The sequence below is a fragment of the Mesorhizobium sp. M1050 genome (assembly GCF_040318715.1).
Lineage (GTDB): Bacteria > Pseudomonadota > Alphaproteobacteria > Rhizobiales > Rhizobiaceae > Mesorhizobium.
The window spans coordinates 55,610-111,198 of record NZ_JAMYMV010000010.1 but is presented as its reverse complement, the minus strand read 5'-3'; the positions used below and the strand labels follow the sequence as shown (position 1 = coordinate 111,198).

Here is a 55,589-nt window from a genome sequence, read left to right as displayed (position 1 = left end):
TGAGCGGGTTGGCGTATTTGACATCGAACAGATTATCGGCGCGGAAATCGACCTTCAGATTGTTCGTCGCCTGATAGCTGGCGAAGGCATTGACTAGCGTATAGTTCTTGGCCACCGCATTGCCCTTCGGCTTGCCATTGTACTGCACTTCGCCACCGACAGTCAGCTTGTCCTCGAGGAAGCGCAACCCGAGTTGCGCGGTGACCTGGGAGGAGGGGATGGTGGCGAGATCTGCCCGGTCGCCTTCATACGAGATCGTGTGACCGTTGATGATGGAGGCGGAAAGTCCGGCATAGCCCCATGCAGCGTCGTAAACGCCTTCCATCTCGAAGCCATTGATCTTGGCTTTGGCGAAGTTCTGATACTGGAAGCAGATCGGGATGCCGGGGCCGAACGGGCAGCCGCTGGTCGGATCGAACGGCGACAGTGTCACGCCATCGATATAATCGTCGACATCGTTGTTGAAATAGGCGGCCTTGATGCGGAGTGCATCGCCAGCCTCTATCATGTCGTTCTGCTTGTAGTTGATGCCGAACTCGGTCGTCTTGCCAGTTTCAGGCCGCAAATTTGGATTGGGCAGGAACGGGAAGCTCACGCCCGCCGGATGATTACCGCTGATCAGCGTCTCGGTAATCGACGGCGAGCGATAGCCTTCCGCATAGGTGCCATAGAACTGAAGGCCTGCAAGACCGGCGGATTCGAACGGCGTGACACCGACGGTGATGCGCGGGGACACCCTGTCGCCAGATGTGTCGCGGGTATCATCCTTGAGGCTGTAGCTATCGTAGCGCAGCCCGGCGATGACTTCGAGCCACTCCCAGGTGAGCTTGTCCTGGACATAGGCGCCGGAGACGTTGCGCTTGCCCGACGGCGTGTAGAAGCTGTCGCCGCCAGCTGCACCGCCCGTCTTGACGTTGTCGCCAGCCCAGTCGCCGCCATAGGTCAGTTCATGCGCGATGCCGCCCGTTTCGAACCGGGACGTGTTCCAGATGTCGATGCCTGTCGTGCCGACATCGAATGTCGACTGCGATCCTGCCGGCAAGACTACGGGAAGGCCGGTCACCGGATCAAAGCGGTTTTGCGGGACAAGGCTGGTCAGATCGAGGTTGGTCTTGTTGTAGGAGGTGTTGATGTGGAGATCGAGCCAGCTTTTGTCCTCATCCGTAATGTTGTAGCGGGCCGTGAAGGTATTCGACTTCAGGTCGACGTCATTGACCGGGACGCCGCCGCTGATCTCGGTCCAGGCGTCGCTTGAACCGACCCAGCTGAGCTTCAGTTCGCTGTTGTCGGTCGGCCGGATGGTGGTCTTGAGCAGGCCGCTCAGCACGTCGAAGCCGGTGCCCTTGACGGTGTCGCCGCCGCCGTCCTTGTAGTCGTCGTAGTTGCGGTAGACGATGTTGCCGAGCGCGTCCCAGTTCTCGTTGAAGCGGTAGGCGCCGGATGCGCTGGTGGTCCAGCCCTTGCCGTTGCTGTCATAGCGTCCCGTGACGGAGCCGGCCCATGTCTCGTCCGGCTTGAGAAAGTCCGCGGCGTCCTTGGTGTCGAAGAAGACGACGCCGCCGATGGCGCCCGAACCGTAGGTGTTGGCGACAGGTCCACGGATCACGTCGACGGATTTGACGAGTTCGGGATCGATGTAGAAGGTCGACTGCGTGCCGTGGTCGGAGCGCTGAAAATTCTGCCGCGCGCCATCGACGATGACCGCGACGCGGCCGAAATCCTGCAAGCCGCGGATGTTGATGCTGGTGCTGACGCGTCTGGCGTCGGCCTGTGCCGCAACACCGGGCACGCCCAGCAGCATCTCATTGGGCGTCGTCGCCATGCGGCGGTTGAGCTGTTCCTGGCCGACATGGCTGGCCGACGCCAGCGATTCGATCGCCGTCTCGCCGGTGCGGCTGATGACGAGGATCTGGTCGAGCAGCGTTGCACCCGCAGGTGCGGCCTTTTCTTCGTCAGTCTTCTTCGTTTGATCTGTCTGCTGGTCCGCCGCCTGCTGAGCGTTGGCCGGTTGCGCCGACAAGGCGATCGCCGCCACGCTTGCCAGCAAAGCCGCAGCGCCGTTCGCCGCTGACCGTCCGTGCCATTCCCAATTCACCAACCCCATGCCCCAACTCCAGCTTCCATGCTGGCTGGCCTGGGCCTGGCTGGCACTTTTTGATCGTATCCGGCGTCTTAAATCTTGACTCATTTAATCCGGTATTGCACTGACTAGTAAACATGATTATTCGAGTCAAGATATGAATCGGATTACGCAACGCCTAGCCAGACGCCCGGCACAGGAAAGGGATCGATCCAGATGAACACCCACAATCCCAACGATTTTCGCTATCGCGTCCGCCGTTCCGACGATGCCTCCGCACGTTTCGACCGGGTTCCGCTGGCGGTGCGAACCCTGTCCAGCAACACCCTGTTCCAGGGCGAGCACGAGATCGGCATCGAGCATCACGGCGCGCTCTACCGGCTGAAGATCACCCGGCAGGGCAAGCTCATTCTCAACAAGTAAGGCAAGGCTATAGGGACGAGACATGGACCAGCGCGTAAAACCCGCCCCGCATGAAATCCGGCGGGCACGGACAGACAATCCGAAGGCGCGCAAGCGTGATCTGGCTGCCCAACTCGGCATTTCGGAGGCCGAGCTGGTCGCCGCGCATTGCGGCGATGGCGTCGTTCGCATCGAGCCGCGCGTCAACGATCTTTTGACCGGCCTCGAGGCAGTCGGCGAGGTCATGGCGCTGACCCGCAATGAAAGCGCGGTGCACGAAAAGATCGGGGTCTATGACAAGGTCGTCACCGGCAACCACAATGCCATGGTGCTTGGCGAAAACATCGACTTGCGCATCTTCCCGAAAGCGTGGGTGCATGGCTTTGCCGTGGAAAAGCGCGATGGCGACGAGATCCGCCGCAGCCTGCAGTTCTTCGACGCGGCAGGCGAGGCCGTGCACAAGGTGCATCTGCGGCCGGCCTCCAGCCTCTATGCGTATCAAAAATTGGTCGCCGCGCTCGAATCGTCCAATCAGGAGTCGACGGTCGACATTTCGGGGCCTCTCCCCGACGACGAGAGCCATGGTGACGAAGCGACCGCCAATCTCGACGACCTGCGTGACCGCTGGAGCCGGCTGACCGACGTGCACCAGTTCTTCGGCATGCTGAAGACGTTGAAGCTCAGCCGCCGGCAGGCGGTGCGCATGGTCGGCCAGGACTATGCCTGGCTGCTCGACAATGACGCCGTCCGTGCCATGTTCCATCACGCCGCGGAGGGCGAGATACCGATCATGTGCTTTGTCGGAAACCGCGGCTGCATCCAGATCCATTCCGGTCCAGTCAAATCCATCAAGCCGATGGGACCATGGATCAACGTGCTGGACGAAACCTTCCATCTGCGCCTGCGAACCGACCACATCCACGAGGTCTGGGCCGTGCGCAAGCCGACCAAGGACGGTCATGTCACATCGCTCGAGGTCTATGACGCCGAGGGCAAGATGATCATCCAGTTCTTCGGCAAGCGTCATGAAGGCGAGAGCGAGCGTGACGATTGGCGGTTCCTGGCAGAAAACCTGCCGCGCATCCCAAGCCCGACAGCAGCCTGAGGAGAACGACAATGGGTTGCATTTCCAAGATCATCGCCGGACCGGCGATCGGTCTGTCCCTTGCTTTCGTCGCGCTGCAACCTGTCAACGCCACGGAAGGCACGGCCGTATTTGCCGATCCCTCGAGGATTGCGGCCATTGGCGGCTCGATCACCGAGATTGTCTTTGCGCTCGGCGAGGAGAAGCATCTGGTGGCGCGCGATTCCACCAGTCGGTATCCGAAAGCGGCGCTTGAGCTGCCTGATGTCGGCTACATGCGCGCGCTGTCGCCGGAAGGCGTCCTGTCGGTCAACCCGACCGGCATCCTGGCGCTGCACGGCAGCGGTCCCAAGGAAGCCGTCGATGTCTTGAGGAAGACGAGCGTCCCGTTCATCGAAGTGCCCGAGCATTATAGCCACGAGGGTATCCTCGAGAAGGTCCGCATCGTCGGCAGGGCACTCGGCGTCGACGCCAAGGCCGAGGCGCTGGCCAAGGAGCTTGATGCCAGGCTCACGGCCGCCGAAAAGCAGACGGCCTCGATCATGCAGCGCAAGCGCATCCTGTTCGTTCTGTCGATACAGGGCGGCAAGATCCTGGCGGCCGGCAGCGAGACCGCCGCCGACGGAATGGTCAGGCTGGCTGGCGGCGTCAACGCGGTCGAAGGCTTTTCCGGCTACAAGCAAATGTCCGACGAGGCTGTTATCACCGCCAGGCCGGACGTGATCCTGATGATGAGCAATGCCGGGCCTCCGGTGTCGGACGACGAACTGTTCGGCAATCCGTCTGTCGCCTCGACGCCTGCCGGCACCGCGCGCAAGCTGATCCGCATCGATGGCGCCTATCTGCTCGGCTTCGGGCCGCGCACCGCTGACGCCATCCATGAGCTCGCCGTCTCACTTTATGGCGGGCAGGTCGCGGATTGAGCAGGCAAATTATGGTCGATCAATCGATCGCCGGTCCGGTGAAGGCGATGGCGAGCGCATCCGAAGGCGACCGGTCAGGCCGCGCCCGCATCGTCATCCTGCTGCTGTACCTGGGGCTCTTCATTGCCGTCCTGCTATCACTGACATCAGGAGCGTCGGACGCGTCAGCGGTCAACGTCATCAGCGGTTGGCTGTTCGGCACCGTGCCTGATAACGCCGCGTTGAGCGCCCGCGACAGCTTGATCGTCTATGACATCCGTTTGCCGCGTATCACCCTCGGCCTGCTGGTAGGCGCGGCGCTCGCAGTCTCCGGCGCGGTCATGCAGGGGCTGTTCCGCAATCCGCTGGCCGACCCCGGCCTCATTGGCGTTTCGGCTGGCTCCAGCCTCGGCGCGGTTGCCGTCATCGTACTCGGCGCCACAGTGTTGGCTCCGGCGACAGCCATAGTCGGCACGCTTGCGCTGCCACTGGCGGCCTTCTTCGGCGGGCTTGCGACGACTTTGGTGCTCTATCAGGTTGCGACACGACGGGGGCAGACCTCGGTTGCCACAATGCTGCTCGCCGGCATCGCGCTGGCAGCACTCGCCATGGCGCTGACCGGCATCCTCATCTTCATGGCCGACGACCGCCAGTTGCGCGACCTGACCTTTTGGTCACTCGGATCGCTAGGCGGTGCGACCTGGGCGAAGATTGCTTCGGTCGGACCGATCATTGTCTTGGCGCTGGCGGCGATGCCATTCCTGGCACGCGGCCTCAACGCCCTGGCGCTGGGTGAGGCGACCGCCGGCCATCTCGGCATTCCGGTGCAGCGGCTGAAATACACGGCCATCATCGGGGTCTCGGCGGCGGTCGGCGCGTCCGTCGCCGTCAGCGGCGGCATCGGCTTCGTCGGCATCGTGGTGCCGCATCTGCTGCGCTTGGCTATCGGCCCGGACAATCGCTATCTGCTGCCGGCGTCGGCGCTGCTCGGCGCCTCGCTGCTGGTGTTGGCCGATGCGGTCGCTCGCACCGTCGTGGCACCGGCCGAACTACCGATCGGCATCGTCACCGCGATCGCGGGCGCGCCGTTCTTCCTTTGGATACTGCTGCGCAAGCGCGGCTTAGTCGACCTGTGAGAGTCGTTTATTTGCGGGAGTTGGGATGATCGAGGCAAGGGACGTTTCGGTTGACATCGCAGGCAAGCGTATCGTCAGCGGTGTCGATTTCCACGCGCGGCCCGGCGAGATCGCCGCCATCGTGGGCCCCAATGGTTCGGGCAAGACGACCTTCCTCAAGGCGCTCTCCGGCGACCTCGCCTATACCGGGCGCGTCGCCCTCAACGGCCGCGATCTCTGCGCGATGAAGCCGGTCGAGGCCGCCGTCCAGCGCGCAGTGCTGCCGCAGGCGACGACATTGTCGTTCCCGTTCACGGTGCGAGAAGTGGTCAAGCTTGGTCTTGTCGGCGGCCGCTCGGGCGTCCTGCCGGGCGAGGATGCGCGGCTGCCGGAACGGGCGCTGGCGCGCGTCGATCTCGACGGTTTTGCCGGACGTTTCTACCAGGAGCTTTCGGGCGGCGAGCAGCAGCGTGTCCAGCTTGCGCGCGTGCTGTGCCAGGTCTGGGCGCCAGTGCTCGACGGCAAGCCGCGCTATCTGTTCCTCGACGAGCCCGTTTCCAGCCTCGACATCAAGCACCAACTGATCATCATGAACATTGCCCGCGACTTCGCCAGAAGCGGCGGCGGCGTGGTTGCCATCCTGCACGACCTCAATCTGACGGCCATGTATGCCGACCGGATCTTCGTCATGCATCGCGGCCGGCTGGCCGCCGCAGGGTCGCCGCAGGACGTGCTGAGCGATGACCTGATCGAAAAAGTGTTCGACTGCCGGCTGAGGGTCGGCGTGCTGCCGGCCGGAAACATGCCGTTCGTGCTGCCCCAGTCGGCGGCCTAATTTATTGCAGTAGGTCTAGCCAGAGACACGTTCAGGCAGCCGGGGCGCGGCGCTCCAACAGCATGTCGATGCCGAGCAGGTTGCGCACATTCGGGCGCGCCGCCACCAGATCGGCGATCGTGTAGCGCTCCAGCACCGCGAAGAACGCGTTCAGCGCCTCGCGTAGCGCCGAATTCAGCGCACAGCTGTCGACCAGCGGGCATTCGGCGGCATCGTTCTCGAAGCATTCGGCCATGGCGAAGCTTTCTTCCGTCACGCGCACCACATCGAACAGGCTGATCGCTTCGGCGCCACGGCCAAGCTTGACGCCGCCATTCCTGCCCCGCACGGTCTGGACAAGGCCGTGTTCGACCAGCGGCTGCAGGATCTTGAACAGGAACAGTTCCGACACCGAATAAGCGGCGGCGATCTCGGGGATGCGGCTCAGCCGGTCATCGTTTGCCGCGCAATACATCAGGATGCGCATGGCATAATTGGTCTGGCGCGTTAACCGCATTTTGTCCTCGCAAAGCAATAGGTTGAATCGAATATGGCCCATACCTTGGAATAATTCCAGACTAGCGCGGCATAATAGGTGAATATTCGCGTCAACTTATGTGCAAGGCCGGGGAAAACCGTGACCGCGCAGGATAGGGCGGGCATTCGGACAAGCGAGATACTAGATTAGCTCGCAACCGACGAGGAGTAGCTCGACCATGGCACAATCGGCCCAGGCCATGACCCCTTTGCGAATCGGTAGCGACGCGGACGCCAAGCTTTCGGCGCTGCGGCGCACGAAATTCGCGGCAACAGCCGCACTGGCGCTGTGCGTTCTCGTCTTCGCCATGGCCAAGTCTTTCGAGCATAGCTATCCGTGGCTCGGGTTTGTCGCCGCCTTTGCCGAGGCCGCGACCATCGGCGGCCTGGCCGACTGGTATGCGGTGGTGGCGCTGTTCAGGCGGCCGTTGGGGCTGCCGATCCCGCACACCGCCATCATCCCCGAGAACCAGATCCGCATCGCCGACAATCTCGGCCGCTTCATCGAGGTCAATTTCCTGGCGCCCGAACCGGTGCGCGAAAAGCTTGCCGAGGTCGATTTTTCGGAGCTCGTCGCCGATTGGCTGGCCGATGCCGATCGCGCTGCCGGCCTGTCGCGCTTCGTCGTGCGACTGGTGCCGCAAATGCTTGTGGCGATGGAGCAGTCCGGCCTGCGCGGCTTCGTCACCAGCCGCATGCTCGAGCAGATCGAGAAGGTGCCACTGGCGCCGCTGGCGGCCGAGCTGTTGTCGGCGCTCACCGACGATCGCCGCCACCAGAAACTGTTCGATGAATTCACCAAGGTGATCGGCCGTTTTCTCAACGACGAACAGGCGCTGGCGACGATGCGCGAGAAAATCCGCGAGGAATTGCCGTCGCTGTTCAACCTGTTTCGCGCCGACGCCTATCTCCTGAAGAAGATCGTCGCCTCGGCCGGCTCGCTGCTCGACGAGGTGAGGGCCGATCCGGATCACCCGATGCGCGCCGAATTCGACCATTTCGCTCTAGGCTTCGTCGAAAGGCTGAGGACATCGAAGCAATATGCCAAACGCGCAGAGAAGCTGAAGCGCGATTTCCTGGCCCGGCCGGAGGTCAAGGCATTGGCCGGCGACATGTGGGCAAGCCTCGGCCAGTTCATCGAGGAGGACGCCAAGGCGCCGAATTCGGTTATCCGCGCGCATCTTGCCAACATGTTCGTCGAGGTCGGGCGGCACCTTGCAAGCGATGCGCAGATCAGGGCCGACATGAACAGGGGGTTCGTGGTGGCGCTCGCGTCGTTCGTGGAGAGCCAGAAAAGCGGCGTGTCGACATTTATCGCCGACCAGGTCAAGCGGTGGGATCTTGCGCAGCTGACGCGATTGATCGAGATGAACATCGGCAGGGACCTGCAATATATCCGCTTTAACGGCATGATCATCGGCGGGCTTGCGGGTGTCGTGCTATATCTGGCAGAGCGGCTGTTCCTCGTGCATTGATGCACGCCCAGCTGGCGTTGATTTCAATCGCGTTCGAAATGGACACACGGCATGCGAGTGCTATTCTCCCGCTGAGGGCGCCCGCATCCGCGGCAAAGGGGAGAAAACCAGCATGGCAAAACAACCGGAATCCGATTCCTTCATGGACATGTTCGGCAGATTCGGCCGCGACCTGAAGCTGCCCAATGTCGATGTCGAGGCGATCCTCGCCCATCATCGCAAGAACCTCGAAGCGCTGGAGAAATCGGCACGAGCCGGTGCCGCCGGCGCGTCCTCGCTGTTGTCCAGGCAGCGCGAGATGTTGCAGGACACGCTGCGCGAAGTCACCGATATGGCGCAGAGCTACAGGGCGCCTGGCAATCCGCAGGAATTGATGGCCAAACAAACGGAATTTGCCAGAAAGTCCTTCGAGGCGGCGTTGAAGAATGCCGGCGAAGTCGCTGAACTGGTAAAGAAATCCGGTACCGAATCGGTCGATATTCTGCGCACGCGCATCAAGGAGGCGATGGAGGAAATTCGCTCCGGCTACGAGAAGAAGTAGCAGCTGTGGCCCAGGCCGGCTCATTGCTGCCGGCCGCTCTAAAGGCCGGGAAATACCGATTGACCTGCCCCTTGCGCTGGGAGCCATGGCGCGATTGTGGCCTGGTTCGGCGGAACGGATTCGCGCAGGGCGAATTGACAGAGGCCGTCAGTTCGTGGTCCGGAGGCTTGGCAAGCGATCGGGAAACCAGGAATGACCGAAATACGGCCTAAAACGCCGCCGACCTACGAGCAGTTGAGGACGATGGCCGGGCAGGAGCTTGGCGTGTCGGAATGGACGACGGTCGACCAGAACCGGATCGACCAGTTCGCCGAATGCACCGGCGACCATCAATGGATCCATGTCGATCCCGAGCGGGCGCGGCGGCAAAGCCCGTTCCGCACGACGATCGCGCATGGCTACCTGACATTGTCGATCATCGGCGCGCTGGCGCTCGGCATGGGCATCGTTCCGGAGAATACCCAGGCCGCCTTCAACTATGGCTTCGACAGGGTGCGTTTCCTGGCGCCGGTCAAGGTCGGCGCACGCATCAGGCTGCGCATCACGCTGCTGTCCATGGAGGACAAAGGCCCCGGCCAGTATCTGATGAAGGCGGCCAATACGGTCGAGATCGAAGGCGAGGAAAAGCCCGCTCTGACGGCTGAAACGCTGGTCATGCTCTACGAGCGCCGCAAGCGGGCAGGGGCCTGAGCGCCGGTTCGCGCAGATCAGAGGTTTTGCGACACTTCCACCAGTCTCTGCCGCCTGAACTCGGCGCGGACCGAGAGCAATGCGAGGACCAGCGCGACCAGCGCCAGCACCGTTGCCGTCTGAAAGGTGACCTGCATTCCCCGTGCGGCGGCATCGGAACTCAAAGGACCAATACCTTCGTGTCCTCTAGCCGACGCGACGGCGAATATGGCGCCCATCAACGATGCGCCGGTGATGAGCCCAAGATTGCGTGAAAGATTGAGCAGGCCGGAAACGACGCCGCGCTCGCCGGCACCGACACCGGTCATGACGGCTGCATTGTTGGATGTCTGGAACAGCGCGTAGCCGACGCAGGTGACGGTGATCGGAACGACATAGCCGCCAATGCCGAGTTTGGTCATGGCGAGTGACAGCAGGAAGGTGCCCGTGGCAAGGCTCAGCAGGCCGGCGACCATCATCCTGTGAGCGCCGAAGCGGTCGGTCAGGCGTCCGGCCACCAGCGCCGACAGGGTCGAGACGAGCGGGCCGGTCGACAGCACGAGGCCGACCATTGCGGCATCCAGCCCAAGCCCGCGGGACAGGTAGAACGGAGCCACCACCAGGGTCGCCATCATCACCGTGGCGACAACGAGGCTCATGGCGAGACTGGCGCTCAGCTGGAGATCACGGAAGCCGGCAAGCTGGATCAAGGGGTTTTTCACTCTCGCTTGCACGGCGGCGAAAAGAAAACCGCCGATGCCGGCAGCTATCAGCAGGCTGATGTTGAGCGCGCCGAAATTGCCTCTGCCAAGCGTCATGGCCATCGCATAGGCGGCCAATGTCAGCGCCAGCAGGACCGTGCCTGTGACGTCGAACTTGCCGCGATCGGCCTGCACGGTTTTACTGCGCGCCGGCAAGGCACGCCAGGCGAGGGCGAAGGTCAGCACACCCAACGGGACATTGACGAGGAAGATCGCTCGCCAGCCGAGGCCGGCGATCAAAAGGCCGCCTAGCGAGGGGCCAAGTGTCGTCCCGATCGCGGACATGGCGCCGAGCAGACCCATGGCGCTGCCGGTCCGTTCCTTGCTCACTGTTTCCGCGACAAAAGCCAGCGTCAGTGCCATCATCAGCGCCGCGCCAAGTCCCTGCACGGCCCGCGCCGCTATCAGCAACCAGAGGGACGGCGCCAGACCGCAGAGCGCCGATGCCGATGTGAACAGCGCGATGCCGCCAAGCAGCAGCGGCCGGCGCCCGAACATGTCGGCCAGCCGTCCGGCGCTGACGATCAGTGTGGTGATGGCGAGCAGATAGGCCAGAACAACCCATTGCACGGACTGGAACGATGAGCCGAAATTCTGCATCAGCGATGGCAGCCCGACGCTGGCAATGCTGGTTCCCAGCGACGACAGCAGCGTGGCGAGCGACAGGCTTGCCAGCGCCCAGCGGGCGGATTGCATCTGTGGCAGCGCCGATGCGCGCCCGTCCCGATTTTGCTCAGCGATTGCCACGGCGATCTCCTTTCCATCAGCTCCAGTGCCGGAGCCAGCGGAGATTTAGTCTCTTGATTGATATGGCGGAAGGCGCAGCATTTGCATCGTATTCGTGCGTCAAACGCCATATCATATGCTATGATTCGCCAATGGCATCGCCCGATCTCAATTTGCTGTTTGCTCTCGACGTCCTGCTGTCCGAAGGCAGCGTGGCGCGCGCCGCCAGCCGTCTGCGTCTCAGCCCTTCGGCGATGAGCCGCACGCTGGCGCGGCTGCGCGAGGCGACGGGCGATCCGCTGCTGGTTCGCGCTGGTCGCAGCCTTGTGGCGACGCCGCGCGCGGAAGAACTGCGACAGCAGGTTGGCCGTGTCGTCCAGGATGCGGAGGCACTGCTGCGTCCTGCAAGGTTGCTTGATCTCGGGAGGCTGGACAGGATCTTCACGCTGCGCACCAACGAAAGTTTCGTCGAAGAATTCGCGCCTCGTCTCGTCGCCCGTATCCAGGCCGATGCGCCCGGCGTGCGGCTGCGCTTTGCACCGAAATCCGACAACGTCATGTCGTTGCGCGACGCGGCGATCGATCTGGACATAGGCGTCGCTGGCGAGACCGGACCGGAGGTGCGCATTCAGGCATTGCTTCGCGACCGCTTCATCGGCGCCGTGCGAATGGGCCATCCCCTGAGTGAGGGCGCGGTGACGCCCGAGCGCTATGCTGCTGGCCGGCACATCAGCGTTTCACGGCGTGGCCGCGAGAAAGGGCCGATCGACGAGGCTTTGAACCTGCTCGGGCTGCAGCGGACAGTCGTGTGCATGGTTTCCGGTTTCTCGGCAGCTCTTGCCATGGCCCGAACATCCGACCTGATCGCCAGCGTTCCGGAGCGGCATACCGAGGGCGCACGCGCCGGCATGCACAGTTTCCCCCTGCCGGTTGCCACCGCTGGGGTCACCATCTCCATGCTGTGGCACCCACGCCTCGATGCCGATCCGGCGCAACGCTGGCTACGCGACTGTGTGCCAGAGGTTTGCGCGGCGCGGTAAGCAAATCAACGCGCTATCGCCGCCTCGAGCACCCTGAAAATCCGCTCGTCCGCGCATTGGGCGACGTTGAAGCGCAGGAAGCGGCTGGCAGTTCCGGACAGGCTGAATGCGTTGCCGGGCGCTAGCACGATGTTGTCGGCCAAGGCGCGGCGGGCCACTTCAGCCGCATCCACCCCATCCGGCAGGCTGCACCACAGGAACGGGCCGGCCGGCTGATCGATCCAGGGCGCGATGCCGATCGATTTCAGGCGGGCGCTCGTCTCGCCCATGGCGCGCGCAAGCCTCGCGCGCAGCAACTCCATATGCTTGCGGTAGCTGCCGTCCTTCAGCAGCGTCAGCACCAGTTCGGCCGCAAGCCGCCCGCCGCCGAAGGTCGTGGCGATCTTGAGGTCGGTCAGCGGTTCGATCCAGTCGCGCGGTGCGGCGATGAAGCCGCAGCGAACCGACGCGGACAGCGTCTTGGAGAAGCTGCCGATATGAACGACACGGCTCAAGCCATCGAATGCCGCCAGCCTGGGGGCGGGCGCATGTTCGAAATCGGCGAAGATGTCGTCCTCGACGATGGTCAGATCCGATTGGTCGGCGAGCTTGAGCAACCGGTGCGCGGTGACCGGCGACAGGACCGCGCCGGTCGGGTTGTGGATGGCGGAGTTGGTGATGTAGAGGCGCGGGTGGTGCTCGGCCAGCGCCTGCGCGAACAGGTCGATATCCGGTCCCGACGGCGTATAGGGGACACTGACGACCTTGGCCCGGTGAGCGCGCAGCAGAGCGTGGAAGTTGAAATAGCAGGGGTCGTCCACCAGCACGGTGTCGCCGGGTTCGATCAGGAACCGGCACAACAGGTCGATGGCCTGCGTGCCTGATTCGGTCAGTATGATCTGGTCGGGGGAGGCTTCGATGCCGTGTCCGGCCATGCGCCGCGTCAGCAATTGCCGCAGCGGCGGCAGACCAAGCGGCGTGCCGTAGTCGGCCAGCGAAATATCGGCCGCGCGCGCAACCGTGCGCAGTGCCCGGCGCAAACCGGCCTGCGGCATCCAGGAGGCCGGCAACCAGCCGCAGCCGGGCTTCAGCATGTCGTCGCCGGCTTCCAGCGACTGGCGCGAGATCCAGAGCGGATCGACGGCGCGGTCGAGGCGGGGGCCGATCTCGGCCAGCGACAGTGGCGCCAGTGAGCCGGCGGCATAGAAGCCCGAGCCCGGCCGGGACCGGATCGCGCCTTCGGCGGCGAGCCGCTCATAGGCTTCGACCACGGTGGATTTGGACACTTGCATGGATTTGGCGAAGGCGCGGATCGACGGCAATCGCGCTCCCGGCGTCAGGCTGCGCGCCGCGATCCGCTGACGGATCGTCGTCATGACGCCTTCGACCAGCGTTCCGCCGCTCTCGCTTCCCAGGGTCTGTTTGTCCATCCGTACTGCTCAATCGCCCATGACAGTTTTGCATAACTGTACCGCATTGTCTCTGGCGATGCCACGGGCTCCGCTCGATACAGAGCCGACAAACGGAGCATATGATGGACAAGATCGCGAGTGGCTGGGTGAACGGATTCATCGGCGTGTTGATCTTCAGCGGCTCGCTGCCGGCGACGCGCGTGGCGGTGAAGGATTTCGATCCGACATTCCTGACGTCGGCCCGGGCGGCGATTGCCGGACTGCTTGGCCTGGCGCTGCTGCTCCTGTTCCGGCAGAAACGTCCGGAGCGCGGCGATCTGCTGTCGCTGGTGATCGTCGCGCTTGGCGTCGTCGTTGGTTTTCCTTTGCTGACTGCACTGGCGCTGAAGCACGTCACCACCGCCCATTCCATCATCTTCGTCGGCCTGCTGCCGTTGGCGACCGCGATCTTCGGCGTGCTGCGCGGCGGCGATCGCCCGCGTCCGGCGTTCTGGCTGTTTTCGTGCGTTGGAAGTGCGCTGGTCGCAGGCTTTGCCCTGACGCAAGGCGTAACGGCTTGGCCGATCGGTGATGGCCTGATGCTCGCCGCCATCGTCGCCTGCGGCCTGGGTTATGCCGAGGGGGCAGCGCTGTCGCGCAAGCTCGGCGGTTGGCAAGTGATCTGCTGGGCGCTGGTGCTGTCGCTGCCGATCATGCTGGTGCTAACGTTCGCGACGCAGCCGCCGTCCTTTGCCGGCGTCGGCTCCAACGCCTGGATCGGACTGGGCTACGTCTCGTTGTTCAGCATGCTGATCGGCTTCGTTTTCTGGTATCGCGGCCTGGCGCAAGGCGGCATTGCCGCCGTCGGGCAGTTGCAGTTGCTGCAGCCCTTCTTCGGCCTCGCCCTGGCGGCGACGCTGCTGCACGAGCAGGTCAGCCCGCTGATGGTCGTCATCACGCTCGGCGTGGTGTTGTGCGTGTTCGGCGCGAAGAAGTTCGCAAGGTAGGGCCGACTCGGGCGACCGGGCCGGCTAAAACTTCGTCACCACGCCGATGCCGATGCCCTCGAAGCCGCCCATCGCCATCAGGGCCGCGGGTGCTTCGTCGAGGCTGATCTTCTTGCCGACGAGCAGTTCGGGCCTGAGCTTGCCGTTGCGGATCATGTCCATCATCGCCTGGTAGCGGTAGGCCTGCATGCCGTGGCTGCCGAGGATTTCGAGTTCGAAGGCGATCACCTTGTCCATCGGCACCTGCGGCCGAGCATACTCGCCCAGCATCAGGCCGACCTGCACATGGCGGCCGCGGCGGCGCAGATTGGCGATCGAATTGAACGAGGTGGTGGGGTGGCCGAGCGCGTCCATCGACATATGCGCGCCGCCATTGGTGATCTGCTTGACCGCCTTGACGACATTCGGCGTCTTTGCCGCATTGATGGTGGCGACGGCGCCGATCTTTTTGGCGAAATCCAGCTTCTCGTCGGTGAGGTCGATGGCAATCACATTTGCGCCCATGGCGCTGGCGATCATGATCGCCGACAGGCCGACGCCGCCGCAGCCATGCACCGCCACCCATTCGCCGGGCGTGACCCGCCCCTGATCGACAATGGCGCGAAACGAGGTGACGAAGCGGCAGCCGAGGCTGGCGGCGGTGGCGAATTCCATCTCGTCGGGCAGGCGCACCAGATTGGTATCGGCATGTTCGATGGCGACATATTCGGCAAACGAGCCCCAGCCGGTGAAGCCAGGCTGCGTCTGGTGTTCGCAGACCTGGTGATTGCCCGAATTGCACTCGAAGCAGCGGCCGCAGCCGACGGCGAACGGCACGGTGACGCGTTCGCCTGCCTTCCAGCGGGTGACCTGCTTGCCGGCGGCGACCACGATGCCGGCCAGTTCGTGCCCCGGCACATGCGGCAGCGTAATGCCGTCGTCATGCCCCATCCAACCATGCCAGTCGCTGCGGCAAAGCCCGGTCGCCTCGACCTTGATGACGACGCCATCGGCAGCCGGCTTCGGATCGGGAACAGTCTGGATCGTCGGCGCTTCGCCGAATTTCTCGAAGACGACGGCTCTCATAGGTCACACTCCCACCCTGCTGCGTTGCAAGGAAAACGATAGCCGATTCCCAGTTGGGTCAAGCGGAAATCGATTCCGCCAGAACCGGGCGCCGACGTTACGCGTCGGCCGATGAAGCCCTATTCAGCATCGATCTGGTTCTGGGGCGCCGCCTTCTGGAAAGCCGGCAGCGCCATGCACGCGGCGTTGATGCGAGCGATCGTCGGATAGGGGCTCAGGTCGACGCCGAAGCGGGCGTTGCTGGTGACTTGCGCGGCCAGGCAGATGTCAGCCAGCCCCGGCGTCTCGCCATGGCAGAATGCGCCGGTCTCGGGCGACGAAGCCAGGATCTTCTCAAGCGGTTGAAAGCCTTCGTTCACCCAATGGCGGAACCAGTTGGTGATGTCCTGATCGCCGGCGCCGAACAGGGTGCGCAGCGAGGTCAGCACGCGCAGATTGTTCACCGGGTGGATGTCGCAGGCGATCATCTGCGCCAGCATTCTCACGCGTGCCCGACCGGCCGGATCGCTTGGCAGCAGCGGTGGTTCGGGGCTGGTCTCGTCGAGGAATTCGATGATCGCCAGCGATTGCGTCAGCAGCGTGCCGTCGCCGAGGATCAGAGCCGGCACCAGCCCTTGCGGATTGACTGCGAGATAGGCCGGTTCCAGATGCTCGCTATGGCGCAGATGATGCGGCACGTAGTCGTAGCGCAGCCCTTTCATCTCCAGCGCGATCCGCACCCGGTAGGAGGTGGAGGAGCGATAGTAGTTGTGCAGGACGAGGTCGCTCATGCGCTCACTTCGGTTGGCCGATGGTCGCTTCGATCGTGCCGACGCCCTCGACGCCACCAGTCATCGTGTCGCCGGCACGAACCGCGCCGACGCCGGCCGGCGTGCCGGTGAAGATCAGGTCGCCGGGCTGCAACTCCATCGCCTCGCTGCAGATCGACACGATATCCGATATCGGCCAGATCAGTTCGGCGAGGTCGGCATCCTGCCTGACCTGGCCGTTGACGGCGAGCCAGATGCGGCCCTTTTGCGGGTGTCCGGATCTCGCCGCGGGGACCAGTGGACCGCAAGGCGCGGAGCGGTCGAACGCCTTCGCCCAGTCCCACGGACGGGCGGCCTTCTTGGCCTCGTCCTGGAGATCGCGCCGGGTAAGGTCGATACCGACGCCATAGCCCCAGATATGATCCAGCGCCTTGTCACGGGGAATGCGGAAGCCGGCTTTGCCGATCGCGGCAACCAGCTCGATCTCGTGGTGCAGATTGGCCGTCAGCGGCGGGTAGGGGATATCAGCGCCGGAATCGACCACCGCGTCGGCTGGCTTGGTGAAGAAGAAAGGCGGATCGCGCTCGTCATTGCCGAATTCGCGGGCATGCGCGGCGTAGTTGCGGCCGACGCAGAAGATGCGGCGCACCGCAAAGCGCTCGAGTGAGCCTGCAACGGCCACCGATGGGATTGCGGGCGAGGGAAGGACGAATTCTGTCATGCGGGTCTCTGCTTGGCGGGTAACATTCGACCGATTTGGGCGCCCGGGCAAGGCAATTTGGTCGAGACCATGCCGACGGCACTTTCCGCCGGAGATGGCGATATACTATTTGGCAATAATCTGGCCATGGTGGCGGGGTTATCCTAATCGCCCTTGAACTGAAACGAACCCCCATGACCGCAATCCACGATCGCGCCCGGTTCCTCATCATCGACGACCATCCGCTGTTTCGCGAGGCGCTGCACAGCGCAGTGCAGATGGCCTATCCCGAAGTCGACACGGTGGAAGCGCGCTCGATCACCGAGGCGCTCGACCTTCTGGCCGGCGCCAAGTCGTTCGACCTTGCGCTTCTCGATCTCAGCATGCCCGACGTGCACGGCTTCGATGGCCTGCTGCAGCTCCGAACCCGGTATCCGCGCCTGCCGGTGGTGGTCGTCTCGGGCCATGAGGAGCCGAAGATCATTTCCGAGGCGCTGTCCTATGGCGCCGCCGGTTTCATTCCGAAATCGGCGCGCAAGAGCGATCTGGCCGCCGCCATACGTTCGGTGATGGAAGGCGCGATCTATGTGCCGGAAACCTATGAAGGCCGCACGCCCGACGCCGAAAGCGTCGACCGCGCCGACATGGTGCAGCGCCTGTCGACGCTGACGCCGCAACAGCTGCGGGTGCTGCAGATGCTACGCCAGGGCCTGCTCAACAAGCAGATCGCCTATGAGCTGCAGGTCGGCGAAACCACGGTGAAGGCGCATGTGTCGGAAATCCTGCGCAAGCTCAATGTCTACAGCCGCACGCAGGCGGTGATCGAGGTGTCGAAGCTCGACAATGCGGAGCTGTTTCGGGACCAGGCTGGGTTTTGAGGGCCAACGGCGGGCGTGCGCGTCGTGGCTTATGACAATGAAAGTCTCATCAGCGGGTGGGCCGCATCGCGGTGTGCTATGGCTTGGAACCCTGCGCTCTCGAAGGTCGACACGTACCCGCTACCCGTTGCGCTCGGCGACTTGCTGCCATCGAGTGGCATCGCCTCGATCGCCTCGGCGCCATGTCGTCTTGCGTGAGCGATGCTCACCTTGATCAGTACTCGAGTTATCCCGCGTCGACGATGGCCCTTGCGGACGTAGAAGCAGGAGATGAACCATGTCTTTTCCCGACGGTCTTCGGCGCCGGTCCACCTTGTCTTGAGGTAAGGCACTGCTTCGACGGGCGTGATTTGGCACCATCCCACGGTCATTTCTCCGTCGAAGGCCAAAAGGCCCTGGGGCACATCGCCAGATAACGCCGATTGCTGAAATGCACGCCGATTTTCATCGGGTAGCCGCTGGCGGTAAGCCGGGCCAATCTTTCCGTACATGCACCAGCAACGACCGACCGGTCCGCTCACCGAAAACAGATCCACGAACGCCGGCCAATTCTGTCGAGCAAGCGGTTCGACTCTAAAGCTCATTGCCCACAAACGCCGACAGTCGCCATCGGGTTTCGGTTGCCAGGCAAATGCGCACTTGTCACCGTAGTTCCGCCCTAAGCCAGCAAATGCGCCAGCAGTGCCCTTAACTGCGCCGGCTTCAGTGGCTTGCGCATAAGTTCGATGCCACCCGCACGCGCCGCCTTGGCGACCGCTTCGGAACTGTCGGCGGTGACGATCAGCGCCGGAACGGCGCGACCGAGATAGTCGCGAACTTCGGCGATGGTCGCGGTGCCGAGATCGCCGCCGTCGAGATGCTGGTCGGCAATGACGATGTCGGGCACCCAGTCGGTGTCGCCGAGCATGTCGAGGGCATCGTCGGTCGAGGTCGCGGCCCGCACCAGGCATTGCCAGCGCTCGAGCAGGAAGATCATGGCCTGCAGCACTTCGACATCGTTCTCGACCAGCAGCACCTTGGTGCCGAACAGCCCATAGCCGCGGGGCCGTTCCATGTCGGCAAGGCTGGCGATCGCGGCGGCCGGGGCGCCGAAGCCGACGGGAACATCGATGTGGAAGATGGTGCCGCGCCCGACCTTCGATGAAAACGTCACGGGATGGCCGAGCGCGCTGGACATGCGGCGCACGATGGCAAGTCCGAGGCCGAGACCGCCACCGTCCAGTTCGGCATTGGCGGACGAGGTGCCGCGATGGAATTCCTCGAACACCGCCTCGCGCTGGTCGTCGGGGATGCCGCAGCCGGTGTCGGCGACGTCGATGCGGATGGTGTCGCCGCGATGCCTGGTGCCGACCAGCACGCCGCCCGAGCGGGTATAGCCCAGCGCGTTGGAAAGGATGTTCTGCAGGATGCGGCGCAGCAGCGTGCGGTCGGAGCGGACCACGGCATTGACCGGCCGGAACTTCAGCGACAGTCCTTTCAGTTCCGCCACCGGCTGGAAATCCGAACGCAGCGACGAGAACAGCGCCTCCAGGCTGACGTCGCTTATGTCGGGCTGCACCACGCCGGCATCGAGCTTGGAGATGTCGAGCAGCGTGCGCAGCAGGTCCTCCATCGTCTCCAGCGAGCGCTCGACCTGCCGCACCAGCTTCTTGCCCTCGTCACTGGTCTGCACTTCGGCGAGCGCCGAAACGGAGAGGTGGGCCGCGTTCAACGGCTGCAGCACGTCGTGGCTGGCGGCGGCGAGAAACCTTGTCTTGGACAGGTTTGCCAGTTCGGCGTTTTCCTTGGCGGCGCTGAGGTCGATGTTCGATTGCTCCAGCCGGCGCAAGGTCGAGTGCAGTTCCTCGGTTCGCGTGCGCACCCGGTTTTCCAGCGAAATCGCTGTCTGGAACAGCGAGAAGGCGTTGCCTTGCTGGTCCATCGACCGTTCGACGCGGCTGACCAGTGCCGCGTTGATCTTCTTCAGCTTTTCAAGATCGTTTATGTCCCTCAGCGGCATCGTATTCCGCCGCCTTATTCCGCCGCCTGGCGCTCGCCGAAGGCGATGCCGGTAAAAGTCTGGTTCAGATGCATCGACCGGTACTGTTCGCCATAGGTGCCGAAGCCGATGACATTGTTGACCCGGTAGAGTTCCGAGATGTCGCGAAACACTTGCCGGTTGCGCGCATCCAGCCGGCGCAGCACGCAGTCGAAGCCGAGGATCATGTCGATGCCGCCAAGCCTCTCCTCGACATCGCGCAGTGCCGCCCGCGTCGCTTCGATCATGTCCTTGGGCTGGGCGATCGACAGCACGACGCCATCGTCGATGGCGCAGAAGAACGACAGCGAACCGTCGGGATGCATCTTCTGGATCGAACGGCAGTAATATTCACCGCCGACCTTCACCACCACCGGATGCGAAGCAAAGCTCAGCGGCGTCAGCATCTGCGCGACGATGCCGACGGAAGCGGCATATTCCTCCGCGGCATTGGTGGCATTGAACTCGCGCACGATGCGGTGATCGGGATCTGACGACGTCACCACCAGCTTTTCGTCTGTTGGAACGAAATTGTCGGTCTTGAAGACATGGAAAGGAATTTCGGTTGCTACCAGTACGATGATGGCGCTGTCGGAGGTGACCTTGCCGTTCGAGATGAGGCGCGTCGTCTCGAATTTCAGATCGTCACCGGCCGAGCCGCCAAGCAGCGGTATGTCGTCTAGGCCCCAATGGATGGCCGAACTCACCGCTTCCTCGGCATAGGAAAGTCCGTCGATGAAGCAGAGCGCGAACGTTCCCTGGGTGCGATCGCAACCCAGGCGCGCGCGCAGCGACCGCCGCAAGGCCTCGACCTCACTGGTGATGATGTCCATGCCCGACGACGACAAATTGTCGACCATCACGCTGACGGCGGTGAACACGGCGGACGGAAGCAGCATGGCGAGCACGTGGCCATCCTCGAGGCCTTGCGGCGTGATCTCGCCGGCGGTCGAGCAGCCAGCGTGATGGAGGGCCGGTGCGTGGGTCATGAGCGCCTGGGAAAGCGCGCTGGCCTCGACCAGGTTCTGGGAAAAGAACAGCAGCGCAAAGCCGGCGTCGATCACGGCTGCCTCCAGCGCGATCGCCCTGGCGAACGCCTCCATGTCGGGCTCGTCCGTGGTGAGCGCCGACAGGCCGCATGCATAGCGCGTCCGTGAATTGGCCAGCGATGTTCTCCGCGTTTCCTCCGACGCGTTTTTGTGCGCGCCCTGTTTTTTGTGTGCTTTGGCGCCCGCGTCGACAAACATTGTTGCCTTCAATCTGTGTTTTGGCAATGGGCAGGCCGGGATTGCAGGGTGGGGCGTGGCCATGACCGAAAGTATAATGTGCCGCGTTTGCGACGTGCTGTTTTTTGTCCGTTGTGCGGTGTACGAATAATGCATGGGGTTGACGCGCCAACACCGCGTCGGCAGCGTGATGACCAAGGTTGATACCCAGGGAGGGACCATGTCGGATGTTTCGTTGATGGTGAACGGAAAACGGGTCAGCGGTGCTGCCGAAGACCGAACGCTTCTGGTTCACTTCCTGCGGGAAAATCTCGGCCTTACCGGAACGCATGTCGGTTGCGACACCTCGCAATGCGGTGCCTGCGTCGTTCATGTCGACGGCAAGGCAGTCAAATCCTGTACGATGCTTGCCGCGCAGGCCTCCGGCTCGACCGTCGTGACGATCGAAGGCCTGGCCAACGGCGCCGACCTGCATCCGGTGCAGGCCGCCTTCAAGGAACATCATGGGCTGCAATGCGGCTTCTGCACGCCAGGCATGATCATGACGGCGACCGATATGATCAACCGCCATCCCGAAGGCCTCGACGAGGCGACTGTGCGGGCCGAGCTCGAAGGCAACATCTGCCGCTGCACCGGCTACCACAACATCGTCAAGGCGATCCTCGCTGCATCGAAGACGATGTCCAAGGCGTCCAAGGGCAAGGCGAAACAGGCTGCCTAGGGTGAATAGTGAATGGTGAATGGTGAGTAGAGTGGCCGCGGGCTCCTCCTCCATTTCGACCATTCATCAATTCACCATTCACTATTCACCGGGAGGAATTTCTGATGGGCATTGAAGGTGTTGGCGCTCGGGTCGCGCGCAAGGAAGATAAACGGTTCATCACCGGCGCCGGCCGCTACGTCGACGACATGGTGGTTCCAGGCATGAAGCATGCCGCCTTCGTGCGCAGCCCGCACGCGCATGCGCAGATCAAGAAGATCGACGTCAAGAAGGCTCAAGGCATGCCCGGCGTCATCGGCGTGCTGACCGGCAAGGAACTCAAGGCCGACGGTATCGGCAACATCATCTGCGGCTGGATGATCCACTCCAAGGACGGCTCGCCGATGAAGATGGGGGCGTGGTCGCCGCTGGCTTTCGACCGCGTCCGTTATGTCGGCGATGCGGTCGTGATCGTCGTCGCCGAGACCAAGGGGCAGGCGCGTGATGCCGCCGAGGCGGTCGAGATCACCTACAAGGAGCTGAAGGCCGTCGTCGATGCCTCCAGGGCGATGGACAAGGGTGCGCCGCAGATCCACCCGGAAGCCGACAACAATCTGATCTTCGACTGGGATATCGGCAATGCCGACGATACGGCCGCGGCCTTCGAGAAGGCTGCCCACGTCGTGAAGATGGACATCATCAACAACCGGCTGGTTCCCAACGCCATGGAGCCGCGCGCGGCGCTTGGCCACTATGACAAGGCGGAGGATCATTACACCTGCTGGACGACCTCGCAGAACCCGCATGTGGCGCGGCTGGTGATGAGCGCCTTCTACAACGTCGCGCCGGAAAACAAGCTGCGCGTGATCGCGCCAGATGTCGGCGGCGGCTTTGGCTCGAAAATCTACATCTATCCCGAAGAGATCGTCTGCCTATGGGCATCTAAGAAGACCGGCGTGCCGGTCAAATGGGTGGCCGACCGCACCGAGAGTTTCCTCACCGATGCGCATGGCCGTGACCATCACACCCATGCCGAAATGGCGTTCGACAAGGATCACAAGATTCTCGGCCTCAAGGTCGAAACCAAGGCTAATCTCGGCGCTTATATGTCACTGTTTTCGTCGGCGACGCCGACTTACCTCTACGCGACGCTGCTGTCGGGCCAGTACAACATCCCGGCGATCCACGCCAATGTGAAGGCGATCTACACCAACACCGCACCCGTCGATGCCTATCGCGGGGCAGGGCGGCCGGAAGCGACCTTCGTCATGGAACGCATGATGGAGACGGCCGCGCGACAGTTCGGCGTTTCACCCGCCGAGTTGCGCCGCAAGAACTTCGTCACCTCGTTCCCGCACCAGACGCCGGTCATCATGTGCTATGACGCCGGCGACTATGCGGCTTCGCTCGATGCGGCAATGAAGGCGTCGGACTATGCTGGCTTTGCCAAGCGCAAGGCCGCCGCCGCCAAGAAGGGGCTGCTGCGCGGCATCGGCATGAGCTGCTACATCGAGGCCTGCGGCATCGCGCCGTCCGCTGCGGTTGGTTCGCTCGGCGCCGGTGTCGGCCTATGGGAATCGGCAGAGGTGCGCGTCAATGCCGTCGGCACGATCGAGGTGCTGACCGGCTCGCACAGCCACGGCCAGGGGCATGAGACGACCTTCGCGCAACTGGTCAACGAGCGCTTCGGCGTGCCGCTTGATTCCGTCTCGATCGTCCATGGCGATACCGACAAGGTGCAGATGGGCATGGGCACCTACGGCTCGCGCTCGGGCGCGGTCGGCATGTCGGCGATCGTCAAGGCGCTCGACAAGGTCGAAGCCAAGGCCAAAAAGATCGCGGCACATCTGCTCGAGGCCGATGAGAGCGATATCGTCATCGAGAACGGCGCGCTGAAAGTCGCCGGCACCGACAAGAACGTGCCGTGGTTCCAGATGGCGCTCGCCGCCTACACCGCCCATAATCTGCCGGGCGGGATGGAACCGGGGCTGAAGGAGACGGCGTTCTACGATCCGTCGAATTTCACCTTCCCTGCCGGCTGCTACATCTGCGAGGTCGAGGTCGACCCGGAAACCGGCATGACCGAGATCGTCCAGTTCGTCGCCGCCGACGATTTCGGCAACATCATCAACCCGATGATCGTCGAGGGTCAGGTGCATGGCGGGCTTGCGCAAGGCATCGGCCAGGCGCTGCTCGAAGGCGCCCACTATGACGATAGCGGCCAGCTTTTGACCGCGAGCTACATGGACTACACCATGCCGCGCGCCGGCGACCTGCCATCGTTCAAGGTCTCGACCTCGAACACGCCATGCCCGGGCAATCCGCTCGGCATCAAAGGCTGCGGCGAAGCCGGCGCCATCGGCTCGCCGCCGGCGGTGATCAATGCCATCACCGACGCCATCGGCAGCAACGATCTCGCCATGCCGGCAACGCCGTCCACCGTGTGGGCAGCGATCCGCGCGACGAAACATTGAATGCGAATAGCGAATAGGGAGTAGCGAATCGGGAAGAGAAGGCGGTGCGACGGGACAAATCCTATTCGCTAATCGTTCCTCCCTATTCGCTCTTTCACCCAGGGGAGAAAGACAAATGTACTCAGTCAATTATCACCGTGCCGCCTCGGTCGCCGATGCCGCCAAGCTGGTCAAGACGGGCGACGCCAAGCTGCTTTCGGGCGGCATGACATTGATCCCGGCAATGAAGACGCGGCTCGCCGCACCGTCCGACCTTGTCGACCTGTCACGGATCAAGGAGCTGCAGGGTGTCACGGTATCGGGCAAGACGGTCACCATCGGCGCCGCCACCACGCATCACGCTGTCGCCAACGACGAGAAGCTGAAGAAGGCCTGTCCGGCGCTTGCCCATATGGCATCGCTGATCGGCGATCCGGCGGTGCGCCACAAGGGGACGATCGGCGGCTCGATCGCCAACAACGATCCGGCGGCCGATTATCCGGCGGCGCTGCTGGCGTTGGGCGCCACCATTGTCACCAACAAGCGCCAGATCGCGGCCGACAAGTTCTTCAAGGGCCTGTTCGAGACGTCGTTGAAGGATGGCGAAATCATCACCGCCGTCACCTTCACCGCGCCGGCCAAGGCGGCCTATGAAAAATTCCGCAATCCGGCATCGCGCTACGCCATCGTTGGCGTGTTCGTGGCCAAGGGCAAGGATGGCGTCAGCGTTGCCGTTACCGGTGCAGGTGACGACGGCGTCTTCCGATCGAAGGAGATCGAGGCCGCACTCGCCAAGAATTTCGCGGTCGCGGCGCTCGATGGCGTGAAGGTATCGGCGAAGAATTTGATGACCGACATCCATGCCTCGGCCGACTATCGCGCCAATCTGATCGCGGTGATGGCCAAGCGCGCGGTGGCTGCCGCCAACGCCTGATACGATCAGCTGCGAACAACGAAAGGGGCCTCATTGGCCCCTTTTGTGTGTTGCAACTGTCGTTGTCCAGTTCGCGCACCAACCCTTTGCTTGAGACAATTGCGGTCGACCCTTCGGCCGGTCTGATCCGCAGCAATCTCGCACTTGCACAAGTTTATCTTGCACTGCAATATGGACTGGGGCGGGAATGCGAGCCGGGTCGGCGCGGTTCACCGCCGTGCCCTTTCGCATGCCTAAATGCGAAAGGATCGGCATGACCGACATCTCCTCGACGCATGTCGTTCCGTCTCGATCCGCCGCCGACAGACCGGCCCGAACAAGACTGGCCTATCTCGACGGCTGGCGTGGTCTTTCAATCGGGCTGGTCCTGATCGGCCATTTTTTCCCTGTCCCCGGAATCAATCTCGGCGTACTGGGCGTCGAATTCTTCTTCGTGCTCAGCGGCCGGCTGATGGGCGAGATCCTGTTCATCGAACGTTATCCGCTGAAGAAATTCTTCAAGCGCCGGTTCTCCCGCATCTACCCGGCTCTCCTGGTTTTTGTGATCGTCGCGATGATTGCGCTCGTCAGCACGTTCATCTCCTTCAAGTGGAAGGCGGCGCTGACGGCACTGACATTCACGTATAATTATGCCGGCATTCTGGTGACGCGGGCAGGGGCGCTCGACCATATCTGGTCGCTTTGCATCGAGGAGCATGCCTATGTCATCCTGGCGCTGATCAGCGTGATCGTCTCAACGCGCTCCCGCGTCGTCGTACTGCTCCTGGCGCTGGCCTCGCTTGCCATGGCCAACGGCGCGGTTTCGTACTGGGTCCTCGGGATGGATTACGAAACCACTTATTGGCGCACCGACGTGCACATCGCGTCGATCCTGCTGTCGGCTTCGATCTGCCTGCTCAAGGCCGATGGCAGGCTGCCGTCGATCATGACAGGCAAGCATGTGGCGCTCGCTGCATCGATCTGTGCCGTTCTGCTGTTCCTCGATCCGGTGCCGACGCCGATCCATTATCTCCTCGCCGTCCCGCTGCTGGCTCTGGCCGTCAATGTGCTCGATTTCAGCCCGCGCTATTTTTCCGGATTGCTGTCCTCCTGGCCGATGGCGACGCTGGGCCTGTGGTCGTACTCGCTGTATCTGTGGCAGCAGCCGTTCTACAAATTCGTCTACGAGCAAGGCAGTGCGCCGGTCCTGATGCTCGCCGGCGTCTTTGCCTGCGCGCTCTGCAGCTACTACGTCATCGAGCGCCCCGCTCGTGAATGGCTCAACCGCAATTGGTGAGGCAATCGAGCCGTTCAGGCGTTTTGCGGTGCGCTCGGCCTGTCTATGCCTGCAGCGACCTGACGTAATAGCGCACCGCTTTCTTGCCGCCATAGATCACGGCGTCGCCGGCTTCGGCAAAGCCGAGGGCGGCGTGAAAGGCATCCGAGGCGGGGTTCGGCGGGTCGATGTTGACTTCGCAGGTGACCAGCGTGTGGCCGGCGCGCTCAACATGGCCGAACAGGTCCTGATAGAGCCGGCGGGCATGACCGCGGCCACGCGCTTGCGCCGCGACGACGACGCGGTCGACATAGATGAAGCGCTCGTAGCGTTCGCGGAACCATAAGAAATTCGGACTGTCGTAACGGGCGTCCTGATCAAAAGTCATGATGAACGCTTCGAGATCGCCGATGCGGCGCGCGTAAAATGCTTCCCCAAGCAGGAAGGAGAGCCGTTCGGGCTCGAGCCAAGACAGTTCTGCGGCATGCTCGTTGTTGAGCGCCAGGATCTGCGCTTCGTCTTCGGCGGATACGCGGGTCATCGGGGCAGGGATTGTGATCATGCCTTGGCTGCCTTGATGGTGGCTGCCACCAGGTCGGTGTCGGTCAGTGTGTTGCGATACTCGCGGTCGAGGTCGGAGCCGCCCATGCCGACCTGGGGGTTGCGATAATCCATGGCGCTCGGCACCTCCCTGAGGGCGGCGAAATGCATTTCGGACAGACCGGTTTTTCTGCGCACTTCGGCAATGTTGCCGAGATCGAGCCCGCCGCAGCCGAGGATGACGATGCGATCGCCGGCCTGCCGCACCAGATCCGCCAACAGCGGCAAGCCTTCGATGGCGGTGTCACGCTGGCCGCTGGTCAGCACGCGGCCGACCTTGCTGCGGATCAGCGCTTCGAGCGCCTCGGCCGGGTCACGCGTCATGTCGAAAGCGCGGTGGCAGGTGACGTTCAAGGCCCCGGCAGCCTGCGTCAGTTCGCTCATGCGCGCCTCGTCAATGGTGCCGTCGCCGTTCAGGCAGCCGAACACCACGCCGGGTACGCCGAGGTCGCGCAGCGCCGAGACATCGGCGAGCATCGATGCGTACTCGTTCTCACTGTAGAGAAAATCCCCGCCGCGCGGCCGCACCATGACGTGGAATGGCACGGTCGCCTGGTCTAGGGCGGCGCGCACGGTGCCGAGGCTCGGCGTGATGCCGCCTTCAATGAGGCTGGCGCACAGTTCGACCCGGTCGGCGCCGGCAGCCTGTGCTGCCAGAAGGCCGTCGATACCTTCGACACAGATTTCGATCAGCGGCAGGCGAGTTTCTCTGGTCAAGGGCTATCCAATCCATGATGTCGCCGCCAGCCCTAGCATTGGGCCGGTTGGTGTGAAAGCGCGAACAGCGCCGCCATTTTGGGCCAGCGGACATTTCCTGCTTGACTCTCATAACTGTTGAGTTATGGGTAAACCCATAGCCATGTGGTTATTGGTTTCCTGTGGCAGCGCGGCGTTGCGGCCGACAATCCTTTCAAATTCACAACCTCGGATGCCTTGCATCCGGGTCGGCAAAACACGTCCCGACGAACACCTCAAAGGAGAAAGACCATGCAAGCAAGAATCAAGAACCCGGTGATGCTCATTCCCGGTTCCGTGCAGGCGCTGCTGGCGCTGGACATGTCGACCGAGTCAGCCGAATTGCCCTATGTCACCCGCAAGCTCATCCATCTGCGCGCCAGCCAGATCAACAACTGCGCCGTCTGCGTCGACATGCATTCCCGCGAGTTGAAGAAGGCCGGCGAAAAGGACGAGCGCATTTTTGCCCTGGCGGCATGGCGGGAGACGCCTTACTTCACCGACGCCGAACGCGCGGCCCTTGCGCTGACTGAAGCCGGCACACGGCTCGCCGACCGGCCGGACGCGGTACCGGACGATGTCTGGGACGAGGCCGCCCGGCATTATGATGAAAAGGCGCTGGCCGCGTTGGTCATCCAGATTGCGCTCATCAACGCCTTCAACCGGCTGAACGCCACCACGAGGCAGATGGTCGGTAGTTGGGGCTAGCCTTGCACGGGGGTGGGGCGGTGCACTGTGACGCGCGGCACACCTCCTGACATCTGGGCGCGGATATCGCCTTGGCCGCTACTGGCGCAGTTCCGTATTCTTGGCGCCTTCCTCGACCTGATCGATGACCAGTAGCTTGACCTCGATATCACCGATATTGGTGGCCTGATGCCACTGACCGATCATTTCGATAATGAAATCGCCTGATTTGTAGGTGTTGCTGTTGCCGGTCTCGACATTGGTGACCTTCAGCGTTCCAGCCTGGACATAGGCGTAGCGCGGGAAGGGATGTCTGTGAACCGGTAAAGTCGCGCCTGGCGCGATGTCATAGGTCGACACCAGCACCTGCACGTTCTTCTGCGGCAGCATGATCGGCTGACCGGACGCGGTCGTCGTGCGCGATGCCAGTGGCGTCACCACGACGGGCGCTCCGCTGCTGTCCAGCGCCCGAGCCGGATTTACGGAAAAGGCCGCCGCGAGCAGCAGCCCCGACACCAGAATTTTTCGCATGATTCTCTCCCCTTGGCGCCAGCATTGCGCGGTGGTCAGATGCACGCAAGGTAGCGCTGTCTTCACGCCTCCTGACTGCCGGCGGACTTGCCAGGTCAGCCTCACAACAGCCAGCGCTAATATAATATTCGGGTGTTGCAACAGGAGGTTCGAATGATCGCCGCAATTGCAAATCAACATCGGCAAGTATCGGAAAAACAGACAGCGGTGGGAAAGCCGGAAACGAGCGAAGAATTTTCGCCAGGCCGCAGCGCGGACGCCGTTGGACATCTCGCCAAAATCATGGTTGCCGCAAGCGGCGACGTGGATTCTGGTGCGCAAGGTCGCGCGGCATCCAAGATCGCCAGAATGGACATCACAGTTTTGACGCCACCACCTGAAGAACCACCACCGGAGTAAGATAGTCCGGACGCGTCGGAGCCGCGCTCGTCATGCGATCCGATCGAGGGCTACGCGACGGCACTCAGCACAGATTCTGCCAGCGTCCCCAGGCCGGCACATCCCGAGCATGCGATCGTCTTTCCGGGGCAACCGATCCGATGGGTGCCTTGCGGGCAGCAATGGCCGTTTGACGCATACCATTTGGAACAGTCGAATATCCTGCCGCTGCCGTGACAGTGCGGACATTCCATATTCACGGAAGTCATTGCCAATTTTTGTCGAACCCAAATGCACAAGCCCCGCGTCGCAAGTAGCAGAGATCGTTGCGCTTTCAAGCACAGCGCCCTGACTTAAATTGGGTGGATTGGCGATGAGGAGAGATGGCCAGCGCCGACGGGTGAAGGGCTGGTGGTGGGCTGCCTGAGCCTTGGAAGATCGATCCAAGTCTGGGCTATTGTTGCCCGGCGATAATCAAGGTCGTCGTGATAAGCTTCCTCGGCTCAATTCGCTTAAGGCAATGATCGGGCGTGTTTTGGATTGGAAATATTTCAGATCGGGAATCTTGGGGCGTCGCCTTGGCGCATCCTTCCCCGGTGACAGCAACAGGATCGCTGGGCTGCGTACTGGCAGCTTGGGTGGCCGCGGACGCAAAAAGGATCGTTTGGGTTATGAGAGCCGAAAAGGCGGCAACCTGGACCAACACGGCGGCGAGGGCGATTTTCTTGAGCATGCGACAGAACGCTCTTCAACGCCCCCGGTTCCTCCGGCTTCCAGTTTTTAAGCTCCTGACGGGAACAAGAGACCGGCGATCCGGTTAACTGGATCATGTCCAACACGATCAAGGAACCGCCACCGAGCCCCGAACCGAAGGAGCTACCTGTCCATCGCGACAAAAAAGCACCGTCAGAACTTGAACATGTCGAACCGCCACCGCGAGACGTGCGAGAGGCACCGGTGCCCAATCCAAACGGCGAGAAGAAATCCTGACGAGATCGCAGAAGCCAAGGCAGGGCATATGCCTGCTCTGGTGAAAGCGCGGAGGCCTGGCGTCGCGACATCATCGACGAGCGCACTCCGAAACCGAAATTGAGGAACGCGCGGTTTCGCTCGCTATGCTGCAGACCGCCTAAACCTTTGGACGGTAAGCCTCTTCTACCTGCCGGCCAGATTCCGTGCTATATAGGTGTCGCAATCCATATGGGAGAAGCGGACAATCTGTACTGCCGTGAAAGGCGCATTTCTGTTGGTACCGGCATGTGCGGATCGTCTCAGGCACATTTGACGATAGGGAGGAAAAAGTCATGCGCTTGGTCGCATTTTTCGCCGTCGTGTCCGTTGCAACCTTCGCCGCCAATCCGTCGCAGGCTCAGGACGCTGCGGCTGGCGAGAAGGTCTTCACCAAATGCAAGGTCTGCCACATCGCAGACGAGGATAAGAACAAGATCGGACCATCGCTGCACGGCGTCATCGGCCGGACCGCCGGTACGCATCCGGATTTCAAATATTCTGATGCCATGATTGCGGCCGGCAAATCAGGCGTCAAATGGGACGAGCCAACACTGACCACCTATCTTCACGATCCCAAAGCCATGGTCAAAGGAACCAAGATGGCGTTTCCCGGCCTCAAGAACGATGCAGACGTGGCCAACGTCATTGCCTATCTGAAAACGTTCTCCAAGTGACGTGGCTCCTCCGCAATATGGCTAACCGCTTGTCCTGTCGTGGTCTATCCGGACCGGAGGGCAACGTGAGCAAAAACCGTGTTCCAGTTTTTGCACGCCCGCGCCTTCAGTTCGGGATCGTGGCCTAATGCGCGTCGCGTCCGCTTTTGAGCGACTTGCATTGGGTTGCCTGCTTCCATCGGTCTGCGATGTCGACTAGGGAAAGCCGCATCAAGGATACCGGCATCCGCCTTTCGGAAGCGACGGCGGGTGATTTCTTCACGCTTATGAAGCCGCGGGTCATGGCGCTTGCAGTATTCACTGCTTTCGTTGGCCTGATGGCGGCGCCTGGCGCGATGAATCCGGTCATCGCCATGATTGCAATCGGTGCGATTGCGATCGGAGCAGGAGCGGCCGGGGCCCTCAACATGTGGTACGACGCCGATATCGACGCGCTGATGTCGCGCACATCAAAACGGCCGGTTCCGTCGGGCCGCGTCACGCCGGGTGAAGCGCTCGGCTTCGGCTTGGTGCTTTCCGCGCTTTCGGTCATGACGCTCGGCGTTCTAGTTGGCTGGCTTGCCGCATCGCTGCTGGCCTTCACCATCTTTTTCTACGTCGTCATCTATACGATGTGGCTGAAGCGCTCGACGCCGCAGAACATCGTCATCGGCGGCGCGGCAGGTGCCCTTCCTCCTGTCATTGGCTGGGCGGCCGCCACTGGCGCGATCGGCATCGAAAGCGTCATCCTGTTCCTGATCATCTTTCTGTGGACGCCGCCGCATTTTTGGGCGCTCGCGTTGTTCAAGGTCGGCGACTACGCAGCTGCCGGCATCCCGATGATGCCAAACGTGGCCGGCCAGGCGTCGACCAGAAAACAGATACTCGCCTATTCTCTGCTCTTGGCGCCAATCGGCGTGCTGCCCTGGGCGGCTGGATTCGCGAGCGTATTTTATGGACTTGTTTCGGCTGCATTGGGCGCAGGTTTCATCTGGCACGCCTGGAAGGTCCTGGCCGCTCCAGACGCGGAGATGAAGACTGCGAAGGCGCTGTTCGCCTTCTCGATTTTCTATCTTTTTGCGATCTTTGCCATGCTGCTTGCCGACACCATCGCAATGCGGGCGTTCATGCCAGGTTGACGGCCTGACCGCCGTTCTTGGAATACTTGACGAGCGAGAGGTCGGTAATTGCCAGGACCGGCTCGGCGATCACGATGGTATTGCACAGAATCCCAGGATCAGCAGGGCGACTATGCCAAGGCCGAGTATGAGAAGCGTCCTTCCGTCCATGGCATTCACCTTTGACTCGTCGCATGAACCTTGAAAATCGGAATCGATTTTCGGCAAGGATCATGCGCCAGCCAACGCGGTACAGCGTCCTTTGCGCGCCCCAAAAAAAGGACGCGCGGCGCTGTGTGAGAATATCGGAAAAGACCCATCAGAGCTAGCCGGCGGAGTTCTTCCGACAAGTTCTTCCGACAAAGGGCGACAAGTCCCTGGCAAAAGAGTATGTTGGTTGCGGTGCAGGTCGCGGTTTTGCGTGGCCAGTCATGTAGAACGGCAGCACCGTGAAACCGCGACCTTACCGGACCCGCTCTGGAGGAACGGTCATGACAAGTTTTCATGTGATAGCAGGCGCCAGCGATACGCTGGAGCACACCAAAATTCGAAAAATCGGTGTTTCCGACCTTTTCGACGCGCTCAAGCGTGGCGTCGACGATTTCATGGTCAAGCCGTCGCACATCGTCTTTCTCTGCCTGATCTATCCGCTGGTGGGAGTCGTTCTCGCCGTCTGGACGTCGGGTGCCAATGCGTTGCCGTTGTTGTTTCCGCTCGTCTCCGGTTTTGCGCTGATTGGCCCTTTTGCGGCGATAGGTCTCTATGAAATCAGCCGCAGACGGGAAGCCAGACTCGACACCTCCTGGAGGCACGCTTTCGAGGTCAGGAATTCTCCGGCGCTCCCGGCCATCGCGGCGGTCGGGATCATGCTGCTGGCAATCTTCATCACATGGCTTTTGACCGCCCAGCTATTTTACCAGTATCTCTTCGGCCCGGCACCGCCGGCATCGATATCCGGCTTCATCAACGAAATATTCGCCACCGGACGTGGCTGGACGCTGATCATCCTGGGTCACGCCATCGGCTTCGTCTTCGCTGCGGTCGTGTTGTGCACAACGGTCATCGCCTTCCCATTGTTGCTCGACCGCGACGTCGGCGCTTACGAGGCCATCCACACCTCGGTGCGCGCGGTGCTGGCGAACCCAATCACCATGGCTGTCTGGGGGCTGATTGTCGCCGTCGCCCTGATCATCGGCTCGCTGCCGGTGTTCGCCGGGCTGGCCGTCGTGTTGCCGATTCTCGGTCACGCCACCTGGCATGTCTACCGCAAGGTCGTGGAGCCGCCCTCCAGATCGGCGAGTTGAGAACGTTCTGCCCCATCCCGCGCCGGCGAGAGTGCGGTGCGGGATGATCGAAGCCGTCAGTAAGCGGCGTGGCTGAAGCGGGCCTGGTAGGCACCCATCGTCAGGTTGCGGAAATCCTTGCCGCTGACATGCACCAGCGTTTTATGGTCGCCGCCTTCGAAGTAGACGTCGGTGGCGTCGCCAAGGCTTTCATCGACGATCACTGGCACATTGTAGGCCGCGCCGATCGGCGGGATCGCGCCGGTGTCGCAATCGCCGAAGAGCGAAGCCATCTCGTCTTCGGAGGCGAGTCCGAGACGCTTGTCCATGACGTCTTGCAATGTGCCGAGCTCGATCCTGTGGGTGCTCGGAACCACGGCCACTGCATAGCCAAGCTCGTGGTGAACGACCACGGATTTCGCCATGATGCTGCCGGGCACATGCGCGGCTATTGCCGCCTGCCTGCTTGTCGAAGTGCGATGATGAGCGACGGTGTCGTAGGGAATTCCCTTGCCGTCGATGAAGTCCTTCAGTCTGTTCGCGATCGTCATCTTGGCCTCCCTTGCCGGAGTTTGCGACGCATCGGGAAACGACGGCAATCATCCCGCTTATGTCGTTTCCGATGTCAGAGCCTGTTCTGTTCCGAAAGTCGGGATCGGCTCTCTTGTTGTTCGAGCAAGATCTTTTTCGAAACGAAGATCGGTGGAGCAAAAACCGGATCCCCTTTTCGGGATCATGCTCTAACAAAATGGGCCAGTTGCCGATTGTTTCAAGGCGCCGGCCACCGAACTGGACACACGCCGGATGCGTGGGTCCTGACCAGAATGCCATGGCACTCCGGATTGGGCGTCAGGGCCCAGACCCGAAAAACGTCAGCCGGGTGGAAAGTGTATAATCCGATTCGAGGACCATCATTGTCACGAACACCAGCACCAGTATCGGCGGCAGGATGATCGCATAGGCCAGCGCCAGCCGTTCCCAAGCCATGTGCATGAAGACGGCGACTATCAGCCCTGCCTTGAGGATCATAAAGATCAGGATCAGCGACCATCTGAGATAGCCGTGAAGGCCGAAATAATCGACCAGGTAGGAGCACGTGCTGAGGATGAACAGCCATGCCCAGACCACCAGATAGAGTTTGATCGGATGTTCCTGATGCGCGTCGGCATGGGCGACGGCGGCCGGCGCTTCATGCGCAGCGTGAAGTGCGTGTTGCCCGAGGCCGTTTGCGGTTGCTTCAGCCATTTTTTCCTCTCACCAAGCCTGCCTCTCACCAAAGATAAAAGAATGCGAAGATGAATACCCAGACCAGATCGACGAAGTGCCAGTACAGCCCCATGATCTCGACATTCTCATAGCGCCCCGTGCGGCTGGTGAAGAAGCCGCGTCGCCCAGTGTCGAAATCTCCGCGCCATACCTTGCGCGCCACGATGATCAGGAAGATCACCCCGATCGTCACATGGGTGCCGTGGAAACCGGTGATCATGAAGAAAGTCGATCCGAATTGTGCGGCGCCCCAGGGGTTGCCCCAGGGCCGTACCCCTTCGGTGATCAGCTTGGTCCATTCGAAGGCTTGCATGCCGACAAAGGTCGCGCCGAGTGCCGCGGTCAGAAGCATCAGGATTGCTGTCTTGCGGCGGTCGCGGCGATAACCGAAATTGACGGCCATGGCCATTGTTCCGCTGCTTGAGATCAACACGAAGGTCATGATCGCAATAAGGATCAGCGGGATATCCGAGCCGCCGATACGAAGCGCAAAGACCTCGCTCGGATTGGGCCACGGCACGCGTGTCGAAATGCGAGCCGTCATGTAGGAGAGCAGGAAGCAGCCGAAGATGAAGGTGTCGCTGAGCAGGAAGATCCACATCATGGCCTTGCCCCAGGACACGTTCTTGAACGCCCGCTGATCCGAGGACCAGTCGGCGGCAATGCCTTGCCAGCCTGAGGGCCGTGGCTCCGTCTGGGTATGCGTGAGTGTCTCTGCCATTCGTTTGATCCCTTAGGTCAGCAACTGTCGGCAAATGTCGATGAACGTCGCGGCCCAGCCGGCCAGTAGGGCAAAGACGGCGAGCCAGACGAAGAGCAGGAAATGCCAGTACATGGCGCACAACTCGACACTGAGGCGAAGCCGTTCGGGCCGCGCTGCGTTCCAGGCGCCGGCGGTTGTTCTGCCGAGGCCCACCAGCCCGCCCAGTATGTGCAGGCCATGCATGCCGGTGATCAGGTAGAAAAAGCTGTTGGCCGGATTGGAGGTCAGAAAATAGCCGTCGGCGGTCAGCTGCCGCCATGCCATGAGCTGTCCGATCAGGAAGGCAAGCGCCGTGAGCCCGGCCGTGGCGAGGCCGAGCCTGACCATGTCGATCTGGCCCCTGCGCGCCGCGACCGTGGCGCATTGCAGGGCAATGCTGCTCAGGACCAGCACGCCGGTGTTGAGCCAGAGCAGCCGCGGCAGCGGCAGCGGCTGCCAGTCCGACACCGCCATCCGCATGAAATACGCGCTGGTGAAGAGCGCGAACAGGCAGCCGACAACGGCGAGGAAGACACCGAGGCCGATTTTGGCGGTGGGTAGCGCCGACCGGTCGAGGGCGACAAAATCCCCGGCCAGACCTTGCTCGAGCCATGGCTTCGACATCAGCCCCTGATGTGAAAGCCACCATCCGGCAAAGCCGGCGATGACGAACAGGAAGACTATGATGACGCTCATGCCGGCTCCCTCGAGGGGCCGAAGGAGCCCGGCATGTTCTGCGGAATGAAATCCTCCTTGGCGCCCGGCACGCTGTAATCATAGGCCCAGCGATAGACGATCGGCAGGTCCTTGCCGAAATTGCCGTGGGCCGGCGGTGTTTGCGGCGTCTGCCATTCGAGGGTCGTGGCCCGCCACGGATTGCCGCCAGCCTCGCGGCCATGGCGGATGCTCCAGATGAGATTGAACAGGAACACCATCTGAGCGAAGCCGACGATGAACGCCATGATGCTGATGAACGAGTTCAGGTGGTGGGCTGACTCGGTCATGACAGTCATGTCGGTCAGTTCAGCATAGCGCCGCGGCACGCCCATCAGGCCGAGGTAGTGCATGGGGAAGAAAATCAGGTAGGCGCCGAGGAAGGTGACCCAGAAATGGAACCGGCCCAGCATTTCGTTGAGCATCCGCCCGGTGACCTTCGGGTACCAATGATAGATCGCGCCAAAAACCACGAGGATCGGGGCGACACCCATGACCATATGGAAGTGGGCGACGACGAACATCGTGTCGGACAGCGGAACATCGACGACGACATTGCCAAGAAATAACCCGGTCAGCCCACCATTGACGAAGGTGACGATGAAGGCCAGGGCAAAGAGCATAGGTATGGTGAGATGGATGTCGCCGCGCCATAAGGTCAGCACCCAGTTGTAGACCTTGATGGCGGTCGGAATGGCGATGATCAGCGTCGTGGTGGCGAAGAAGAAACCGAAATAGGGGTGCATGCCGCTGACATACATGTGGTGCGCCCAGACCACGAAGCTCAGCGCGCCAATGCCGACGATGGCCCAAACCATCATCCGGTAGCCGAAAATGTTCTTGCGTGCATGAGTGCTGATCAGGTCGGAGACGATACCGAAGGCCGGCAACGCCACGATGTAGACCTCGGGATGGCCGAAGAACCAGAACAGGTGCTGGAACAGGATCGGGCTGCCGCCATTGTGCTGCAGTTGCTCGCCCATCTCGGAGATCGCCGGCATGAAGAAGCTGGTGCCGAGGACGCGATCGAGCAGCATCATGACGCAGGCGACGAACAGCGCCGGAAAGGCAAGCAGCGCCATGACGGTCGCTGTGAAGATGCCCCAGACGGTCAGCGGCAGGCGCATCATCGTCATGCCGCGCGTGCGGCCCTGCAGCACCGTCACCACATAGTTCAGGCCGCCCATCGTGAAACCGATGATGAACAGTATCAGCGAGGAGAGCATCAGGATGATGCCCCAGTCCTGGCCGCCCGGCGTGCCGCTCATGATGGCTTGTGGCGGGTAGAGCGTCCAGCCGGCGCCCGTCGGTCCGCCCGGTGCAAAGAAGCTCGACACCAGGACCAGCACGGCGAGCAGGTAGATCCAGTAGCTCAGCATGTTGACATAGGGGAAAACCATGTCGCGCGCGCCGACCATCAGCGGGATCAGATAGTTGCCGAAGCCGCCGAGGAAGAGGGCGGTGAGCAGGTAGATCACCATGATCATGCCGTGCATGGTGATGAACTGGTAGTAGGCTTCCGGGGTGATGAAGTCGAACGTGCCGGGGAAGCCGAGTTGCAGCCGCATCAGCCAGGATAGCACCAGGGCGACCAGGCCGATTCCCGTTGCCGTCGCCGAATACTGGATGGCTATGACCTTGGCGTCCTGCGAGAAGACGTATCTCGTCCACCAACTGTGCGGATGGTAAAGTTCCACTTCCGCGACTTCGGCCGGGGGGATGCCATCTGCAGGTGTGATGTCGACCATAGGAACACCTCCGCGTCCTTTTCAGCGAGACCCGACCGTTTCGAGCTTTGCTGCAATTTTCAAACCTGGCGCTATCGTCTTGCCCGGCGCCATAGTCTTCCCCGGAGCGTTGTCTGCCGCGCCCGTTTGCTGGGGCGCCGACAACTGCGCGAAAGTCTGCTGCTGGCCAAACCAGGCCAGGTAGTCCTGCTGCGTGTCGACCACGACCACACCATGCATCAAGGGATGCCCCTGGCCGCAAAGTTCGGCGCACAGGACCTGAAAGGTTCCGGTCTTGGTCGGGGTGAACCAGAAATAGGTGACCGAGCCGGGGATCATGTCCATCTTGGCGCGGAATTCCGGCACATAGAAATCATGCAGCACATCGATCGATCGGAGCAGCATCTTGACCGGTTTGCCGACCGGCAAATGCAGATCAGCCGCTTCGACCAGGACATCGTCCTGACCATTGGGATCGCTGGCGATCACGCCCAGCGGATTGTCGGTGGTGACGTCGCGGGTGTCGGATGTGCCAAGCTTGCCGTCCTTGCCGGGCAGACGGAAACTCCACTGCCACTGCTGGCCGACGACTTCGACCTCCGTTGCGTCGCTTGGGACGTTGACGAACCGGCTCCAGACGAACAGGCCGGGAACCAGCAACGCCGTGACCCCGACCGCTGTGACGATCGTCAACCAGGATTCGAGCCGCTTATTCTCCGGCTCGTAGGCGGCCCGGTTCCCTTCCCGATGACGGAAGCGGAAGACGCAATAGGCCATGAATAGGACCACGGCGGCGAAGACGACGCCGGTAATCCAGAAGGTGATGATGATGGTGTTGTCGATATAGCCCCAGTTCGAGGCAATCGGCGTCCACCACCATGGGCTCAGCAGGTGAAACAGCACCGAGCCCACTACAATCAAAACGAGTACAAGCGCTACGGCCATGTCCCGTTCCTCCCCGGCATTCTGGAGGACGCGAAGCTGGTCCCGGCGAATGCCAAGGTCATCATAGCTCTTTTTTCGGTTGAAATTCCAGAGCCGACTATCTTGACGGGAAAAATGTCGCCAAGATTAAACTCCTGAAGACGCTTGCACTGGAAGGAGAGGGCTGAAGTCCAACTGCGAGCAGGCGGCGCTCGCAGTTTTGATTGAAATGGCTCCCCGGAGTCGATGAAGCTGAGAAATGTGAATTCGCCATCACCCTGCGCCAGAATGCGCCACATTCGACGAAAATGCGCAAACGTGACCGGGCCGCGTCGAAGCCCTACGACACTGATGCTCAGGGAGCGGGCCGTCGCTCTGCCGCGAGAGCGGGGCGAGGTGCGTACAGCTGAACTCACGGCCACCGGGATCCCCCGATGCTATCTATCCAGGATGTGCGACGTGGAACTGTTCGTGAAGGCGGGTTACGGCCGCTATCGTGCCGTCCTACCGAAGGCCGCTTGACCTGTCGCGTTTGGGGCCGTGTGTTAACCGTCTGCTTCGCTCGCCATGCCGGCCGGGATCAGCCGGCTACTGGCGTGTTGAGAAGCTGCTGCTCCCAAAGATACGCGATGCCGCTGCCGCCGAAGTGCTGGATGAGAATCTCGGTCAGCTCCTCGACATGCTCGGTGCGCGCCCAATCGCGTTGCCATTCGCCAGCGAGCGCCATCACGGTCATCACGTTCGCGCCGGCCGCGATCATTCGCTGGATGGCAACTTCGTGAGACTCCTTCGAAATCCCGCCCGACGCATCGGTGATAACGGTCACATCCCAACCTTCGCCGGCGGCCTGGATCACAGGCATTGCGACGCAGACCTCGGTCCACAGACCGGCGATGATCAGCTGCTTGCGGCCGGTCGCCTTGACGACGTTCACCACATTCTCGTCCTGCCAGGTGTTCACCCAGGTGCGATCGATGACCTCCTGGTCCGGAAATACATCGGTGATCTGCTTGAAGAGAAGTCCACCGCGCGCCGCGATCACGCTGGTGAGAATGGTCGGAACATTGAAAGCTTTTGCTAGCTTCGCCAGCGCGGTCGTGTTGTTGACCACCATGTGCGGATCGTGGCTGTTCAGGTTTGCGAGCTGGTAAGGTTGGTGATCGATCAGTACGAGGACCGAGTCTTCAGGACGAAGAAGCGAATCAAGGCCGTTACGAGGGGTCATCAAGACTTCCTTTCTCTGCCGCCATGGACGGCAATGGGTTCACGGGAGACATGCGCCAGCGGGCGACGTTGCCTGGACGCAATTTGCCGTTCCTTTTGGTGATGCGGTAGTGCCATAATCAGGCAAGCTGTGTCGCGAAACGAGGAACGCTGAATTGGACATAGAAGATCTACAGACATTCGTCGCAGTGGCCGATGCAGGGGGCGTATCGGCCGCCGCGCGCCGGCTCGGCGTCTCCAAGTCAATCGTCAGTCGGCGGCTCTTTCGGGTTGAAGCGGAACTTGGCGTCCAGCTTCTTGCACGAACGACCCGCGGCGCGGCGCTTACGGAAGCGGGGATCACGTTCAGGGACCATGCGGCCCGGGCCAGCGCCGAGATCGACACCGCAAGGGAAACGATCCTCCCCACCGGTGACCTGCGCGGCCGCCTGAGGGTTGCCATGCCGCTTACTTTCGGCCCAACCCACTTCGCCCCGGTGCTCGCGGAGATGGCGCGCCAGCACCCGCAGCTTCACATTCATACCTCCTACAGCGATCGCTTCGTCGATCTCATCGCCGAGGGTTTCGATTGCGCGATCCGGGTTGGCTACCTTCAGGACTCCAACCTGATCGCGAAGCGCGTCGGGCCGTTCCATGGCAAGCTTGTCGCCAGCCCGGACTATATCGAAGCGCACGGTTCACCTGAGACCCTGGACGAACTCGTCACCCATCAGGCCCTCATGCAGGGAACAGAAACCTGGCAGTTCATGGATAATGGCAAGGTTGTCACGGTTCAGCCGCAGGGCAGGTTCAAGGCCGATAGCGCTACGGCGCTTGCCGCCGCGGCGGCGGCAGGTCTCGGCATCGCCTGGCTCGCCGATTGCATCACACATGAATACGTGGCCTCCGGCACGCTGGTCCCGATCATGACACGCTATCCGGTACCTCCGGCGGCCGCGTATGTCGTCCGCCCGCCGGGTCAGCATCCCACGCGGAAAGTCAGGGTGCTCACCGAAATGCTAACTGAGTATTTCAAACGCAACCCGGAACTTTGGGGTCTCGACAGCTAGGACACGAACGCTGCGAAGCCTCTCGAGGACCTGTGTTCGAGGTGGCACTCCTTCGGCGACATGGCCCGCACGTTCCACTTGCTGCGACACAGCTTGACCTATCTAGGGGCTATCCTCGTCAACACCGGAACGATCGCCAACATCGACGTGAACGACTGTCAGGCCGTGACGCACTTCAACTGTGTGAGATATCCGGGCTAGAGCCCGATGAGCCTCCAGGGATTTCTGGCGCGGGCGGCGGCTTCGTTAAGTGATAGCTAATATAGATGAGCCCTCGTCATCCAATCGAGGGATGGCGCGACTTAAACCCCCGCTCCACCTAATGGCAAGGCAAAGGGCGGCAACCCGGTTTTGCCGCCCAATGGGCCTGCTGGCTCTAGGGGCTAAATATGAGCAAGACGACTCTCGTACTCGCTATCCTCGCGATCAGCATCAGCTATGCCGATGCCAAGGGCCATAAGGTGAACCTGCCGGTTTGCACCGCGTCAAGCTCACTCGCCGAAGTCCTGGGGGACAAGTGTTTTCTCGTCAAAGGTTCGAAGATCTATGGCGACATCGCCGATCTTTCCCAGATAGTCATTTGGGCTGGTGGCGGAGCTGGCGGTCTGTGACGGGTGCCCTTGGGCAGTGCGACGACCGCGAGCAAGACGACTGCGACGACGAGGAAGGCGGCGACTCCGAGCCGGACAACGACCGCGAACAAATCAGGTGGCGCGACGATCCGACTGATCAGACCGTACTGATGCGGCTATGAAGGGAAACATCGCCGTCTACATGGAGAGAGCCGAGCGCCTCGAGTCCATCGTCCCGACGGTCGATCCCGCGAACGGCGATATGATCTGGTCCATCGGACCGAAGACTCCAGCGGCGGACTTTCGTTTCGCTTGTCGCCAGAGCTGGGCGCGGAGTTCCGGTCCTATTTTTCCGAGATGGTCCGCCAGAAGGCGAACTGGTCAAACCTGCAAACTTGCAGGAATGGCTGCCGATGGTGGCGGGCTTTCTTTATCTTGTGGCAGAAAAGTCACGCAGCTGGAATATACTGAGCTTCAACCGGCGCGAGCTTATTATCCAGCTAAGTGAGGCGTACCGTTGTTTCGCGGGCAAAGGGGATGCCCGACACTCCTCCCGAACTAGCCCCGCTGCCTCACGGTGGCGGGCCTTTTTATTCAGCTCGTAGTCCGCTACGAAAAGCCCCTCGCTCATCGAGCAGACGGTTGATTTTCACTTCTAGGATGTGAGTCCGCCAGTAGAGGACCTGTCCAACAATGAAGAACCCATGATTGGCTGATCCGTCCACATCGAAATCCCAGCACAAACGACTGCCAACAAAAACACGAGTGTTGACGTTTTCATTTGCTCCCCCTGCAGATGTAGCCCGAAACGCAGCCCAGCACAGAACATCGGCAAATTTGCCGACCTAAGAAATTTGGTTAAGTGCTTAAAAAGATTGGCTCCCCGGGCCGGATTCGAACCAGCGACCAACCGGTTAACAGCCGGTTGCTCTACCACTGAGCTACCGGGGAACGGAGGCTCTTATGCGAGTTGCGCAGCGTATAGCTGCCCTTTTCGGCTTTGCAAAGAAGCAATTCGCATTTTTCCGAGGCTTTTTCGCACAGGCGTTTCTCGCAATCGTCGAGAGATGCCCTCATATTAGCAGTCTTGGCAGGGACACCGAACCGAAAGCGGCGGCCGCGCTTGGGTTCGCTGATGCTTCTGAACGATCAAAACGGGTCAATCTTTCGAGACGATGACAGCACAAGATAACCACATGCCGGCGCGCAAAATCTCAGTTTTCGGGCGCGAGTTCAAAATGCCGCGCTCGCGCGGGCTCAGAATCACCATCGGTGTCCTGCTGACCATCGGCGGCATCCTCGGGTTCCTGCCGATACTCGGTTTCTGGATGGTCCCGCTCGGATTGCTGGTGCTTTCCTATGAGTTCGCCATGGTGCGGCGCCACCGCCGACGCTTTGTCGTCTGGTGGGAACGGCGGCGTCGGCCGGATTGACATGGCGTGGGCACACCTCAGCGGGCCCTTGCTTCACGGATCTGCATGAGAATCGCCGCGGCTGAGGCAAGCTTTGCCCTTTGCCCGCGCCTTCAATGGACAGGCCCTGTCAGTGGCGTAGTGCAAAAACTCTCCGCACCGCGCTCAGGACAGGGGCTGGCGGAGCATTCTTGGCTATCATCTCCATTGCCTGGCGCATGGCCTTGTCTCCTGCCGTGCTCAACGCGCGAACCGTTGAAGGGTTTTTCCTGCGGCAGGCTATGCTTGAGAATCATCTAATGTAGCTGTGGACTTGGGGCCTGACGATTTGACAGGGTCTGCCCGGATCGGCGCACAGGGAAACCGATCGGAATGCACGGTGGCCGCTTGACGGCATTTTCGCCGCAACCTATTGGAACCGGGTGGAACGCCGGGAGCAACGAGGCCTCGTGGCGGAGTGGTTACGCAGAGGACTGCAAATCCTTGCACCCCGGTTCGATTCCGGGCGAGGCCTCCAATGCCCGGGCCCCCGCGCAGCAAGCGTAGGGGGCCTGAAGTTCCTGACGTAATGAACCGCGGTTCTGGCGCGGCAAGCGGATTGGTTGGAACATGAGCGCTGATTTCTCCGAGCTTCGCGTCAAGATGGTCGATGGCCAGGTTCGCACCACCGATGTGACCAGCGCGCCGCTGCTCGAGGCCATGCTCGTCGTGCCACGAGAGGCTTTTGTTGGCGCCGCCCAGCGCGATCTCGCTTACATCGACGAGGACATCCGCATTGCCACCGGCGCGGACGGCGCGCGCTACCTGATGGAACCCTCGCCGCTGGCCAAGCTCATCCAACTGGCTGAGATCAAGTCGACCGACTCGGCGCTCGATGTCGGCTGCGGCACGGGTTACGCTTCGGCTATCCTGTCGCGGCTGGCCAGGTCCGTGGTGGCGCTCGAAAGCGATTCGGCGCTGGCGGAAACCGCCAGAACGACGCTATCGTCGCTTGGCTGCAGCAATGTGACGGTTGTGCAGGGGGCGTTGCCACAAGGGCATGCCGCCCAGGCGCCTTATGACGTCATCTTCGTCGGCGGCAGCGTCGCGGAAGTCCCAGTGCCGCTGCTCGACCAGCTTGCCGAAGGCGGCCGACTCGTCGCCGTTGAAGGTCAAGGTAATTCCGGCCTGGCCCGACTTTTTTTTAAGGCCGGGGGGGTTGTAACCGGAAGACGCGCGTTTAATGCGGCAATTAAGCCACTACCGGGATTCGAACGTATTCATGCTTTCGAGTTTTGAATGATTTTGCCTTGCAGCAGAGGCATTGTCATGGTCGCTTGCATTTGAACAATCGTTGCTATCCGCAAACTGGGGGCACTTTGGGGCTGAGCAGCAGGGAACATCGAACACGCGGCGGCGGCTGATCACGATGAGAAGCCGGTGCGGCGCAGTTCCCATGGAAAACGAATGAGGGTTTAACCGTGCCGTCTGTACGAAAGTCACTTTTCACCGCCGTCCTCGTTTCGGCGACCATGCTGTCCCCACTTGCCGCTTCGGCGGAAACCATCTCAGGCGCGCTCGCAAAGGCCTATCAGTACAATTCTTCGCTGAATTCGGCCCGCGCCGGCGTTCGCATTACCGATGAGAGCGTCGCCATCGCCAAATCGGGCTGGCGTCCGACCATCAACGGCTCGGCGACAATCGACTACTCCAGCAGCCATCTCACCGGTGCGGATCGGAGCGTACGGCTGACCACCGGCAATTTTGGTGTCCAGATCAATCAGACGCTGTTCGACGGCTTTCAGACCAGGAACAATGTCGCTGCCGCCGAATCACAGGTTCGCGCTTCGGTCGAAAGCCTGCGCAACACCGAAGAGAACACCCTGTTCAGCGCCGCCCAGGCGTATATGAATGTGATTCGCGACCGCCAGATTGCAGTGCTGACCGAGCAGAACCTGCAATTCCTCACCGAAACGGCGCGCGCGGCGCGTTCGCGTTTCGAAGTTGGTGAAGGCACGCGTACGGACGTCGCGCAGGCCGATGCTTCGCGGGCCGCCGCCGTGGCATCGCTGAGCGCCGCCCGGGCGCAGGCACTGGCGAGTGCCGCGACCTATCGCGAGATCGTCGGCGACGAACCAGGCAAGCTCAAAGGCGCTTCGCCGGTGGCAAAGCTGTTGCCGTCGAGCCTGGCTGCCGCCATCGGGGTGGCCTCGAACGAGCATCCGGCCATCCTTGCCACCCAGCATCTGGTCGACGCAGCTTCGTTTTCGGTGAAGTCGGCCGAAGGCGCACTGCTGCCGCAGCTGTCGGCTTCCGCCGGCGTCTCGAGCGCCTATCGCAACACCGTGCCGGGCTTCCTCTCGACGCAGGATGGCACCACCAATTCGGCCAGCGTCGGCGCAACGCTGACCATCCCGATCTATTCCGGTGGCCGCACTTCGGCGATTGTGCGCCAGGACAAGGAATCGCTCAGCCGGGCCCGCATCGAGGTCGACGTGAGCCGTGATCAAGTGCGCCAGGCCGTCACCGCCGCCTGGACCGAGTACACCGCTGCGCAGCAGCAGCTGACGGCCAACAGGCAAGTGATCGAGGCGGCAAAGCTGGCGTTGAACGGCGTCATCGAAGAACGCAATGTCGGCCAGCGCACCACGCTCGATGTCCTCAACGCACAGGCTACGGTCATCACCGCCGAGATCAACCAGGCGAGTTATGAGCATGATGTGGTGGTGGCGAGCTACGCCATCCTGCAGGCGACCGGCCGCCTGTCTGTCGACCGCCTTGGCCTGCAGGTGACGAAATACAAGCCTGAAGAGCACTACAACGCCGTCAAGGACAAGTGGATCGGCCTGCGCACGCCGGACGGCCGCTGAGGGCGCCCGGTCCGGACTTTTCCGTCTCGCCGTTTGGGCAGGATTGCTTGCTCCGCTGCTCGTGGGTTTAAGATCGCGCTAATCTGTTGAAATCCCACAAGTCCCCAGATTGGGGATTCTCGTGCGGCGATCCGTCGGCTACGCTGTTGCCATGATTCGATCCGGCCTTGCCGGAGCGGAAATCCACAGAGGTCACAAAGGCGGCGGATGTGACGATGGCAACGGCAAGCAGCGCACAGCGCGAACCTTCCATGGAAGAGATCCTGGCTTCCATCAGGCGAATCATCGAGGACAGCGACGGCGGCCGCAAGCAGCCGGGCGACGCCGATGAGTTGCGCCAGGATCTGGAGCCGGCGTCGAGCGGCGATGCTGCCCCCGACGTCGAGGCATTCCGTGCCGACCTGCATGCCGCTCCTGAGGTCAGGAAGCCGGTGACGCTGGCGGAAGTCCAGGCACAGCTGCCGGCGGCCGAGCCGGTGATTGCGCGTATGGAAACGCCGGTTCGCGCCGACCCAGCCCCTGCAAAGCCATCGATGACACTTGCCGAGGTCAGTGCCCGGATTGCCGCCGAACCGGCTGCGGTCGACGCGCCGGCACCACGTCCCGTCATTGCCCCCGACGCTCCTGTTGCCGATTGGCGGCGCGAGATCGCCGCGGTTGGTGAGCAGGCCAAAATGGTGTCGGACAGGGCCGAGGCACGCAAGCCGGTTGCCCAGCCGTTGGTCGACGATTCAAGGGACGAACCGAGCGCGAAAGCGATCTCCGAGCCGCCTCGTTCAGAGACGGTACGGCCGGTGCCAGCTAGTGACGCGCCGCGTCCGGCGATCGTTTCCGAGCATACGGGCCGGCAGGTTGCCGCCGCTTTTGGCGAGCTTTCCGACGCGTTTGCCAGCCGCAGCAAAAAGACATTCGACGAGATGGCCGAAGAGATGCTGCGCCCGATGCTGCAGGATTGGCTCGACAACAATCTGCCGACGCTGGTCGAAAGGCTTGTGCGCGAAGAGATCGAGCGCGTGGCGCGCGGCGCCCAGTAATATCCGTATCGATTGCCAAAAAGAGACGGCGCCTTCGGGGCGCCGTTTCTTTGGGAAGCTCAGTTTGTATTGGTAGCGAGGCAGACAGGGTCGCCGCCGGATTCACTTACCACAATGGACCGCGTTCGAGATCTTCTACGTCCGCCGGTCGGATTATGGCTATCCGGCATGCAGAAAATCCCTGTCGGACGCCAAGGGCGAGCTCTGCGCCAAACGCGGGCATGCCTTGCGTTGAAATGAACAAGGCCGCGCCTATCTGCCTGTGAATGCCGCGACAGCCCTTGCGGTTGACTTGGCCAAAACCTTCCGATTTACACCGGACCAGCAAAACTCCCGACAGCGCGGACCATTTTCCCATGCTTGAAAAGACCTACGACGCCAAAACCGTCGAGCCGAAGATCGCCAAAGTCTGGGAAGAGGCCGACGCGTTTCGCGCCGGCGCCGGGGCCGAGGAGGGGGCGGAGGCCTTCACGATCGTCATCCCGCCGCCGAACGTCACCGGTTCGCTGCATATGGGGCACGCGCTTAACAACACGCTGCAGGACATATTGGTGCGCTTTGAGCGCATGCGCGGCAAGAACGTCTTGTGGCAGCCGGGCATGGATCATGCCGGCATCGCCACGCAGATGGTGGTCGAGCGCCAGCTTATGGAAAAGCAGATCCACCGCCGCGACCTGACCCGCGAGCAGTTCATCGAGAAAGTGTGGGAGTGGAAGGCCGAATCCGGTGGCGCGATCTTCAACCAGCTGAAGCGGCTCGGCGCCTCCGCCGACTGGTCACGCGAACGCTTCACCATGGACGAGGGCCTGTCCAAGGCGGTGCTCGAAGTGTTCGTCACGCTCTACAAGGAAGGCCTGATCTACAAGGACAAGCGCCTTGTGAACTGGGACCCGAAGCTGCTGACCGCGATCTCCGATCTCGAGGTCGAGCAGCAGGAGGTCAACGGCAATCTCTGGCATTTCCGCTACCCCATAGAGAGCCAGGTCTTCGACCCGGAAAACCCAAAAACCTTCATCACCGTGGCGACGACGCGCCCCGAGACGATGCTGGGCGATACGGCCGTTGCCGTGCACCCCGACGATGAGCGTTTCCGGCACCTGGTCGGCAAGAAAATCGTTCTGCCGATCGTCGGCCGCAAGATTCCGGTGGTGGCGGATGAATATTCCGACCCTGAGAAGGGCTCCGGGGCGGTCAAGATCACGCCGGCGCACGACTTCAACGACTTCGAGGTCGGCAAGCGTCACAAGCTGCCGGCGATCAATATCCTGACCACCGCGGCGACGGTAAGCCTCAAGGACAATGAGGATTTTCTTGCCGGTCTCGAGGTGACGCCGGAGCGCCAGGCGGTCTGGGATGAACTCGATGGGCTCGACCGCTTCGTCGCGCGCAAGAAGATAGTCGAGCTGATGGAAGAGGGTGGCTTCCTCGAAAAGGTCGAGCCGCATCGCCACGCCGTACCGCATGGCGACCGCGGCGGCGTGCCGATCGAGCCGTTCCTGACCGAGCAATGGTATGCCAACGCGGCGGAGCTGGCCAAACCGGCGATCGCATCGGTGCGCGAGGGCCGCACGAACTTCGTGCCGAAGAACTGGGAGAAGACCTATTTCGACTGGATGGAGAACATCCAGCCCTGGTGCATCTCGCGCCAGCTCTGGTGGGGCCACCAGATCCCGGCCTGGTACGGGCCGGACGGACGGGTCTTCGTCGAGAAGACTGAGGAAGAGGCGCTCGGCGCGGCGATCGAATATTATCTGGCGCTAGAAGGGCCGTGGAAGGCCTGGGTCGAGGACAAGCTCGAGAATTTCCAGCCAGGCGAGATCCTGACCCGCGACGAGGATGTGCTCGACACCTGGTTCTCGTCGGCGCTGTGGCCGTTCTCGACCTTGGGATGGCCGGACGAGACGCCCGAGCTGAGCACCTACTACCAGACCGACGTGCTGGTGACCGGCTTCGACATCATCTTCTTCTGGGTCGCCCGCATGATGATGATGGGCCTGCACTTCATGGATGAGGAGCCTTTCCACACCGTCTATGTCCATGCGCTGGTCCGCGACAAGAACGGGCAGAAGATGTCGAAGTCGAAAGGCAACGTCATCGACCCGCTCGACCTCATCGACGAATACGGCGCCGATGCCCTGCGCTTCACCCTGACAGTGATGGCGGCCCAAGGCCGCGACGTGAAGCTCGACCCGGCGCGCATCGCCGGCTATCGCAATTTCGGCACCAAGCTGTGGAATGCGACGCGTTTTGCCGAGATGAACGAGGTTGCGCGCGATGACGATTTCTGGCTGAACGACGCCAAGCTGGCGGTCAACCGCTGGATCCTGACCGAGCTGACGCGCGCCGCGCGCGAGATCACCGATGGCATCACCTCATACCGCTTCAACGAGGCGGCGGGTGCCGCCTACCGCTTCGTCTGGAACCTGTTCTGCGACTGGTACCTGGAACTGCTGAAGCCGGTGTTCATGGGCACTGACGAGGCGGCCAAGGCCGAAAGCCGCGCTTGCGTCGCTTTCGTGCTGGACGAGATCTATAAGCTGCTGCATCCGATGATGCCGTTCATGACCGAGGAGCTGTGGGCGCAGACTGCAGGCGAAGGCAAGGAACGCGCGTCGCTGCTGTGCCATGCCGCATGGCCATCGCCGGACTTCGAAGACGCGGATGCTGCCGCCGACATCAACTGGCTGGTCGACCTCGTTTCAGGCATCCGCTCCGTGCGCTCGGAAATGAACGTGCCGCCGGCTGCCATTGCACCGCTGGTGGTGGTCGGTGCCAACGATGTGACGCGCGAACGGCTTGTCCGCGAGGATTCGGCGATCAGGCGGCTGGCACGCGTCGGCGACATCTCGCTGGCCGATGTCGCACCAAAGGGCTCGGCGCAGATCGTGCTCAACGAGGCGACGATCTGCCTGCCGCTCGGCAGCCTGATCGATCTTGTCGCGGAGGCGGCACGGCTGCGGAAGGAATTGGCCAAGGTGACCGAGGAAATCGCGCGCCTGCACAAGAAGCTGTCGAACGAAAGGTTCGTCGCCAGCGCGCCGGCAGAGATCGTCGAGGCCGAGCGCGAAAAGCTGGCCGAATACCGCGACGCACAGGAGAAGCTTTCGGTCGCGTTGACCAGGGTTCGCGACGCAGGTTGAGGGCGGGATTCGCGAGATTTTAGCGCCCTCTAAAACGACAGTTTCTTGCCGCGAAAATAGACATTCCGTTGCGTTAATATTGACGTAAACGGAAGTTTTAGCCCCATTGTTGCCATAATGTAACAATGGGGCCGGATACCCCGCAAAATGCCTGTTCTTGGGCCATTTTGGAGAAGTTTTCCCGATTTTGTTGGTTCATTTGCACCCAAATGCCGTGTTTTCGGTCTTGCGGGAGAGTCGGAATTTTGCGGAAAACGCACTCTGATCAATTGTACGTGTACGCTTCTTGAATTCGTTGTTGCACCGTTAACCTGAATTGGTTCTAGCTTGATGGCACTGGTTATTCGGGGGAGGACATCCATGAACAATTTGCGTCTGAAAGCACTGCTGGGGGCAGGGTGCTTGTCGCTGGCTTTGATCGGAACCGCGATGAGTTCGGCGCATGCTGGCGGCCTGGAGCGCGGCGGTTACGACATCGATCTTTTGTTTGACCCTGCGCCGTTCTCTACGGAAGCGGAAGCGACTTACGTGATGCCGGATCGTAAGCTCAAGAATGCGCGCGGTCCTGGCGGGGCCGACCTAGGTTTCGGGACCTCCGCCGATGGGGCTGAGAACTATTGGGTCCCGCGCATCGGCGCGAAGGCCCAAATCGTCCAAGGCGTCGACTGTATGATTGACTACTCGCAGCCTTGGGGTGCGCATGTTGCGCCCGGCGTGTGGAATGGTGCGTTTTCCAACATGGAAACCGACATCAAAAGCGATAACTACGCTGCGACTTGCTCTTACAAAATGGATGCGGGCAAGGGTCAACTCCGCTTTATCGGCGGTGTTTTCTACCAGAAGGTCTACGGTTTCAAGGAAAGCCTGGTGTCACCGCTGGTGCCCGACTTCGGCGGCACCGGTCGCGTCGATCTGACGAGCAACGGCTGGGGCTGGCGCGCCGGCCTTGCCTACGAAATCCCCGACATCGCGTTGCGCGCGAGCCTCGTCTATAATTCGAAAGTTAAGCTCGATAACATTTCGGGCACGCTCGATCTGACAAATGTCGGCAGCGTCGTTCTTCCGATCTACGGCTCAACGCAGTACATGCCGGACGTGGTGGAATTGAAAATGCAGTCGGGCATCGCGCCCGGCTGGCTCGCCTTCGGTTCGATCAAGTGGGTTAACTGGAGCGTGCTGCAGAGTGTGCCGATCTGTCCGGTCGGTGTCCCAACCGCGTTTTGCTTCACGAACTCGCCAGGCGAAGTAACGTCGCTCGACCTGATGTATCGTGACGGCTGGACGGTCACGGGCGGCATCGGTCATAAGTTCAACGACGAGTGGAGTGCGGCCGGCCAGCTCTCCTGGGATCGCGGCACTTCGCATGGCTACGGCTCGCAGACGGACTCCTGGACGCTGGGGGGCGGTGTCGCTTACACCCCTAAGCCGAATATCGAGGTTCGCTTGGCTGGCGCGGTTGGCGTGCTGACAAGCGGTCATTCCGGTATATTGATTGGGGAGAACGGTAAAGTTGTTGGAGATGACGCCACCTACGACTTCGGCAACGATCTCGTCACAGCGATTTCAGGCGGCCTCAAGATCAAGTTCTAAACCTCTGAAAAGCTGAACGAAAAAGGCCGGGCATCGCTCGGCCTTTTTCGTTGGCAGGTCTGGTCAGGCGTCCAGTTACCCAAGCCGCGTTGCATATAAATAGCACCGCTTTCACCTCGTGCAATTGTGACGTTTCGGCAACACTTTCTGAACAACCCCTGCGCTAAAGGTCAGGCCAAGGAAATTGCCCATTTCCCGCCATAAACCCGGCGCACCTCGATCTTGTCTCGGGACACGCGCCAAAAGGCTCGGCGATGGGGCAGGCCGCATCGCCCCCTTTTCAGGGAAGATGTGGGCAAGGAAGAGTATGGACGCCAAAGTCATTTCCAAGGCTAAGCTCCCCAGCCGCCATGTGACCGTCGGTCCGGCGCGGGCGCCGCACCGTTCCTATCTCTACGCAATGGGCTTGTCGGCAGCCGAGATCGCGCAGCCGCTGGTCGGCGTCGCATCCTGCTGGAACGAGGCGGCCCCCTGCAACATCTCGCTGATGCGCCAGGCGCAGGTGGTCAAGAAGGGCGTTGCGGCCGCCAATGGCACGCCGCGCGAATTCTGCACCATCACCGTCACCGATGGCATCGCCATGGGTCACCAGGGCATGAAGTCGTCGCTGGTGTCGCGCGAGGTCATAGCCGATTCAGTCGAACTCACCATGCGCGGCCATTGCTATGACGCGTTGGTTGGGCTGGCCGGCTGCGACAAGTCGCTGCCCGGCATGATGATGGCCATGGTGCGGCTCAACGTGCCGTCGATCTTCATCTATGGCGGTTCGATCCTGCCCGGCAGCTACCGCGGCCGCCCCATCACCGTGCAGGATGTGTTCGAGGCGGTCGGCCAACATTCGGTCGGCAAGATCGATGATGCCGAACTTCTCGAAATCGAACAGGCGGCCTGTCCGTCGGCTGGCTCCTGTGGCGCCCAGTTCACCGCCAACACCATGGCCACCGTCGCCGAAGCGATCGGCCTGGCGTTGCCCTATTCCTGTGGCGCGCCGGCGCCGTACGAAATGCGAGATCGTTTCAATTTCGCTTCGGGCGAAAAAATCATGGAGTTGATCGCGAAAAATATCCGGCCGCGCGACATCGTCACGCTGAAGGCACTGGAAAATGCGGCGACCGTGGTTTCGGCCACCGGCGGCTCGACCAACGCAGCACTGCATCTGCCGGCGATCGCACACGAGGCCGGCATCAAGTTCGACCTGTTCGACGTGGCGAAGATCTTCGAGAAGACGCCTTACATCGCCGACCTCAAGCCGGGCGGCAAATATGTCGCCAAGGACATGTTCGAGGCCGGCGGCATCCCGCTGTTGATGAAGACATTGCTCGACCACGGCTATCTGCATGGTGACTGCCTGACCGTGACTGGCCGCACTTTGGCCGAAAATATGGAGCACGTTGCCTGGAATGAACACCAGGATGTGGTCCGCCCGGCCAACACACCCATTACCCAAACCGGCGGTGTCGTTGGGTTGAAGGGAAACCTCGCCCCCGAAGGCGCGATCGTCAAAGTCGCCGGCATGTCGGAGCTGAAGTTCTCCGGCCCGGCACGCTGCTTCGATTCGGAAGAGGAATGTTTCGAGGCGGTAACGCATCGCAACTACAGGGAAGGCGAGGTTCTCGTCATTCGCTACGAAGGGCCGCGCGGCGGCCCCGGCATGCGCGAAATGCTGTCGACGACGGCAGCGCTCTATGGCCAGGGCATGGGCGGCAAGGTGGCGCTGATCACCGACGGGCGCTTCTCGGGCGCGACGCGCGGTTTCTGCATCGGCCATGTCGGGCCGGAGGCAGCGGTGGGCGGTCCGATCGGGCTGCTCAGGAATGGCGACGTGATCTCGATCGACGCGGTGAACGGCACGATCGATGTGGCGTTATCCCAAAGCGAACTGGCGGCGAGGGCGAAGACGTGGAAGGCGCGCAAGACCGACTATCAGTCGGGCGCGATATGGAAATATGCACAGACGGTGGGGCCGGCGCGCGATGGCGCGGTGACCCATCCGGGCGGTGCGAAAGAAACACATTGCTATGCGGACATCTGAGTTGTTGAGGTCGTCTGTCTTTTCGGCACTGGTCGTGGCTGCCACTTTTGGCGCGACCTTTGGCGCCGTGGGCCAGGCCATGGCCTTCGATGACAAGGTGTTCGACGACAAGACCGGCGTGAAGCCGCAGTCGAGCCCGTGGGCGGTGTTCCAGTTCGGCTTCTCCGCCTACAAGAACGGACACAAGGAACAGGCTGCCGAGGCCTACAAATATGCCGCCGAAAACGGCCAGATCGGCGCCACCTGGAAGCTTGCCCGCATGTATGCGGAAGGCGACGGCGTGGCGCGCGACGACTATGAGGCGTTCAAGTTCTTCTCGGAGATCGTCGACCAGGATGTCGAGCCCGGCTCGCCCGAGGAAAGCTATGTCTCCGATGCGCTGGTGGCGCTCGGCGACTATCTGCGCAAGGGCATTCCCGGCAGTCCAGTCACCGAGAACGAGGTGGCCGCTCAGGAATATTACATGCGCGCCGCTGCCAACTACCGCAATCCGAACGCGCAGTTCGAGATGGGGCAGATGTTCCTGAAGGGCGAGGGCGGCGTGAAGGCCAGCGTCAAGCAGGCTGGGCGCTGGTTCCAACTCGCCGCCGAGAAGGGCCATGCCGGCGCGCAGGCGACATTGGGCCACCTGCTGTTCCAGAGCGGCAAGATCGTTCGCGGCCTGGCGATGATGACGGCTGCGCTCGAACGCGCTTCGCCGGCCGATCAGCCCTGGATACGCGGCATGCAGGAGGAGGCATTTGCCACCGCCGGCGAAGCCGACCGCCGCACCGCGATCTCCCTGGCGGACGATATCCTCACCAAGGGCAACAACTCGGACCAGTAGGCGCTGCTGCCGCCTGTCGGAAATCAGTTCTCGGTCGGCTCCGTCGGCACCATGCTGGGCGCCGGCGTCGAGATCGGCGTGGCATGCAGGTGCGGCGCCATCGTGTTTGCGGGGCAGCTGTCGCCGACCTTCGTCCACGAGGTGTTGTTGAGCACCATGTCGCAGCGGGCAAGATGGCTCTGGCCGGCAAGCGTCAGGTAGGCGACCTGGCCAAGCTGGTAGGATTTTCCATTGGCCAGGCATTCCTGGTCGGCAAGCGCCGCGGCAGGAGCGGCCATGGCAAATGCCAGGCCGATCGGACAAAGATGAAATCGTATGGTCATGGAATCCCAGCCGCCATGCTGACTCAGCAATGAACGGCGCGAAATGTGGCGATATGAGGGTTAGCGCCGTCAGGCTGGCTGGAGCGCGAGATCGATCGCCACCGGGACGTGATCGGACGGCTTTTCCCAGGCGCGGACATGCTTTTCGATCAAGGCCGATGAGAACCGGTTGGCGGCTTCCGGCGACAAAAGCAGATGGTCGATGCGGATGCCGTTGTTCTTCTGCCAGGCGCCGGCCTGATAGTCCCAAAACGTATAGGCGTCAGTCGCGTCGGTGACTGCGCGCACCGCCTCGGTGAACCCAAGGTTGAGTAGCCGGCGGAAGGCTTGCCGCGTCTGCGGCTGGAACAGCGCATCGCCCAGCCAGTTCTCCGGAAACCGAGCGTCGATCGGCTCGGGGATAACGTTGTAGTCGCCGGCCAGCACAAGCGCCTCTTCGAGCTTCAGGCGCTCTTCAGCCCAGCGCTCCAGACGTGCCATCCAGGATAGCTTGTAGGAGAACTTCTTCTCGTCATCGATCGGATTGCCGTTCGGCAGATAGAGCGACGCTACTCGCAGCGCGCCCTTGTCCGTCGAGAAAACACCTTCGATGAAACGCGCCTGCTCGTCGGCATCGTCGCCGGGCAGGCCCCTGACAACTTCGTCGAAGCGCAACTTCGACAGGATGGC

The 55,589-nt window shown here is 61.8% G+C and carries 53 protein-coding genes and 2 tRNA genes (2 of these 55 running past the window's edge); 31 read left to right on the top strand and 24 right to left on the bottom strand.

The window, feature by feature from the left end; genetic code table 11:
- On the bottom strand, positions 1-2,104 hold the 5' portion of the coding sequence (locus tag NKH57_RS09045; protein WP_352943608.1) for a TonB-dependent hemoglobin/transferrin/lactoferrin family receptor. The gene continues 77 nt to the left of window position 1, outside the view; 2,104 of the gene's 2,181 nt are visible here — the first part of the coding sequence; its start codon is at positions 2,102-2,104; the stop codon falls past the left edge of the window.
- 192 nt (positions 2,105-2,296) lie between these two features.
- On the opposite strand from NKH57_RS09045, the gene hemP reads away from it, so the two are divergent.
- Genes hemP through NKH57_RS09020 form a run of 5 tightly spaced genes read left to right on the top strand, consistent with a single transcriptional unit; the run spans position 2,297 to position 6,418 of the window.
- Positions 2,297-2,503, top strand: a complete 207-nt coding sequence (gene hemP / locus NKH57_RS09040) for a hemin uptake protein HemP (RefSeq protein ID WP_023757683.1) — start codon at positions 2,297-2,299, stop codon at positions 2,501-2,503.
- Between the two features lie 22 nt (positions 2,504-2,525).
- The gene (locus tag NKH57_RS09035) at positions 2,526-3,587 is read left to right on the top strand and encodes a hemin-degrading factor (RefSeq protein ID WP_352943606.1); all 1,062 of its coding nucleotides are present in this window, start codon (positions 2,526-2,528) and stop codon (positions 3,585-3,587) included.
- 11 nt (positions 3,588-3,598) lie between these two features.
- Entirely contained in the window at positions 3,599-4,489 is an 891-nt protein-coding gene (locus tag NKH57_RS09030) for a heme/hemin ABC transporter substrate-binding protein (protein WP_352943604.1), read from the top strand.
- A gap of 11 nt (positions 4,490-4,500) precedes the next feature.
- The gene (locus NKH57_RS09025) at positions 4,501-5,604 is read left to right on the top strand and encodes a FecCD family ABC transporter permease (protein WP_352943602.1); all 1,104 of its coding nucleotides are present in this window, start codon (positions 4,501-4,503) and stop codon (positions 5,602-5,604) included.
- A 25-nt stretch (positions 5,605-5,629) separates the two neighbouring features.
- Complete coding sequence (locus NKH57_RS09020) at positions 5,630-6,418, top strand: heme ABC transporter ATP-binding protein (RefSeq protein WP_352943600.1); 789 nt, start codon at positions 5,630-5,632, stop codon at positions 6,416-6,418.
- Positions 6,419-6,449: 31 nt separating this feature from the next.
- On the opposite strand, the gene rirA is transcribed toward NKH57_RS09020, so the two are convergent.
- Positions 6,450-6,914 carry an iron-responsive transcriptional regulator RirA gene (gene rirA, locus NKH57_RS09015; protein ID WP_023757678.1) on the bottom strand — a complete coding sequence of 155 codons (465 nt, stop codon included), beginning with the start codon at positions 6,912-6,914 and terminating at the stop codon, positions 6,450-6,452.
- A 199-nt stretch (positions 6,915-7,113) separates the two neighbouring features.
- Between rirA and NKH57_RS09010 the strand changes: the two genes are divergently transcribed.
- From NKH57_RS09010 to NKH57_RS09000, 3 genes are all read left to right on the top strand, one after another.
- Positions 7,114-8,409 (top strand): DUF445 domain-containing protein, encoded by a 1,296-nt coding sequence (locus NKH57_RS09010; RefSeq protein WP_352943598.1) that lies wholly within the window; start codon positions 7,114-7,116, stop codon positions 8,407-8,409.
- Positions 8,410-8,521: 112 nt separating this feature from the next.
- On the top strand, positions 8,522-8,950 hold the full coding sequence (locus tag NKH57_RS09005) for a phasin family protein (RefSeq protein WP_352943596.1): 429 nt from the start codon (positions 8,522-8,524) through the stop codon (positions 8,948-8,950).
- 192 nt (positions 8,951-9,142) lie between these two features.
- On the top strand, positions 9,143-9,640 hold the full coding sequence (locus NKH57_RS09000; protein WP_352604897.1) for a MaoC family dehydratase: 498 nt from the start codon (positions 9,143-9,145) through the stop codon (positions 9,638-9,640).
- A gap of 17 nt (positions 9,641-9,657) precedes the next feature.
- Here NKH57_RS09000 and NKH57_RS08995 read toward each other — a convergent pair whose 3' ends face one another.
- Complete coding sequence (locus NKH57_RS08995) at positions 9,658-11,127, bottom strand: MFS transporter (RefSeq protein WP_352943594.1); 1,470 nt, start codon at positions 11,125-11,127, stop codon at positions 9,658-9,660.
- Positions 11,128-11,258: 131 nt separating this feature from the next.
- Between NKH57_RS08995 and NKH57_RS08990 the strand changes: the two genes are divergently transcribed.
- Positions 11,259-12,146 (top strand): LysR family transcriptional regulator, encoded by an 888-nt coding sequence (locus tag NKH57_RS08990; protein WP_352943592.1) that lies wholly within the window; start codon positions 11,259-11,261, stop codon positions 12,144-12,146.
- A gap of 5 nt (positions 12,147-12,151) precedes the next feature.
- On the opposite strand, the gene NKH57_RS08985 is transcribed toward NKH57_RS08990, so the two are convergent.
- The gene (locus NKH57_RS08985; RefSeq protein ID WP_352943590.1) at positions 12,152-13,555 is read right to left on the bottom strand and encodes an aminotransferase-like domain-containing protein; all 1,404 of its coding nucleotides are present in this window, start codon (positions 13,553-13,555) and stop codon (positions 12,152-12,154) included.
- Positions 13,556-13,659: 104 nt separating this feature from the next.
- Here NKH57_RS08985 and NKH57_RS08980 point away from each other — a divergent pair, with 104 nt between their 5' ends.
- A complete protein-coding gene (locus NKH57_RS08980) occupies positions 13,660-14,523 on the top strand; it encodes a DMT family transporter (protein WP_352943588.1) in 864 nt (287 codons plus the stop codon).
- Between the two features lie 24 nt (positions 14,524-14,547).
- Here the strand turns inward: NKH57_RS08980 and NKH57_RS08975 are convergent, their stop codons facing one another.
- The 3 genes from NKH57_RS08975 to NKH57_RS08965 form a co-directional block, all read right to left on the bottom strand.
- On the bottom strand, positions 14,548-15,588 hold the full coding sequence (locus NKH57_RS08975; protein WP_352943586.1) for a zinc-dependent alcohol dehydrogenase family protein: 1,041 nt from the start codon (positions 15,586-15,588) through the stop codon (positions 14,548-14,550).
- Between the two features lie 119 nt (positions 15,589-15,707).
- Positions 15,708-16,358, bottom strand: coding sequence for a maleylacetoacetate isomerase (maiA, locus tag NKH57_RS08970; RefSeq protein ID WP_352943584.1), 651 nt, complete (start codon positions 16,356-16,358; stop codon positions 15,708-15,710).
- A 4-nt stretch (positions 16,359-16,362) separates the two neighbouring features.
- Entirely contained in the window at positions 16,363-17,058 is a 696-nt protein-coding gene (locus NKH57_RS08965; RefSeq protein WP_352604883.1) for a fumarylacetoacetate hydrolase family protein, read from the bottom strand.
- A gap of 173 nt (positions 17,059-17,231) precedes the next feature.
- Here NKH57_RS08965 and NKH57_RS08960 point away from each other — a divergent pair, with 173 nt between their 5' ends.
- Positions 17,232-17,915 (top strand): response regulator, encoded by a 684-nt coding sequence (locus NKH57_RS08960; protein ID WP_352828013.1) that lies wholly within the window; start codon positions 17,232-17,234, stop codon positions 17,913-17,915.
- A 29-nt stretch (positions 17,916-17,944) separates the two neighbouring features.
- Here the strand turns inward: NKH57_RS08960 and NKH57_RS08955 are convergent, their stop codons facing one another.
- The 3 genes from NKH57_RS08955 to NKH57_RS08945 all read right to left on the bottom strand — a co-directional run bounded on the left by NKH57_RS08955 (position 17,945) and on the right by NKH57_RS08945 (position 21,179).
- Positions 17,945-18,451: a GNAT family N-acetyltransferase gene (locus NKH57_RS08955; protein WP_352943581.1), complete on the bottom strand. Its 507-nt coding sequence runs from the start codon at positions 18,449-18,451 to the stop codon at positions 17,945-17,947.
- Between the two features lie 122 nt (positions 18,452-18,573).
- On the bottom strand, positions 18,574-19,914 hold the full coding sequence (locus tag NKH57_RS08950) for a hybrid sensor histidine kinase/response regulator (protein ID WP_023757667.1): 1,341 nt from the start codon (positions 19,912-19,914) through the stop codon (positions 18,574-18,576).
- Positions 19,915-19,928: 14 nt separating this feature from the next.
- Positions 19,929-21,179 (bottom strand): FIST N-terminal domain-containing protein, encoded by a 1,251-nt coding sequence (locus NKH57_RS08945; RefSeq protein ID WP_352943579.1) that lies wholly within the window; start codon positions 21,177-21,179, stop codon positions 19,929-19,931.
- Between the two features lie 199 nt (positions 21,180-21,378).
- On the opposite strand from NKH57_RS08945, the gene NKH57_RS08940 reads away from it, so the two are divergent.
- From NKH57_RS08940 to NKH57_RS08925, 4 genes are all read left to right on the top strand, one after another.
- The gene (locus NKH57_RS08940; protein ID WP_023757665.1) at positions 21,379-21,879 is read left to right on the top strand and encodes a (2Fe-2S)-binding protein; all 501 of its coding nucleotides are present in this window, start codon (positions 21,379-21,381) and stop codon (positions 21,877-21,879) included.
- Positions 21,880-21,983: 104 nt separating this feature from the next.
- Positions 21,984-24,332 carry a xanthine dehydrogenase family protein molybdopterin-binding subunit gene (locus NKH57_RS08935; RefSeq protein WP_352943577.1) on the top strand — a complete coding sequence of 783 codons (2,349 nt, stop codon included), beginning with the start codon at positions 21,984-21,986 and terminating at the stop codon, positions 24,330-24,332.
- Between the two features lie 115 nt (positions 24,333-24,447).
- Positions 24,448-25,245: an FAD binding domain-containing protein gene (locus tag NKH57_RS08930; protein WP_352943575.1), complete on the top strand. Its 798-nt coding sequence runs from the start codon at positions 24,448-24,450 to the stop codon at positions 25,243-25,245.
- 253 nt (positions 25,246-25,498) lie between these two features.
- Positions 25,499-26,521, top strand: coding sequence for an acyltransferase family protein (locus tag NKH57_RS08925; protein WP_023757662.1), 1,023 nt, complete (start codon positions 25,499-25,501; stop codon positions 26,519-26,521).
- Between the two features lie 43 nt (positions 26,522-26,564).
- On the opposite strand, the gene NKH57_RS08920 is transcribed toward NKH57_RS08925, so the two are convergent.
- Complete coding sequence (locus NKH57_RS08920) at positions 26,565-27,062, bottom strand: GNAT family N-acetyltransferase (protein ID WP_031259644.1); 498 nt, start codon at positions 27,060-27,062, stop codon at positions 26,565-26,567.
- A complete protein-coding gene (locus tag NKH57_RS08915; RefSeq protein WP_023757660.1) occupies positions 27,059-27,817 on the bottom strand; it encodes a copper homeostasis protein CutC in 759 nt (252 codons plus the stop codon). The genes NKH57_RS08920 and NKH57_RS08915 overlap by 4 nt, the downstream gene beginning before the upstream one ends.
- 270 nt (positions 27,818-28,087) lie before the next feature.
- On the opposite strand from NKH57_RS08915, the gene NKH57_RS08910 reads away from it, so the two are divergent.
- Positions 28,088-28,543 carry a carboxymuconolactone decarboxylase family protein gene (locus tag NKH57_RS08910; protein ID WP_352943572.1) on the top strand — a complete coding sequence of 152 codons (456 nt, stop codon included), beginning with the start codon at positions 28,088-28,090 and terminating at the stop codon, positions 28,541-28,543.
- Between the two features lie 78 nt (positions 28,544-28,621).
- Here NKH57_RS08910 and NKH57_RS08905 read toward each other — a convergent pair whose 3' ends face one another.
- A complete protein-coding gene (locus NKH57_RS08905; protein ID WP_352943570.1) occupies positions 28,622-29,053 on the bottom strand; it encodes a cupin domain-containing protein in 432 nt (143 codons plus the stop codon).
- A gap of 153 nt (positions 29,054-29,206) precedes the next feature.
- Here NKH57_RS08905 and NKH57_RS08900 point away from each other — a divergent pair, with 153 nt between their 5' ends.
- Positions 29,207-29,452, top strand: a complete 246-nt coding sequence (locus NKH57_RS08900; RefSeq protein WP_352943568.1) for a hypothetical protein — start codon at positions 29,207-29,209, stop codon at positions 29,450-29,452.
- A 433-nt stretch (positions 29,453-29,885) separates the two neighbouring features.
- Here NKH57_RS08900 and NKH57_RS08895 read toward each other — a convergent pair whose 3' ends face one another.
- Positions 29,886-30,164 (bottom strand): hypothetical protein, encoded by a 279-nt coding sequence (locus NKH57_RS08895; protein ID WP_352943566.1) that lies wholly within the window; start codon positions 30,162-30,164, stop codon positions 29,886-29,888.
- Between the two features lie 571 nt (positions 30,165-30,735).
- Here NKH57_RS08895 and NKH57_RS08890 point away from each other — a divergent pair.
- The 3 genes from NKH57_RS08890 (at position 30,736) to NKH57_RS08880 (ending at position 33,517) form a co-directional block, all read left to right on the top strand.
- A complete protein-coding gene (locus NKH57_RS08890) occupies positions 30,736-31,116 on the top strand; it encodes a c-type cytochrome (protein ID WP_023757655.1) in 381 nt (126 codons plus the stop codon).
- A 188-nt stretch (positions 31,117-31,304) separates the two neighbouring features.
- Entirely contained in the window at positions 31,305-32,234 is a 930-nt protein-coding gene (locus NKH57_RS08885) for a heme o synthase (RefSeq protein WP_352943564.1), read from the top strand.
- A 470-nt stretch (positions 32,235-32,704) separates the two neighbouring features.
- Entirely contained in the window at positions 32,705-33,517 is an 813-nt protein-coding gene (locus tag NKH57_RS08880) for a DUF2189 domain-containing protein (protein ID WP_352943562.1), read from the top strand.
- 56 nt (positions 33,518-33,573) lie between these two features.
- Here the strand turns inward: NKH57_RS08880 and NKH57_RS08875 are convergent, their stop codons facing one another.
- The 7 genes from NKH57_RS08875 to NKH57_RS08845 all read right to left on the bottom strand — a co-directional run bounded on the left by NKH57_RS08875 (position 33,574) and on the right by NKH57_RS08845 (position 40,094).
- Positions 33,574-34,047 carry an aminoacyl-tRNA deacylase gene (locus NKH57_RS08875; RefSeq protein ID WP_023757652.1) on the bottom strand — a complete coding sequence of 158 codons (474 nt, stop codon included), beginning with the start codon at positions 34,045-34,047 and terminating at the stop codon, positions 33,574-33,576.
- Between the two features lie 298 nt (positions 34,048-34,345).
- The gene (locus tag NKH57_RS08870; RefSeq protein WP_352943559.1) at positions 34,346-34,741 is read right to left on the bottom strand and encodes a cytochrome C oxidase subunit IV family protein; all 396 of its coding nucleotides are present in this window, start codon (positions 34,739-34,741) and stop codon (positions 34,346-34,348) included.
- A gap of 25 nt (positions 34,742-34,766) precedes the next feature.
- A complete protein-coding gene (locus tag NKH57_RS08865) occupies positions 34,767-35,483 on the bottom strand; it encodes a heme-copper oxidase subunit III family protein (RefSeq protein WP_023757650.1) in 717 nt (238 codons plus the stop codon).
- A gap of 12 nt (positions 35,484-35,495) precedes the next feature.
- Positions 35,496-36,200, bottom strand: a complete 705-nt coding sequence (locus NKH57_RS08860) for a cytochrome c oxidase subunit 3 (protein WP_023757649.1) — start codon at positions 36,198-36,200, stop codon at positions 35,496-35,498.
- A complete protein-coding gene (gene ctaD / locus NKH57_RS08855) occupies positions 36,197-37,966 on the bottom strand; it encodes a cytochrome c oxidase subunit I (RefSeq protein ID WP_023757648.1) in 1,770 nt (589 codons plus the stop codon). The genes NKH57_RS08860 and ctaD overlap by 4 nt, the downstream gene beginning before the upstream one ends.
- Positions 37,967-37,987: 21 nt before the next feature.
- Positions 37,988-38,890 (bottom strand): cytochrome c oxidase subunit II, encoded by a 903-nt coding sequence (locus NKH57_RS08850; RefSeq protein WP_352604856.1) that lies wholly within the window; start codon positions 38,888-38,890, stop codon positions 37,988-37,990.
- Between the two features lie 559 nt (positions 38,891-39,449).
- Positions 39,450-40,094: a hydrolase gene (locus tag NKH57_RS08845; protein WP_023757644.1), complete on the bottom strand. Its 645-nt coding sequence runs from the start codon at positions 40,092-40,094 to the stop codon at positions 39,450-39,452.
- 154 nt (positions 40,095-40,248) lie between these two features.
- Here NKH57_RS08845 and NKH57_RS08840 point away from each other — a divergent pair, with 154 nt between their 5' ends.
- The gene (locus tag NKH57_RS08840; RefSeq protein ID WP_352943555.1) at positions 40,249-41,142 is read left to right on the top strand and encodes a LysR family transcriptional regulator; all 894 of its coding nucleotides are present in this window, start codon (positions 40,249-40,251) and stop codon (positions 41,140-41,142) included.
- 389 nt (positions 41,143-41,531) lie between these two features.
- Entirely contained in the window at positions 41,532-41,753 is a 222-nt protein-coding gene (locus NKH57_RS08835; protein WP_023757642.1) for a hypothetical protein, read from the top strand.
- An 837-nt stretch (positions 41,754-42,590) separates the two neighbouring features.
- Here the strand turns inward: NKH57_RS08835 and NKH57_RS08830 are convergent.
- Positions 42,591-42,665: transfer RNA gene (locus NKH57_RS08830), tRNA-Asn, on the bottom strand.
- Between the two features lie 224 nt (positions 42,666-42,889).
- On the opposite strand from NKH57_RS08830, the gene NKH57_RS08825 reads away from it, so the two are divergent.
- The 9 genes from NKH57_RS08825 to NKH57_RS08785 all read left to right on the top strand — a co-directional run bounded on the left by NKH57_RS08825 (position 42,890) and on the right by NKH57_RS08785 (position 54,597).
- Positions 42,890-43,147, top strand: a complete 258-nt coding sequence (locus tag NKH57_RS08825) for a hypothetical protein (protein WP_023757639.1) — start codon at positions 42,890-42,892, stop codon at positions 43,145-43,147.
- Between the two features lie 422 nt (positions 43,148-43,569).
- Positions 43,570-43,643: transfer RNA gene (locus tag NKH57_RS08820), tRNA-Cys, on the top strand.
- A 92-nt stretch (positions 43,644-43,735) separates the two neighbouring features.
- Positions 43,736-44,404 carry a protein-L-isoaspartate O-methyltransferase family protein gene (locus NKH57_RS08815; RefSeq protein WP_352827886.1) on the top strand — a complete coding sequence of 223 codons (669 nt, stop codon included), beginning with the start codon at positions 43,736-43,738 and terminating at the stop codon, positions 44,402-44,404.
- A 182-nt stretch (positions 44,405-44,586) separates the two neighbouring features.
- Entirely contained in the window at positions 44,587-45,975 is a 1,389-nt protein-coding gene (locus tag NKH57_RS08810; RefSeq protein ID WP_352943552.1) for a TolC family outer membrane protein, read from the top strand.
- Between the two features lie 215 nt (positions 45,976-46,190).
- Positions 46,191-47,009, top strand: coding sequence for a DUF2497 domain-containing protein (locus NKH57_RS08805; protein WP_352943550.1), 819 nt, complete (start codon positions 46,191-46,193; stop codon positions 47,007-47,009).
- A gap of 356 nt (positions 47,010-47,365) precedes the next feature.
- Positions 47,366-50,149 carry a valine--tRNA ligase gene (locus NKH57_RS08800; protein WP_352943548.1) on the top strand — a complete coding sequence of 928 codons (2,784 nt, stop codon included), beginning with the start codon at positions 47,366-47,368 and terminating at the stop codon, positions 50,147-50,149.
- Between the two features lie 360 nt (positions 50,150-50,509).
- Complete coding sequence (locus NKH57_RS08795) at positions 50,510-51,739, top strand: outer membrane protein transport protein (RefSeq protein ID WP_352943546.1); 1,230 nt, start codon at positions 50,510-50,512, stop codon at positions 51,737-51,739.
- A gap of 307 nt (positions 51,740-52,046) precedes the next feature.
- Positions 52,047-53,771 (top strand): dihydroxy-acid dehydratase, encoded by a 1,725-nt coding sequence (gene ilvD / locus NKH57_RS08790; protein WP_023757633.1) that lies wholly within the window; start codon positions 52,047-52,049, stop codon positions 53,769-53,771.
- A complete protein-coding gene (locus tag NKH57_RS08785; protein WP_352943544.1) occupies positions 53,758-54,597 on the top strand; it encodes a tetratricopeptide repeat protein in 840 nt (279 codons plus the stop codon). The genes ilvD and NKH57_RS08785 overlap by 14 nt, the downstream gene beginning before the upstream one ends.
- Before the next feature lie 23 nt (positions 54,598-54,620).
- Here the strand turns inward: NKH57_RS08785 and NKH57_RS08780 are convergent, their stop codons facing one another.
- Both NKH57_RS08780 and xth read right to left on the bottom strand, forming a co-directional pair.
- Positions 54,621-54,920 carry a hypothetical protein gene (locus tag NKH57_RS08780; protein ID WP_352943542.1) on the bottom strand — a complete coding sequence of 100 codons (300 nt, stop codon included), beginning with the start codon at positions 54,918-54,920 and terminating at the stop codon, positions 54,621-54,623.
- Positions 54,921-54,989: 69 nt separating this feature from the next.
- A protein-coding gene (xth, locus tag NKH57_RS08775; RefSeq protein WP_352606958.1) for an exodeoxyribonuclease III crosses the window boundary here: on the bottom strand, positions 54,990-55,589 show its 3' portion. The gene runs 195 nt beyond the window's last position; the window shows 600 of its 795 coding nt (coding positions 196-795); its start codon lies off the right edge, out of view; it ends in the stop codon at positions 54,990-54,992.

Excerpts from the sequence above, each read along its gene's own strand:
- hemP (WP_023757683.1), top strand. The coding sequence starts at position 2,297 with ATGAACACCCACAATCCCAACGATTTTCGCTATCGCGTCCGCCGTTCC.
- NKH57_RS09035 (WP_352943606.1), top strand. The coding sequence starts at position 2,526 with ATGGACCAGCGCGTAAAACCCGCCCCGCATGAAATCCGGCGGGCACGG.
- NKH57_RS09030 (WP_352943604.1), top strand. The coding sequence starts at position 3,599 with ATGGGTTGCATTTCCAAGATCATCGCCGGACCGGCGATCGGTCTGTCC.
- NKH57_RS09025 (WP_352943602.1), top strand. The coding sequence starts at position 4,501 with ATGGTCGATCAATCGATCGCCGGTCCGGTGAAGGCGATGGCGAGCGCA.
- NKH57_RS09020 (WP_352943600.1), top strand. The coding sequence starts at position 5,630 with ATGATCGAGGCAAGGGACGTTTCGGTTGACATCGCAGGCAAGCGTATC.
- rirA (WP_023757678.1), bottom strand. The coding sequence starts at position 6,914 with ATGCGGTTAACGCGCCAGACCAATTATGCCATGCGCATCCTGATGTAT.
- NKH57_RS09010 (WP_352943598.1), top strand. The coding sequence starts at position 7,114 with ATGGCACAATCGGCCCAGGCCATGACCCCTTTGCGAATCGGTAGCGAC.
- NKH57_RS09005 (WP_352943596.1), top strand. The coding sequence starts at position 8,522 with ATGGCAAAACAACCGGAATCCGATTCCTTCATGGACATGTTCGGCAGA.
- NKH57_RS09000 (WP_352604897.1), top strand. The coding sequence starts at position 9,143 with ATGACCGAAATACGGCCTAAAACGCCGCCGACCTACGAGCAGTTGAGG.
- NKH57_RS08990 (WP_352943592.1), top strand. The coding sequence starts at position 11,259 with ATGGCATCGCCCGATCTCAATTTGCTGTTTGCTCTCGACGTCCTGCTG.
- NKH57_RS08985 (WP_352943590.1), bottom strand. The coding sequence starts at position 13,555 with ATGGACAAACAGACCCTGGGAAGCGAGAGCGGCGGAACGCTGGTCGAA.
- NKH57_RS08980 (WP_352943588.1), top strand. The coding sequence starts at position 13,660 with ATGGACAAGATCGCGAGTGGCTGGGTGAACGGATTCATCGGCGTGTTG.
- NKH57_RS08975 (WP_352943586.1), bottom strand. The coding sequence starts at position 15,588 with ATGAGAGCCGTCGTCTTCGAGAAATTCGGCGAAGCGCCGACGATCCAG.
- maiA (WP_352943584.1), bottom strand. The coding sequence starts at position 16,358 with ATGAGCGACCTCGTCCTGCACAACTACTATCGCTCCTCCACCTCCTAC.
- NKH57_RS08965 (WP_352604883.1), bottom strand. The coding sequence starts at position 17,058 with ATGACAGAATTCGTCCTTCCCTCGCCCGCAATCCCATCGGTGGCCGTT.
- NKH57_RS08960 (WP_352828013.1), top strand. The coding sequence starts at position 17,232 with ATGACCGCAATCCACGATCGCGCCCGGTTCCTCATCATCGACGACCAT.
- NKH57_RS08950 (WP_023757667.1), bottom strand. The coding sequence starts at position 19,914 with ATGCCGCTGAGGGACATAAACGATCTTGAAAAGCTGAAGAAGATCAAC.
- NKH57_RS08945 (WP_352943579.1), bottom strand. The coding sequence starts at position 21,179 with ATGTTTGTCGACGCGGGCGCCAAAGCACACAAAAAACAGGGCGCGCAC.
- NKH57_RS08940 (WP_023757665.1), top strand. The coding sequence starts at position 21,379 with ATGTCGGATGTTTCGTTGATGGTGAACGGAAAACGGGTCAGCGGTGCT.
- NKH57_RS08935 (WP_352943577.1), top strand. The coding sequence starts at position 21,984 with ATGGGCATTGAAGGTGTTGGCGCTCGGGTCGCGCGCAAGGAAGATAAA.
- NKH57_RS08930 (WP_352943575.1), top strand. The coding sequence starts at position 24,448 with ATGTACTCAGTCAATTATCACCGTGCCGCCTCGGTCGCCGATGCCGCC.
- NKH57_RS08925 (WP_023757662.1), top strand. The coding sequence starts at position 25,499 with ATGACCGACATCTCCTCGACGCATGTCGTTCCGTCTCGATCCGCCGCC.
- NKH57_RS08920 (WP_031259644.1), bottom strand. The coding sequence starts at position 27,062 with ATGATCACAATCCCTGCCCCGATGACCCGCGTATCCGCCGAAGACGAA.
- NKH57_RS08910 (WP_352943572.1), top strand. The coding sequence starts at position 28,088 with ATGCAAGCAAGAATCAAGAACCCGGTGATGCTCATTCCCGGTTCCGTG.
- NKH57_RS08905 (WP_352943570.1), bottom strand. The coding sequence starts at position 29,053 with ATGCGAAAAATTCTGGTGTCGGGGCTGCTGCTCGCGGCGGCCTTTTCC.
- NKH57_RS08900 (WP_352943568.1), top strand. The coding sequence starts at position 29,207 with ATGATCGCCGCAATTGCAAATCAACATCGGCAAGTATCGGAAAAACAG.
- NKH57_RS08895 (WP_352943566.1), bottom strand. The coding sequence starts at position 30,164 with ATGCTCAAGAAAATCGCCCTCGCCGCCGTGTTGGTCCAGGTTGCCGCC.
- NKH57_RS08890 (WP_023757655.1), top strand. The coding sequence starts at position 30,736 with ATGCGCTTGGTCGCATTTTTCGCCGTCGTGTCCGTTGCAACCTTCGCC.
- NKH57_RS08885 (WP_352943564.1), top strand. The coding sequence starts at position 31,305 with ATGTCGACTAGGGAAAGCCGCATCAAGGATACCGGCATCCGCCTTTCG.
- NKH57_RS08880 (WP_352943562.1), top strand. The coding sequence starts at position 32,705 with ATGACAAGTTTTCATGTGATAGCAGGCGCCAGCGATACGCTGGAGCAC.
- NKH57_RS08875 (WP_023757652.1), bottom strand. The coding sequence starts at position 34,047 with ATGACGATCGCGAACAGACTGAAGGACTTCATCGACGGCAAGGGAATT.
- NKH57_RS08870 (WP_352943559.1), bottom strand. The coding sequence starts at position 34,741 with ATGGCTGAAGCAACCGCAAACGGCCTCGGGCAACACGCACTTCACGCT.
- NKH57_RS08865 (WP_023757650.1), bottom strand. The coding sequence starts at position 35,483 with ATGGCAGAGACACTCACGCATACCCAGACGGAGCCACGGCCCTCAGGC.
- NKH57_RS08860 (WP_023757649.1), bottom strand. The coding sequence starts at position 36,200 with ATGAGCGTCATCATAGTCTTCCTGTTCGTCATCGCCGGCTTTGCCGGA.
- ctaD (WP_023757648.1), bottom strand. The coding sequence starts at position 37,966 with ATGGTCGACATCACACCTGCAGATGGCATCCCCCCGGCCGAAGTCGCG.
- NKH57_RS08850 (WP_352604856.1), bottom strand. The coding sequence starts at position 38,890 with ATGGCCGTAGCGCTTGTACTCGTTTTGATTGTAGTGGGCTCGGTGCTG.
- NKH57_RS08845 (WP_023757644.1), bottom strand. The coding sequence starts at position 40,094 with ATGACCCCTCGTAACGGCCTTGATTCGCTTCTTCGTCCTGAAGACTCG.
- NKH57_RS08835 (WP_023757642.1), top strand. The coding sequence starts at position 41,532 with ATGAGCAAGACGACTCTCGTACTCGCTATCCTCGCGATCAGCATCAGC.
- NKH57_RS08825 (WP_023757639.1), top strand. The coding sequence starts at position 42,890 with ATGACAGCACAAGATAACCACATGCCGGCGCGCAAAATCTCAGTTTTC.
- NKH57_RS08815 (WP_352827886.1), top strand. The coding sequence starts at position 43,736 with ATGAGCGCTGATTTCTCCGAGCTTCGCGTCAAGATGGTCGATGGCCAG.
- NKH57_RS08805 (WP_352943550.1), top strand. The coding sequence starts at position 46,191 with ATGGCAACGGCAAGCAGCGCACAGCGCGAACCTTCCATGGAAGAGATC.
- NKH57_RS08800 (WP_352943548.1), top strand. The coding sequence starts at position 47,366 with ATGCTTGAAAAGACCTACGACGCCAAAACCGTCGAGCCGAAGATCGCC.
- NKH57_RS08795 (WP_352943546.1), top strand. The coding sequence starts at position 50,510 with ATGAACAATTTGCGTCTGAAAGCACTGCTGGGGGCAGGGTGCTTGTCG.
- ilvD (WP_023757633.1), top strand. The coding sequence starts at position 52,047 with ATGGACGCCAAAGTCATTTCCAAGGCTAAGCTCCCCAGCCGCCATGTG.
- NKH57_RS08785 (WP_352943544.1), top strand. The coding sequence starts at position 53,758 with ATGCGGACATCTGAGTTGTTGAGGTCGTCTGTCTTTTCGGCACTGGTC.
- NKH57_RS08780 (WP_352943542.1), bottom strand. The coding sequence starts at position 54,920 with ATGACCATACGATTTCATCTTTGTCCGATCGGCCTGGCATTTGCCATG.